The sequence below is a fragment of the Moraxella sp. TY6 genome (assembly GCF_048551375.1).
Taxonomy (GTDB): domain Bacteria; phylum Pseudomonadota; class Gammaproteobacteria; order Pseudomonadales; family Moraxellaceae; genus Faucicola.
Genome location: NZ_JBLYZJ010000005.1, coordinates 57,672 through 115,342, shown reverse-complemented (window position 1 = coordinate 115,342; position 57,671 = coordinate 57,672). Strand labels below are relative to the sequence as shown.

At 42.9% G+C, this 57,671-nt stretch carries 56 protein-coding genes and 1 tRNA gene (2 of these 57 cut by a window edge); 34 read left to right on the top strand and 23 right to left on the bottom strand.

The features are described 5' to 3' along the window. Positions 1-689 carry the 5' portion of a nucleoside triphosphate pyrophosphohydrolase gene (gene mazG / locus ACK1U4_RS05320; RefSeq protein WP_419400937.1) on the bottom strand. 121 nt of this gene lie to the left of the window's left edge, so the window shows 689 of its 810 coding nt (coding positions 1-689); it begins with the start codon at positions 687-689; its stop codon lies off the left edge, out of view. A gap of 90 nt (positions 690-779) precedes the next feature. Next, positions 780-1,529, bottom strand: coding sequence for a CPBP family intramembrane glutamic endopeptidase (locus ACK1U4_RS05315; protein WP_419400936.1), 750 nt, complete (start codon positions 1,527-1,529; stop codon positions 780-782). Between the two features lie 168 nt (positions 1,530-1,697). Here ACK1U4_RS05315 and ACK1U4_RS05310 point away from each other — a divergent pair, with 168 nt between their 5' ends. From ACK1U4_RS05310 to ACK1U4_RS05285, 6 genes are all read left to right on the top strand, one after another. After that, the gene (locus ACK1U4_RS05310; protein WP_419400935.1) at positions 1,698-3,128 is read left to right on the top strand and encodes a phosphomannomutase CpsG; all 1,431 of its coding nucleotides are present in this window, start codon (positions 1,698-1,700) and stop codon (positions 3,126-3,128) included. Positions 3,129-3,235: 107 nt separating this feature from the next. Then, positions 3,236-3,751: a 6,7-dimethyl-8-ribityllumazine synthase gene (gene ribE / locus ACK1U4_RS05305; RefSeq protein WP_419400934.1), complete on the top strand. Its 516-nt coding sequence runs from the start codon at positions 3,236-3,238 to the stop codon at positions 3,749-3,751. A gap of 9 nt (positions 3,752-3,760) precedes the next feature. Then, positions 3,761-4,279 carry a transcription antitermination factor NusB gene (gene nusB, locus ACK1U4_RS05300; RefSeq protein WP_419400933.1) on the top strand — a complete coding sequence of 173 codons (519 nt, stop codon included), beginning with the start codon at positions 3,761-3,763 and terminating at the stop codon, positions 4,277-4,279. Between the two features lie 117 nt (positions 4,280-4,396). Next, positions 4,397-5,371 carry a thiamine-phosphate kinase gene (gene thiL / locus ACK1U4_RS05295; protein ID WP_419400932.1) on the top strand — a complete coding sequence of 325 codons (975 nt, stop codon included), beginning with the start codon at positions 4,397-4,399 and terminating at the stop codon, positions 5,369-5,371. 9 nt (positions 5,372-5,380) lie between these two features. Continuing rightward, the gene (locus ACK1U4_RS05290; protein ID WP_419400931.1) at positions 5,381-6,106 is read left to right on the top strand and encodes a hypothetical protein; all 726 of its coding nucleotides are present in this window, start codon (positions 5,381-5,383) and stop codon (positions 6,104-6,106) included. Next, complete coding sequence (locus ACK1U4_RS05285) at positions 6,093-6,686, top strand: phosphatidylglycerophosphatase A (RefSeq protein WP_419400930.1); 594 nt, start codon at positions 6,093-6,095, stop codon at positions 6,684-6,686. The genes ACK1U4_RS05290 and ACK1U4_RS05285 overlap by 14 nt, the downstream gene beginning before the upstream one ends. 83 nt (positions 6,687-6,769) lie before the next feature. On the opposite strand, the gene ACK1U4_RS05280 is transcribed toward ACK1U4_RS05285, so the two are convergent. Beyond that, positions 6,770-7,465 (bottom strand): folate-binding Fe/S cluster repair protein, encoded by a 696-nt coding sequence (locus ACK1U4_RS05280; RefSeq protein ID WP_419400929.1) that lies wholly within the window; start codon positions 7,463-7,465, stop codon positions 6,770-6,772. Positions 7,466-7,684: 219 nt separating this feature from the next. Here ACK1U4_RS05280 and ACK1U4_RS05275 point away from each other — a divergent pair, with 219 nt between their 5' ends. From ACK1U4_RS05275 to pdxJ, 8 genes are all read left to right on the top strand, one after another. Then, positions 7,685-8,029: a zinc ribbon domain-containing protein YjdM gene (locus ACK1U4_RS05275; RefSeq protein ID WP_419400928.1), complete on the top strand. Its 345-nt coding sequence runs from the start codon at positions 7,685-7,687 to the stop codon at positions 8,027-8,029. A 191-nt stretch (positions 8,030-8,220) separates the two neighbouring features. Next, positions 8,221-10,026 carry a translation elongation factor 4 gene (gene lepA / locus ACK1U4_RS05270; protein WP_419400927.1) on the top strand — a complete coding sequence of 602 codons (1,806 nt, stop codon included), beginning with the start codon at positions 8,221-8,223 and terminating at the stop codon, positions 10,024-10,026. A gap of 193 nt (positions 10,027-10,219) precedes the next feature. Further along, positions 10,220-11,122 (top strand): signal peptidase I, encoded by a 903-nt coding sequence (gene lepB / locus ACK1U4_RS05265; RefSeq protein ID WP_419400926.1) that lies wholly within the window; start codon positions 10,220-10,222, stop codon positions 11,120-11,122. A 140-nt stretch (positions 11,123-11,262) separates the two neighbouring features. Continuing rightward, entirely contained in the window at positions 11,263-11,655 is a 393-nt protein-coding gene (locus tag ACK1U4_RS05260; RefSeq protein WP_419400925.1) for a DUF4845 domain-containing protein, read from the top strand. A 64-nt stretch (positions 11,656-11,719) separates the two neighbouring features. After that, positions 11,720-12,475: a ribonuclease III gene (rnc, locus tag ACK1U4_RS05255; protein ID WP_419400924.1), complete on the top strand. Its 756-nt coding sequence runs from the start codon at positions 11,720-11,722 to the stop codon at positions 12,473-12,475. Between the two features lie 15 nt (positions 12,476-12,490). Continuing rightward, on the top strand, positions 12,491-13,495 hold the full coding sequence (gene era / locus ACK1U4_RS05250; protein ID WP_419400923.1) for a GTPase Era: 1,005 nt from the start codon (positions 12,491-12,493) through the stop codon (positions 13,493-13,495). 6 nt (positions 13,496-13,501) lie between these two features. Continuing rightward, positions 13,502-14,251 carry a DNA repair protein RecO gene (recO, locus tag ACK1U4_RS05245; RefSeq protein WP_419400922.1) on the top strand — a complete coding sequence of 250 codons (750 nt, stop codon included), beginning with the start codon at positions 13,502-13,504 and terminating at the stop codon, positions 14,249-14,251. Positions 14,252-14,274: 23 nt separating this feature from the next. Then, the gene (gene pdxJ / locus ACK1U4_RS05240; RefSeq protein ID WP_419400921.1) at positions 14,275-15,009 is read left to right on the top strand and encodes a pyridoxine 5'-phosphate synthase; all 735 of its coding nucleotides are present in this window, start codon (positions 14,275-14,277) and stop codon (positions 15,007-15,009) included. Here pdxJ and ACK1U4_RS05235 read toward each other — a convergent pair. Beyond that, positions 15,006-15,557 carry a pilus assembly FimT family protein gene (locus ACK1U4_RS05235; RefSeq protein ID WP_419400920.1) on the bottom strand — a complete coding sequence of 184 codons (552 nt, stop codon included), beginning with the start codon at positions 15,555-15,557 and terminating at the stop codon, positions 15,006-15,008. The genes pdxJ and ACK1U4_RS05235 overlap by 4 nt on opposite strands. A 563-nt stretch (positions 15,558-16,120) precedes the next feature. On the opposite strand from ACK1U4_RS05235, the gene ACK1U4_RS05230 reads away from it, so the two are divergent. From ACK1U4_RS05230 to ACK1U4_RS05215, 4 genes are all read left to right on the top strand, one after another. Next, positions 16,121-17,278, top strand: coding sequence for an OmpA family protein (locus ACK1U4_RS05230; protein ID WP_419400919.1), 1,158 nt, complete (start codon positions 16,121-16,123; stop codon positions 17,276-17,278). Positions 17,279-17,455: 177 nt separating this feature from the next. Further along, positions 17,456-19,294, top strand: a complete 1,839-nt coding sequence (gene typA, locus ACK1U4_RS05225; RefSeq protein WP_419400918.1) for a translational GTPase TypA — start codon at positions 17,456-17,458, stop codon at positions 19,292-19,294. Between the two features lie 231 nt (positions 19,295-19,525). Then, complete coding sequence (gene mscL, locus ACK1U4_RS05220; RefSeq protein WP_419400917.1) at positions 19,526-19,945, top strand: large conductance mechanosensitive channel protein MscL; 420 nt, start codon at positions 19,526-19,528, stop codon at positions 19,943-19,945. 249 nt (positions 19,946-20,194) lie between these two features. Then, positions 20,195-21,493: a D-amino acid dehydrogenase gene (locus tag ACK1U4_RS05215; RefSeq protein WP_419400916.1), complete on the top strand. Its 1,299-nt coding sequence runs from the start codon at positions 20,195-20,197 to the stop codon at positions 21,491-21,493. On the opposite strand, the gene phoR is transcribed toward ACK1U4_RS05215, so the two are convergent. The 3 genes from phoR to dtd form a co-directional block, all read right to left on the bottom strand. Continuing rightward, the gene (gene phoR, locus ACK1U4_RS05210; RefSeq protein WP_419400915.1) at positions 21,490-22,785 is read right to left on the bottom strand and encodes a phosphate regulon sensor histidine kinase PhoR; all 1,296 of its coding nucleotides are present in this window, start codon (positions 22,783-22,785) and stop codon (positions 21,490-21,492) included. The two genes, ACK1U4_RS05215 and phoR, sit on opposite strands and share 4 nt — an antisense overlap. A gap of 24 nt (positions 22,786-22,809) precedes the next feature. Continuing rightward, a complete protein-coding gene (gene phoB, locus ACK1U4_RS05205; protein ID WP_419400914.1) occupies positions 22,810-23,508 on the bottom strand; it encodes a phosphate regulon transcriptional regulator PhoB in 699 nt (232 codons plus the stop codon). Between the two features lie 167 nt (positions 23,509-23,675). Then, on the bottom strand, positions 23,676-24,119 hold the full coding sequence (dtd, locus tag ACK1U4_RS05200; RefSeq protein WP_419400913.1) for a D-aminoacyl-tRNA deacylase: 444 nt from the start codon (positions 24,117-24,119) through the stop codon (positions 23,676-23,678). Positions 24,120-24,262: 143 nt separating this feature from the next. Here dtd and asd point away from each other — a divergent pair, with 143 nt between their 5' ends. Further along, positions 24,263-25,096 carry an archaetidylserine decarboxylase gene (asd, locus tag ACK1U4_RS05195; RefSeq protein ID WP_419400912.1) on the top strand — a complete coding sequence of 278 codons (834 nt, stop codon included), beginning with the start codon at positions 24,263-24,265 and terminating at the stop codon, positions 25,094-25,096. Between the two features lie 59 nt (positions 25,097-25,155). Here the strand turns inward: asd and ACK1U4_RS05190 are convergent, their stop codons facing one another. After that, positions 25,156-25,779 (bottom strand): class I SAM-dependent DNA methyltransferase, encoded by a 624-nt coding sequence (locus ACK1U4_RS05190; protein ID WP_419400911.1) that lies wholly within the window; start codon positions 25,777-25,779, stop codon positions 25,156-25,158. A 479-nt stretch (positions 25,780-26,258) separates the two neighbouring features. On the opposite strand from ACK1U4_RS05190, the gene ACK1U4_RS05185 reads away from it, so the two are divergent. Then, the gene (locus ACK1U4_RS05185; protein ID WP_419401005.1) at positions 26,259-27,458 is read left to right on the top strand and encodes a multidrug effflux MFS transporter; all 1,200 of its coding nucleotides are present in this window, start codon (positions 26,259-26,261) and stop codon (positions 27,456-27,458) included. Here the strand turns inward: ACK1U4_RS05185 and ACK1U4_RS05180 are convergent. Both ACK1U4_RS05180 and rlmH read right to left on the bottom strand, forming a co-directional pair. After that, the gene (locus ACK1U4_RS05180; RefSeq protein WP_419400910.1) at positions 27,455-28,279 is read right to left on the bottom strand and encodes a DODA-type extradiol aromatic ring-opening family dioxygenase; all 825 of its coding nucleotides are present in this window, start codon (positions 28,277-28,279) and stop codon (positions 27,455-27,457) included. The genes ACK1U4_RS05185 and ACK1U4_RS05180 overlap by 4 nt on opposite strands. Positions 28,280-28,605: 326 nt before the next feature. Next, on the bottom strand, positions 28,606-29,100 hold the full coding sequence (gene rlmH / locus ACK1U4_RS05175; protein ID WP_419400909.1) for a 23S rRNA (pseudouridine(1915)-N(3))-methyltransferase RlmH: 495 nt from the start codon (positions 29,098-29,100) through the stop codon (positions 28,606-28,608). 252 nt (positions 29,101-29,352) lie between these two features. Here rlmH and ACK1U4_RS05170 point away from each other — a divergent pair, with 252 nt between their 5' ends. Further along, positions 29,353-29,883, top strand: a complete 531-nt coding sequence (locus ACK1U4_RS05170) for a hypothetical protein (RefSeq protein WP_419400908.1) — start codon at positions 29,353-29,355, stop codon at positions 29,881-29,883. Between the two features lie 50 nt (positions 29,884-29,933). Continuing rightward, a complete protein-coding gene (locus ACK1U4_RS05165) occupies positions 29,934-30,533 on the top strand; it encodes an HD domain-containing protein (RefSeq protein ID WP_419400907.1) in 600 nt (199 codons plus the stop codon). 283 nt (positions 30,534-30,816) lie between these two features. Here ACK1U4_RS05165 and clpX read toward each other — a convergent pair whose 3' ends face one another. From clpX to recG, 7 genes are all read right to left on the bottom strand, one after another. Continuing rightward, a complete protein-coding gene (gene clpX, locus ACK1U4_RS05160; protein ID WP_419401256.1) occupies positions 30,817-32,106 on the bottom strand; it encodes an ATP-dependent protease ATP-binding subunit ClpX in 1,290 nt (429 codons plus the stop codon). 141 nt (positions 32,107-32,247) lie between these two features. Next, positions 32,248-32,856, bottom strand: a complete 609-nt coding sequence (clpP, locus tag ACK1U4_RS05155; RefSeq protein WP_419401259.1) for an ATP-dependent Clp endopeptidase proteolytic subunit ClpP — start codon at positions 32,854-32,856, stop codon at positions 32,248-32,250. Between the two features lie 398 nt (positions 32,857-33,254). Then, positions 33,255-34,592, bottom strand: coding sequence for a trigger factor (tig, locus tag ACK1U4_RS05150; protein ID WP_419401258.1), 1,338 nt, complete (start codon positions 34,590-34,592; stop codon positions 33,255-33,257). Between the two features lie 195 nt (positions 34,593-34,787). Next, positions 34,788-35,414: an RdgB/HAM1 family non-canonical purine NTP pyrophosphatase gene (gene rdgB, locus ACK1U4_RS05145; protein ID WP_419401255.1), complete on the bottom strand. Its 627-nt coding sequence runs from the start codon at positions 35,412-35,414 to the stop codon at positions 34,788-34,790. Between the two features lie 29 nt (positions 35,415-35,443). After that, entirely contained in the window at positions 35,444-36,889 is a 1,446-nt protein-coding gene (locus ACK1U4_RS05140; RefSeq protein ID WP_419401254.1) for an alanine/glycine:cation symporter family protein, read from the bottom strand. Between the two features lie 226 nt (positions 36,890-37,115). Further along, complete coding sequence (locus ACK1U4_RS05135) at positions 37,116-37,298, bottom strand: hypothetical protein (RefSeq protein ID WP_419401253.1); 183 nt, start codon at positions 37,296-37,298, stop codon at positions 37,116-37,118. 195 nt (positions 37,299-37,493) lie between these two features. Next, positions 37,494-39,653: an ATP-dependent DNA helicase RecG gene (gene recG, locus ACK1U4_RS05130; RefSeq protein WP_419401252.1), complete on the bottom strand. Its 2,160-nt coding sequence runs from the start codon at positions 39,651-39,653 to the stop codon at positions 37,494-37,496. A gap of 155 nt (positions 39,654-39,808) precedes the next feature. Here recG and ACK1U4_RS05125 point away from each other — a divergent pair, with 155 nt between their 5' ends. The 3 genes from ACK1U4_RS05125 to ACK1U4_RS05115 all read left to right on the top strand — a co-directional run bounded on the left by ACK1U4_RS05125 (position 39,809) and on the right by ACK1U4_RS05115 (position 43,796). Beyond that, positions 39,809-41,179: an NYN domain-containing protein gene (locus ACK1U4_RS05125; protein WP_419401251.1), complete on the top strand. Its 1,371-nt coding sequence runs from the start codon at positions 39,809-39,811 to the stop codon at positions 41,177-41,179. Between the two features lie 180 nt (positions 41,180-41,359). After that, complete coding sequence (locus tag ACK1U4_RS05120; RefSeq protein WP_419401250.1) at positions 41,360-42,112, top strand: endonuclease/exonuclease/phosphatase family protein; 753 nt, start codon at positions 41,360-41,362, stop codon at positions 42,110-42,112. Between the two features lie 133 nt (positions 42,113-42,245). After that, positions 42,246-43,796 (top strand): YfcC family protein, encoded by a 1,551-nt coding sequence (locus tag ACK1U4_RS05115; protein WP_419401249.1) that lies wholly within the window; start codon positions 42,246-42,248, stop codon positions 43,794-43,796. Positions 43,797-44,112: 316 nt separating this feature from the next. Here the strand turns inward: ACK1U4_RS05115 and rnr are convergent, their stop codons facing one another. Both rnr and ACK1U4_RS05105 read right to left on the bottom strand, forming a co-directional pair. Then, entirely contained in the window at positions 44,113-46,356 is a 2,244-nt protein-coding gene (gene rnr, locus ACK1U4_RS05110) for a ribonuclease R (protein WP_419401248.1), read from the bottom strand. 264 nt (positions 46,357-46,620) lie between these two features. Then, positions 46,621-46,711: transfer RNA gene (locus tag ACK1U4_RS05105), tRNA-Ser, on the bottom strand. Between the two features lie 119 nt (positions 46,712-46,830). Here ACK1U4_RS05105 and ACK1U4_RS05100 point away from each other — a divergent pair. Both ACK1U4_RS05100 and ACK1U4_RS05095 read left to right on the top strand, forming a co-directional pair. Further along, the gene (locus tag ACK1U4_RS05100; RefSeq protein WP_419401247.1) at positions 46,831-47,862 is read left to right on the top strand and encodes a DNA/RNA non-specific endonuclease; all 1,032 of its coding nucleotides are present in this window, start codon (positions 46,831-46,833) and stop codon (positions 47,860-47,862) included. Between the two features lie 215 nt (positions 47,863-48,077). Then, on the top strand, positions 48,078-48,452 hold the full coding sequence (locus ACK1U4_RS05095) for a DUF2147 domain-containing protein (RefSeq protein WP_419401246.1): 375 nt from the start codon (positions 48,078-48,080) through the stop codon (positions 48,450-48,452). A gap of 362 nt (positions 48,453-48,814) precedes the next feature. On the opposite strand, the gene glnK is transcribed toward ACK1U4_RS05095, so the two are convergent. Then, positions 48,815-49,153 (bottom strand): P-II family nitrogen regulator, encoded by a 339-nt coding sequence (glnK, locus tag ACK1U4_RS05090; RefSeq protein ID WP_419401245.1) that lies wholly within the window; start codon positions 49,151-49,153, stop codon positions 48,815-48,817. A gap of 208 nt (positions 49,154-49,361) precedes the next feature. Between glnK and murD the strand changes: the two genes are divergently transcribed. Together murD and ftsW are read left to right on the top strand one after the other, a co-directional pair. Further along, positions 49,362-50,795 carry a UDP-N-acetylmuramoyl-L-alanine--D-glutamate ligase gene (gene murD / locus ACK1U4_RS05085; RefSeq protein WP_419401244.1) on the top strand — a complete coding sequence of 478 codons (1,434 nt, stop codon included), beginning with the start codon at positions 49,362-49,364 and terminating at the stop codon, positions 50,793-50,795. Positions 50,796-50,850: 55 nt separating this feature from the next. Continuing rightward, positions 50,851-52,053 carry a putative lipid II flippase FtsW gene (ftsW, locus tag ACK1U4_RS05080; protein WP_419401243.1) on the top strand — a complete coding sequence of 401 codons (1,203 nt, stop codon included), beginning with the start codon at positions 50,851-50,853 and terminating at the stop codon, positions 52,051-52,053. Between the two features lies 1 nt (position 52,054). Here the strand turns inward: ftsW and gluQRS are convergent, their stop codons facing one another. From gluQRS to ACK1U4_RS05065, 3 genes are all read right to left on the bottom strand, one after another. Beyond that, positions 52,055-53,026 carry a tRNA glutamyl-Q(34) synthetase GluQRS gene (gluQRS, locus tag ACK1U4_RS05075; protein ID WP_419401242.1) on the bottom strand — a complete coding sequence of 324 codons (972 nt, stop codon included), beginning with the start codon at positions 53,024-53,026 and terminating at the stop codon, positions 52,055-52,057. Next, a complete protein-coding gene (gene dksA, locus ACK1U4_RS05070) occupies positions 53,019-53,456 on the bottom strand; it encodes an RNA polymerase-binding protein DksA (RefSeq protein WP_419401241.1) in 438 nt (145 codons plus the stop codon). Before dksA ends, gluQRS begins: the two co-directional genes overlap by 8 nt. Before the next feature lie 285 nt (positions 53,457-53,741). Further along, positions 53,742-54,566 (bottom strand): metallophosphoesterase, encoded by an 825-nt coding sequence (locus tag ACK1U4_RS05065; protein ID WP_419401240.1) that lies wholly within the window; start codon positions 54,564-54,566, stop codon positions 53,742-53,744. A 296-nt stretch (positions 54,567-54,862) separates the two neighbouring features. On the opposite strand from ACK1U4_RS05065, the gene ACK1U4_RS05060 reads away from it, so the two are divergent. From ACK1U4_RS05060 to ACK1U4_RS05040, 5 genes are all read left to right on the top strand, one after another. Next, a complete protein-coding gene (locus ACK1U4_RS05060) occupies positions 54,863-55,264 on the top strand; it encodes an ATP synthase subunit I (protein WP_419401239.1) in 402 nt (133 codons plus the stop codon). 452 nt (positions 55,265-55,716) lie between these two features. Continuing rightward, positions 55,717-56,598, top strand: coding sequence for a F0F1 ATP synthase subunit A (atpB, locus tag ACK1U4_RS05055; RefSeq protein ID WP_419401238.1), 882 nt, complete (start codon positions 55,717-55,719; stop codon positions 56,596-56,598). 26 nt (positions 56,599-56,624) lie between these two features. Next, a complete protein-coding gene (atpE, locus tag ACK1U4_RS05050; protein WP_007115820.1) occupies positions 56,625-56,867 on the top strand; it encodes a F0F1 ATP synthase subunit C in 243 nt (80 codons plus the stop codon). 78 nt (positions 56,868-56,945) lie between these two features. Further along, positions 56,946-57,416, top strand: a complete 471-nt coding sequence (locus ACK1U4_RS05045) for a F0F1 ATP synthase subunit B (RefSeq protein WP_419401237.1) — start codon at positions 56,946-56,948, stop codon at positions 57,414-57,416. 37 nt (positions 57,417-57,453) lie between these two features. Next, positions 57,454-57,671: the start of a F0F1 ATP synthase subunit delta gene (locus tag ACK1U4_RS05040; RefSeq protein ID WP_419401236.1), read on the top strand. 385 nt of this gene lie beyond the right edge of the window; only the first 218 of its 603 coding nucleotides appear in the window; the start codon lies at positions 57,454-57,456; the stop codon falls past the right edge of the window.

The following is a 57,671-nucleotide window of genomic DNA, read 5'->3' as shown; positions in this document are numbered from 1 at the left end:
TTGAATTTATGCACCGTTGTTAAAGTCGCTGTTTCGCTATCAATGCCTAGCTTGCGAGCCACATTCACCAAGGCAAAAAAGCAATCGCCCAATTCTTTTTCTAGCTCCAGTTTTTGGGCAGGCGTGGGTTTTTCGCTGTCTTTGGGTAAGATTTCTTTGAGTTCGCTGATTTCTTCGTCCAGTTTATCCACTGCACCGCTCACCACATCCCAGTCAAAGCCCACGCCATTGGCGGTTTTTTGAATATCTTGGGCTTGCATCAGTGCTGAGCCTGCTTTGACGGCATCGAGTGTACGGCGTTTTTTGCCTCGTTGTTCTTTCTCAGAATATTCAATCGCTTTGATTTCGTCCCAACGTGCTTTGACTTGCTCTTCGGTGGTGTATTTTTCGGTTTCAAAAACATGCGGATGACGGCGAATCAGCTTCTCTTGTAAGGCAAAAATCACATCGCCCATGTCAAATTTGCCCTGTTCATTGTATAGATGAGCATGAAAAATCACTTGCAGTAGCACATCGCCCAATTCACCTTTGATATCCTCAAAGTCGCCACTTTGAATGACCAATTCATAGGTTTCTTCGATGGCGTAAGGGATGAGGCTGTGGTTGGTTTGTTTTTTGTCCCAAGGGCAGTCGGTGCGAAGGCGTGCCATCAGGGTGAGAAGGTCGGTAAAGCTATTAGTCGGTGTCATAAGATGCTCGAATAAAAAATGATTGGTTTAGTATAATGGAAATATACGAACTATAGCATCATCGAGAAATGATGCAGTATATTCTAAAAACTACTGATAATTCATAAAATGAATGAGTAATCCCATACCAAACATATCAAAAATGGCATGTGCTAAGAAAAAAGGTACGAGATTTTTGAGGTATTTTCGAGCGATTAGAAACACAATACCTAAGGATAAAATAATAACAGCTGAAAACAATCCTTGGTAAGTATGAAATAAAAAACGAATTACTAAGCTATAGGCTATCGCTAAGGTAAGTTTATCTCGTGAAACAGCAAAAACTAGCCCCATGAAAAATATTTCTTCATAAAAACCATTCAACAGCGATAAAATAGCAAAGCTAACAGATAGATTGGAATGGTCATCAATCATAGTGTTAGATTGCTCCAGTAATGTCGGGTTCGAGGTCAAGTCAGGCTCATTTATCCATAAATACCAATACTCAAAGTATTGTAGTAAATCTGCTACCAACCCAGCACCAATAACTAATAGTATCATTTGTAATGGTACTTTGATATCAAGATAAATTGGCAGAGATTTATAATTGAATTTTCGATAACGAAGGTAGCCAAAAGCAATGGCTAAGGTTATTAGCTCAATAACAATCGCTAAATAGGTACTTTGGCTGTCAAAACGAGCAACCTCTCCCAGTCCTTCGTTAGACAAAACAGAAGTAAAAAAAGCATAACTTGAGCTAATAATTGGGTAGGCAAAAAATATGACCGATAATATGAAAATATCAGAAAATGTAAGGTTGTTTTTCAATGAACTAGAGCGAGTATTTGAAAGTTGTGTCATAAAAAATGCGAAGGCTAAAATTATTGTATTATAGCAAACTGTGGGAGCAAATAGGCTTCGTAATGATGAATGTGCCTTGAATAACACCATCATAACAAATATGATTTCATGCTATACTCAACGCATAAAGTATATTTATTAACACCCAAGATTAAGACGGATAATAAAATGAGCATCTTCCAACCCATCACTATTTCATCTTTCAAAGCCTACGACATCCGTGGCGAACTTGGCGTAAACCTTGACGAAGCCATCGCCTACCGTATTGGACGAGCCTTTGCCGAATTTTTGAACCCCAACGCAGATAAAAAAGCCATTGTGATTGGTTGTGATATCCGCCCATCAAGCGAATCATTGAAAAAAGCCACTATCGAAGGCATTTTGGACGCAGGCACGGATGTGATTGACTTGGGTATGACAGGCACAGAAGAAGTGTATTTTGCCACCAGTCATTATGATGCCATCGGTGGCATTGAAGTCACAGCCAGTCATAATCCGATTAATTACAACGGCTTAAAACTGGTGCGTGAAAACTCCAAGCCCATCAGTGCTGATACTGGGCTTGCCGATATCCAAAAAATCGCTGAACAAGGCGACTTCAAAACCGTTGCTAACAAGGGCGAATACACGTTCAAAGAAGACAAAACCGCCTATATCGACCATTTGATGAGTTATATTGATGTGGCAAGTCTCAAGCCCCTAAATGTCGTGGTAAATTGCGGTAACGGCAGTGCAGGGACGACCATTGATTTGATTGAGCAACGCTTTCAATCTGCCAATGCTCCGATTAACTTTATCAAAATCAACCACGAACCAGACGGCAGTTTCCCCAATGGTATCCCCAATCCGATGATTATTGCCAATCGTACCGTCACCGCTGATAAAGTGGTGGCAGAAAAAGCGGATTTGGCGATTGCCTTTGACGGTGATTTTGACCGTTGTTTTTTCTTTGATGAAAACGCCCGTTTTCTTGAGGGAACGTATGTCGTGGGCGTACTTGCCAAAGCGTTTCTTGATAAAGAGCAGGGGGCAAGCATCGTCTATGACCCACGCAATATTTTAAACACCGAAGCCGTGATTGCCCAAGCCAAGGGCAAGGCAGTGATTAGTAAGTCTGGGCATTCTTTTATCAAGCAAGTGATGCGAGAATCCAATGCTGTGTATGGTGGCGAGATGTCGGCTCACCATTATTTCCGTGATTTTAACTATTGCGATAGTGGTATGATTCCGTGGTTATTGGTCATTGAATTGCTATCAAAATCAGGTAAAAGCCTGTCAAAACTGGTCGATGAAATGATTGAAGCCTATCCGATTTCGGGCGAAATTAACTTTAAACTCACAGGTATCACCGCCCCAGAGGTGTTGGCAAAGTTAGAGAGCGAATATCGCCAGTTTGACGACCAAACCGCCAGTGTTGATAAACTAGATGGTTTATCAGTAAATTTCCCCAATTGGCGGTTTAATGTACGAGCGTCAAATACCGAGCCGTTGATTCGCCTCAATGTCGAAAGTAAAGGGGATAAAGCGTTATTGGATGCCAAAACCACCGCTTTGCAAAATTGGATAATCGCCCAAGGCGGTAGCCCTGCCGACCATTAAGGGTTTGATTGACCAAATAACACTAAAATTTTGACCCAAAAAATGCTATGATACGGCAACTTTTTCTAATTTTTTGATATTAATTTGATATTAAACAGGTGAATGTTATGGCAAACGTACAAGCAGAACTAGCACAAGTACAACACATCAATGGTGAGCTTCACACCAACGCCCATGCACGCATTGGCATGGTGGTCGGACGTTTTAACAGCTTTGTGGTCGAAAGCCTTGTCGATGGGGCGATTGACACGTTGATTCGTCATGGCGTGGCGGGCAAAAATATCACGGTCGTGCGTGTTCCCGGAGCTTGGGAAATGCCATTGGCAGTGGCTCGCATGGCACAAACCAACCAATACGATGCCATCATCGGTCTAGGTGCGGTGATTCGTGGTAGTACGCCACACTTTGACTTTGTCGCAGGCGAGTCTGCCAAAGGTTTGGGGGCGATTGGCTTGGATTATGATGTACCTGTGGTGAATGCGATTTTGACCACCGACAGCATTGAGCAAGCCATTGAACGCTCTGGCACAAAAGCAGGCAATAAAGGCTCTGAGGCGGCGATGGTTGCTCTTGAGATGATTAATGTATTGGGTCAAATTGACGCTCAAATGGATGACGAATAAGGCAATCGCATGACAGATTTAACAAATACCGACAATGCCATTAATTATAAAACCTCGCTCACGGCGATTCGTAAAGCTCGCCGTTTTGCGGTGCAGGGCTTGTATGAATGGCTGTTGACAGGCAATCCGAGCCATGAAATCGAAGCCCATACTCGTGCCGAAAATGCCATGCACACCGTGCATTTGGGCTATTACCATGAGTTGATTAGTAAAATCATCGCCCAAAGTGATGAGTTGATTGCGTACCTTGAAACACTCCTTGACCGCCCTTGGACTCGCCTTGATAAAGTTGAGCAAGCCGTGCTGTTGGTCGGAACGTACGAGATGAAAAATAGTTTTCAAGTGCCTTATAAAGTGGTGCTGGATGAGGCATTGCAACTCAACACGCATTTTGGTTCGGTTGATGGGCATAAGTTGATTCATGTGGTGATGGATAAAATTGCCAAAGACGTGCGTCAGCCAGAAGTGCAAGCGGATGCCAAAAAGGCGGAAACTGTACCAGTAGCCATAGAGCCATCAGCGGATTAATGATGTAGTAAGGTGCGTTTTACGTACCTTTTTATTAATACCTTTTTCCAAACCTTTTTGGCAAGTATCTGTCTATAATGTTGGTGCGTATGACGCACCTTACCTACTTTTATCAATATGTCCGAATTTTCCCTCATCTATCAACATTTCAAAAATGCCACCGCACGCCATCCTATGACCAAAACAGGGATAGGCGATGACTGTGCCGTGAGCCGTATTCCGCTCAATGCCGAACTCATTAGCTGTGTCGATGTGCTAGTGGCAGGGCGACATTTTCCGTTATCCACTTCCGCCTATGCCATTGGCTATAAATCCGTAGCCGTCAACCTGTCCGACCTTGCCAGTATGGGGGCAACCCCCTATGCGATTTTGCTCGGTATCAGCCTACCAAAGCCCCTCGCTAATGATGATTGGTTGAGTAAATTTGCTCAAGGCATTGCCGATTGCTGTCAGCCGTTTGGGGTTGAGTTGATTGGTGGTGATACCACAGGGTCAGAAGTTTTAACCATTTCTGTGACGGCATTGGGATTTGTACCACAAGGGCAAGCTATTTTAAGAAGTGGGGCAAAGGTCGGTGATGTGATTTGCGTGAGTGGTGATATTGGCAATGCCAGTTTTGCGTTACAACAAATTTTTGCACAAGAAGAATCAGAAAGTAGGGGCGTATTGAATACGCCCTTACAAAACGTACTTTTACAACAATCTCTTGATTTACCCCAGCCACAAGTCGCCTTGGGGCAAAAACTGCGTGGTTTTGCTAACAGTATGATAGATATTTCGGACGGTTTGGGGCAGGATTTGGGGCATATGTTGCAGGCAAGTAGTGTGGGAGCAAAAGTTTATTTAGATAAAATCCCAACGCATCCAATTTTGCAAAATTTACCAAATCTTGAGAAATGGCAACATCAAATGAATGGCGGGGATGATTATCAGTTATGTTTTACTTTATCCAAAGACAACTTTGAACGGTTTAATCAGCGTTATCCGAATGAAATCTTTGCTATTGGTGAAATCGTGACAGACAAAGGTTTGGCGTTATTGTATGATGGTGAAATGGTTGATTTTGATATTAATGGTTGGCAACATTTTTGAGGTGTTGATATGAAAAAAACGATTCTACTTTCAGCATTGTTACTGGTAAGTCATGCCAGTTTTGCCAAAGACAATACTGCACAGTTTCAACGATTTATACCAAAGGGTTTTCATCTCACTGAGCATGATTGCAAAGGTGATTTCAATAAAGACGGTCAAACCGATTGTGTGCTGATAATTAAAGACACGCAAAAAGCTGGGTGGGTTAATGATGAGACAACTGAAAATAAGCCGATAGACCGTAATCGTCGTGGTATTATTGTACTGTTCAAAACACCCAACGGCTATGAGAAAATATTAGAAAACAAAGCAATCTTTGCCTCAGAAAATGAGTGGGGCGGTGTCTATTTTCCCCCAGACTTAACCGTAGAAAGTAAAGCAAATAAACTTGTTATTGACTATACGCATGGACGATATGGTTCTTGGAGTTATACCTTTGATTACCGTCAATTAAATGATAAAAAAGATTTTTACTTAATTGGTTATGATTCGTCTGATAATGCTGGACCACTTGTTCAATCAACTCATAGTGTCAATTTTTTGAACCAAAGATACCGTTATCAAAAAAACTTAAACACCAACCCTGATGACGATACTCAAAAATTCAAAACCACTTGGTACAATTTACCAAAAAAAACACTACTCAAGTTAGTTGATATTAAAGATATCGATGATGTGGGTAAACAGCTAGATGAACAACTTTATTACATAGTAAACCCACATGACCAACCATAAACCTGATATCCGCAAAGCCAATCTTTGTCCACCCTGCCCACCAACCGCCACCGCTTGGGAAAAGCTGATTTATTGGCTCGGCATTGGACTGGGTAGTGGTTTACCCAAAAAAGCCCCCGGTACATGGGGAACGGTTGGCGGTTTGATTGTCGCTATACCACTTATGATGCTGGGTTTTTTGGGATTTTTGGTAGTCATTATTTTGGGCTGTCTAGTCGGTAGTTATATTTGTGGTAAAACGTCTGACTTGATGAATGTACATGACGACCCGCATATCGTATGGGATGAATGGGTGGGGATGTGGATTACGCTGTTGCCAATAGTTTGGGTTATTCCTTTATTTAAGATACCTTGTGTCGATGGGAATGATTTAATGAGTTGTAAACAACAAGTGATTATTTATATGCTAATTTTGGCGTTTATACTATTCCGATTTTTTGACATCATTAAACCCTTTCCGATTAAATGGGTGGATAAAAATGTCAGTGGCGGATTCGGCATTTTGATTGATGATGTGTTGGCAGGCGTGATGGCAGGGGGTATGTTATGGTTCATGTTGGCTTTTTTAACATCAATGTAATGTAAATTTTGATTTTAAGACTTTTAAACAGGGCGTCAGCACTCCCCATGCTATACGCCACAAAATGCTAAATAAAAACAGCCTTATACTCTTGCAACAGGTTGTTGCAACGCATCAGGTAATGCCAACACCGTCAAATTGGCTTGTTGTATTTCCTCTGGGCGAGCCACCACCAAGGCTTCAAAACCATTGTCAGTTTGGATTTGATTCACTACTTGGATTTTATCGGTTAAATCGCCCTCGTGTTGGTACGCTACACGGTGTAGCCACGCCTTCGGACTGGCTTTAAACCAAAGACGGGCGATAATTTCTTGTCCCAAATAACAGCCTTTATCATAATCCACACCGCCACGCTGATGCAGGCGTAATTCTTGTGGTTGGAATAGCCCTTGGGCGGCTTGGGTTATCCAATAATTGCCTTGTGCGATGCTCAAGGTTTGCCAATTGGGGTCATCGGCAGTGGCTGTGAAAGAAAAAGTGGGTTCGCCATTTTCCACCACTGCAAAAATGGGTTGGGCTTCAGATAGGCTGATTTTGGAAAAAGCCCCATATTTTTTGACATGTTTGGCAAAGCTATCAGCAAGTTCATTGGCTAATACGATGCTAAAGCCATCAACGGTTTTATTCAGCCAAAGCCCAAATTCGACACGCCCCTTGAGATTACTAATGGCGGTAGCTTGGTATTGGTCAGTAATTTTCTGCATATTGGCAGTGATTTGACCTTGCAAAAATTTTTCGGCATCAGTGCCTGTTAGTTCAAAATGGGTAAAAATCGTCATAAGTTTGCCTTGTTGATTGGGTAGAAATATATTTTGATATATAAATACTTGTCGCTTGAGGGGCTTTTAGTCTTACACAGTTGGGCAAAATCTGCAACTTTAACCCCTTCAATCAGCCAATATTCACGGTTTTTGCTACAGTTTTTAAAACATTGCCAATGGTTGATGGTGTATAATAGGTCGATTATTTAGACTGTTATCAATGATTAGGAAATAACCATGAGCCTACCTCCTTGCCCAAAATGTGGCGAAGTCTTTACTTATCAAGATGGCGACCTGCTGATTTGCCCCATGTGTAGCCATGAATGGCAAGCAGGCGATACGGCTGAAAGCGACACGCAAGCAGTCATCAAAGATGCTGTGGGTAATATTTTGCAAGATGGTGATAGCGTCACCGTAATCAAGGATTTGAAGGTTAAAGGCTCATCCACCCCAATTAAAGTCGGTACAAAAGTCAAATCCATCCGTCTGTTACATGATGCCCCAGACGACCATGATATTGATTGTAAAATTGATGGTTTTGGGGCGATGAAGCTGAAATCCAGTGTGGTCAAAAAAGCCTAATAGTTATGGCGGTTTATTAGGGATACGCCCTAAATCCCCTAAATGGTTGAAACTTCTTCTAATTCGTTTGCAATTTACGTTGTAGAGGTGGATTGAAACATACCCAAAAATTAGGTAATTCCCAAAAAATGCGGTACAATAAACCTATTTTGCGTAAAATAATTTTGGCTGATTTTAGGTAGTAGGTAAACGTGACCGCTTTAGCAAATATTCGTAATTTTTCAATTATTGCCCATATTGACCACGGTAAATCCACCTTGGCTGACCGCATTATCCAAATGTGTGGCGGGCTAGATGCTCGTGAGATGCAGGCTCAAGTCCTTGATTCGATGGACATTGAGCGTGAGCGTGGCATTACTATTAAAGCCCAGTCGGTGACCTTGTATTACAATCACCCCAATGGCGAGCGTTATCAATTTAACTTTATTGACACGCCAGGGCACGTGGACTTCTCGTATGAAGTGTCACGTTCACTTGCCGCCTGTGAAGGGGCGTTGCTGGTCGTTGACGCCGCTCAAGGTGTTGAAGCCCAATCGGTTGCCAACTGCTACACCGCACTTGAGCAAGGTTTGGAAGTGCTGCCTGTTCTCAATAAAATCGACTTACCCCAAGTTGACCCAGAGCGTGTGATTCAAGAAATCGAAGACATCATCGGTATCGAAGCGATGGAAGCCCCTCGTGTATCTGCTAAGACAGGCGTGGGCGTGGATGACTTGTTGCAAGCGATTGTGGAAAAAATCCCTGCCCCAGTGGGCGACCGTGATGCACCTCTGCAAGCCTTGATTATTGACTCTTGGTTTGATAATTACCTTGGCGTGGTATCGCTGGTGCGAGTCCGTCAAGGGACATTAAAGAAAGACGATAAAATCTATATCAAATCGACCAAAATGTCGCATCCTGTGACCTCGATTGGTGTATTTACCCCTAAGTCACTCGAAACCAATATCTTAGAAGCAGGTGAAGTTGGCTTTGTGATTGCAGGGATTAAAGACATCGGTGGTGCACCTGTCGGTGATACCATTACCCATACCAAAACGCCTGATGTCGATAGTATTCCGGGTTTCAAAAAAGTCAAACCGCAAGTGTATGCAGGGATGTTCCCAGTCGATTCGAGCGATTTTGAAGCCTTCCGTGAAGCCCTACAAAAACTGCAAGTCAATGATGCGGCTCTTTTCTTTGAGCCAGATACCTCAGATGCGTTGGGCTTTGGCTTTCGCTGTGGTTTCTTGGGGATGCTTCACATGGAGATTATCCAAGAGCGTCTTGAGCGAGAATACGACCTAGACCTGATTACCACCGCTCCCACGGTGATTTATGAAATCAAAAAACGCAATGGCGACATCATCCAAATCGACAATCCATCCAAGCTCCCAGATGTCGGCACGATTGATGAATTTCGAGAGCCGATTGCTCGCTGTCATATCCTTGTCCCACCCGACTATCTCGGTAACGTGATGACCTTGTGTATCGAACGCCGTGGTATGCAGGTCGATATGAAGTTTATGGGTAATCAAGTGCAACTCACCTTTGATATTCCGATGGGTGAAGTGGTGATGGACTTTTTTGACCGCTTGAAGTCGGTTTCTCGTGGGTTTGCCTCATTGGATTATAGCTTTGAGCGTTTTGAAACCGATAAACTGGTGCGTGTTGATGTGCTAATTAACGGTGAAAAAGTCGATGCCTTGGCGATGATTTGCCATGCCGAACAAGCTCGCTATCGTGGTAATCAGTTGGTCGAAAAAATGAAAGAATTGATTCCACGTCAGATGTTTGATGTGGCGATTCAAGCGGCGATTGGTAGCCAAATTATTGCTCGTAGTACCGTGAAAGCCATGCGAAAAGACGTCTTGGCAAAATGTTATGGCGGTGACGTATCTCGTAAGAAAAAACTGCTGTCAAAACAAAAAGAAGGTAAAAAACGCATGAAACAAGTGGGACGAGTTGAGATTCCACAAGAAGCGTTTTTGGCTGTATTAAAAGTGGATAACCAATCATAATTTCGTTGAAATGTGGTTTTTATCGTAGTTTAAATTAGAAATAAGATAGTTTGGTAGGGGCGTATTGCATACGCCCAAAATTTCAAAATATTATTTCTAGGTTCATTCAAATGGGTGGTAAAGCGTAACCCACGACCCACGAAAATTGACAGCAAAATTGCTATGTCAAACAGAATGTTAAAGGGAAAACCCAATGGATTTTGATTTTAATTTAGTTCTTGTACCTCTAACCCTTGTTTTGGGGGCGATTTGGCTACTGGATAAACTGGTATTAAAACAGAAAAAAACCAAAGGCTTAGAACAATCAACCGCCCTAGTGCGTTGGGCGTATGATTTTTTTCCCATTTTAGCTGTGGTGTTGGTGGTGCGTTCATTTATTGTTGAGCCATTTAACATTCCATCATCATCAATGGTACCCACTTTATATACAGGCGATTTTATAGCCGTTAATAAATATGCCTATGGTATTCGCTTGCCACTCATCAACACCAAAGTGGTGGATTTAGGCAATCCGCAACATGGCGATGTGGTTGTTTTCCGCTACCCTGAAAATCCAAAAATTTACTACATCAAGCGTGTGATTGGTGTGGGTGGTGATACGGTGAGTTTTAACAATGGCGTACTCAGTGTTAATGGGAAAGCTATCGCCACCGTTCCTGCGAACTATACCCCTGACCCCAAGATGACCGCCCAATTATACCCAGCAGGGCAGACCGAAACAGGGCAGGCGATTACCCTAGAACAAGCCCAAGCGATGGGCAATCAAGAAGAGCAATCGGCTAAATATGTGCAAGAAGCGGTAAGTAGTGAACATACGCATAATGTCCGTTATTTGGGTGACCAATGGTATCCGTATGCCGAATTTTTACAAAAAGTATCACCAACCCTTAACCAAACCCAAGGGCAACAATGGCAAGTGACCGTTCCCCAAGGGCAGTATTTTGTGATGGGTGATAACCGTGACCGCAGTGCCGATAGCCGTTTTTGGGGCTTTGTGCCAGATGAAAATTTGGCAGGTAAGGCAACTTATGTTTGGATGCACAAACAAACTGGCTTGAGTGTACCGACTTTCAATCGTAACGGTGCAATTCACTGATAACGGTTGACGTTTCTTGCGTAGTTGGGGTAAATTGTAAGGACAAACATTATGTTTGTCTATCAACTGGATGCCATACGTTTTGATGTTTGATGTTTAATTAATTTCCTATATTAATAATGATAATTTTGGAGCAAACCATGAATTTACCTAGTCAACAACGAGGTGCAAGCGTTTCAGGTATTGTGATTTTGATTGTACTGATTGTGGTATGCGGTAAAATCGGTATGGGCATTATTCCTGCCCAAATCGGTCACTATCAATTAAAAAAATCGGTGGCATGGGAACTTAAAAAATCCAATGATAATAAAGAAACTGATAAACAGTTTTTGAATAATTTGATGTCACAGTGGAATATTAATGGTTATACTCAAAAGCCAGAAGAAGTGATTGAAGTAGTGGATAATATGCCAGGGGCGATGAGCGTCAAATTGAATTATAGCGAAGTCAATAATTTCTTTGGGAATGTGGATATTGTCAATCGTTTTGAAGATACCATTACTGCAGAAGATGCCAAGCTTGCCAAACAATAAGGTAACATCGCCTTGTTGTGAATTTCGCTAAACCCTTATGTTCGCCAAATGATTAATGATTGACATGACTGATATTACACCACCCATTTTTGACCAAAAAAAACTACCGCCCCAAGTGCGTCAACTGACAGCGTTGTTTTATCAAATGGGTTATCAGTTTAGTAATATTAACTTACCAATTTTGGCATTGATGCACCGCTCGTATGACAGCGAGCATAACTATGAACGTCTTGAGTTTTTGGGCGATGCGTTGCTCGGTGTGGTCATTGCCGAAGCCTTATTTCAACGCAATCCCACGTATAATGAAGGGCAGTTGACTCGCATGCGTGCCACTTTGGTGCGTGAAGCCACCTTGGTAATTATTGCCAAAAACTTGAAGCTATCAGACTATCTGATTTTGGGTGTCGGTGAGCGAAAAGGCGGTGGCAGACAGCGTGCCTCGATTCTTGCTGATGCGGTGGAAGCGCTGATTGGGGCGATTTATTTGGACAGTGGCGATTTTAATACGGTCAAAGCCTGTGTTTTGGCGTGGTTTAGTGAGCTGTTTGATAAAGTCGATGAACAAAAAGTGCTAAAAGATGGCAAAAGTCGTTTGCAAGAGTTATTGCAAGCCCATCAAATTGCACTGCCACGTTATGAGCTTATTGATACGTTGGGCAATGCCCCCAATCAAACCTTTATTGTAGATTGTCATGTTAATTTTAGCCTTGATAATCAAATTTTTAATCATAAAACCAATGCTCAAGGCGAAAGTCGCCGTATTGCCGAACAACGCTGTGCTGAATTAATGCTATTAGAATTAACCAAACAACTTAATTAATGAATACCCAAATTTATGAATGAAACCAACGCTATGTTAGACCCAAATGATGATGTCATCGCCCAATTTTTTAACCCAAGCCAAGCTGAACCCGAGCGAGCCGAAGACTTTCGCACAGGTTATGTGGCGATTGTCGGTCGTCCGAATGTCGGCAAATCAACCTTGATGAACCATATTTTAGGTCAAAAACTGTCGATTACTTCACGCAAACCACAAACCACCCGCCATCGTATTATGGGAATTTATACCGATGAAGCCATGCAGGCGGTGTTTGTCGATACGCCGGGTATCCACGCCAAAGAAGTACGAGCCATCAACGAACGCATGAATAAGGCGGCCACCTCTGCGTTGGTCGATGTCGATGTGGTGCTGTTTGTGGTCGATGGGCTAAAATGGGTCAGCGATGACGAGCTGGTGTTTGCCAAAGTGCAAAACCTTGATGTGCCTGTGGTTGCTGTGGTAAATAAAACCGATACGGTTGATAGCCGTGTCGAAATGTTTGCGTTATTGCAAAAACTACATGATACAGGCGTGTTTGCTGATATCGTGCCAGTTTCAGCATTGCGTGGGCAAAATTTGGACGAATTGCTAAAAGTCATTGGTAAACATTTACCAATCGCCGAGCCGATTTATGCTGCCGAGCAGGTCACTGACCGTTCTGAGCGTTTTTTAGCCAGTGAAATGATTCGTGAAAAAGTCATGCGTAGTTCAGGCGATGAGATTCCGTATGACTTGACCGTGCAAATTGATACTTTTAAAGATGAACCTGCCCACCAAGACCCAAAAACTGGCAAATGGCGAAAAGCGGTGACCTTTATTGATGCGACCATTTTTGTCGAACGTCAAGGGCAGAAAGCCATCGTCATTGGCGATAAAGGCGAAAAAATCAAACAAATTGGCATTGATGCACGGCAAGACATGGAAGCGATGTTTGGCAAAAAAGTTATGCTGACTTTGTGGGTGAAAGTCAAAAAAGGTTGGTCGGATGATGAAAGAGCCTTAACCAGTTTGGGCTATTAAAAAAGCGTGCGAAACCAACCACTCACAGGCTACGTTTTACACCAAAAACCGCATGGTGAAAGTCGTAGTCTGATTTATTTTTTTACCCAAGAATGGGGCGTGGTACATGGCATTGGTAAAAAAAACTTGCCGTTATTTATGCCGATTGCCTTGTTTGCCACAGGTAAAAACAGCCTTAAAACCTTTAGCCAAAGTCAAGTGATAACATTTAACACATCATTGACAGGGCAGGGGCTATTTGCAGGGCTATATCTCAATGAAATTTTGCTCAAATTATTACCAGTTGAAGAACCGCTCGGCGAATTATGGCTAGGCTATCAAGGCACGATTCAGCAGATTTCACAACTTTTTCAAACTTCAACTACAGATGATTTAACCCTATTAAAATGGCAATTACGTCAGTTTGAAACCTTATTATTTGATGAATTGGGTTATGGCTTGGATTTTAGCGTGGATTCGTTTGGTTTATCTTATCAAGCCGAACAAGTTTACCGTTATCAACTGCAACAAGGGTTTGTTGATCTGTTAGCATTGGATAAAGCAGATTTTGTGGTGACAGGCGAGCAAATCCAGCAATGGCAAGCGTGTTTGCAAGACACTGCTATTTTTGAGCAAAGTTTGGCAAACACACCGCAATCAACGACACATGTACTCAATCAAATGGGTGGTATCTATCGCAATATTTTGGATAATTTGTTAAATTATCAGCAGTTACAAAGCCGTGAATTGTGGCGACAATTTTTGCAATATCAATAATTTATAAATAAATAGGCAAGCCCATGAACAAACCGTTATTAGGTGTTAATATTGACCACATTGCCACGCTCCGCCAAGCACGAGGCGTAAACTATCCAGACCCTGTTGAAGGAGCGTTAATTTGCGAGCAAGCAGGGGCAGATGGTATTACCTTACACTTGCGTGAAGACCGCCGTCATATCCAAGATGATGACGTATATCGCTTAGCAAAGGTGATGACCACACGCATGAATTTAGAGATGGCAGTGACCGATGAAATGCTTTCCATCGCTTGTGATGTCAAGCCTGCATGGGTATGCCTTGTACCAGAAAAACGCCAAGAGCTCACTACTGAAGGCGGACTGGACGTGATTGGCAATGCGGATAAAATTGCCCATGCGATTGCAAAACTGCATGCCGTTGGTACGCAAGTATCGCTATTTATCGACCCTAGCCACGACCAAATTGCCAAAAGTATTGAATTGCAAGCCGATGCCATCGAAATCCACACAGGGGCGTATGCGGAATATTGGCTGGCTAATGATGAAGATGCGGTTGATACTGAGTTGATTCGTATTCGTGATGCGATTGGTTTTGCCAAAGCCACTCAGCCAAGTTTGTTGGTGAATGCGGGGCATGGTTTGACACGTTATAATGTCGCACCGATTGCGAATTTTGAAGGTATCCATGAACTCAATATCGGTCACGCCATCATTGCTGATAGCGTATTTATGGGGTTAGAGAACGCCGTGAAAGCCATGAAAGAAGCGTTTTTTTAACAGTTAGTCGCTTCATCACTGTCTTTTTTCAATTTAATAATCCCTGTTTTGCTAAAACTAATTTTAAACTTATATTTATTGTCACCATCCGTTGGGCAATATTTGATGCTCCCCATATAGCCGATGGGTCGCCCACTGTCAGGTTTCATAATAATATAGCTTTTATTTAGTGCTACACTAATCGCTACTTCACCAAAACGATTGTCTAAGGTTTGTATTTGTTGAGTGGTTTCAGTGGGGCTGTCGATGCGGTGGTTGTCATTTTTATCAATAAAACTAATGAGTTGTGTGCCATTAGTTAGGACACATTCGTAGTTGTCATTGGCAACACATAAGGTAATCGGTGACTGATAAACCAAAGCTAATTGCTTAGAATTATTTAAAAAACTATGTATTTTGGTTGCAATAGTTTTGCTTTCCATATTTTTAAATTCATCAAGTGCCATTGGACTAATCAAACCTAACAAAATCACTAGAATTGCTATGCTTGTTAATAACTCTACCAAGGTAAAACCTTGATTTATATCGCTAAAATAATATGACAACATCGTAACATATCCTTATGTTTTCATGCCTTTTATAAAATTTCCATTCAATTCAGTGAACAATTATACACTAAAAAGCATTCGCAATCACCTTAATCCTCGCATTATTCCAATAATTTGATAGTAAGGCATTACCAAAACTCAAAAAATGTTTTTTAAAAAAGCTGATTAAACGCTTAAATATTAATTTAAAGTAAAGGAATGTGAATAAAATGTAGTTTTTAGTGATAAACCTTGGCGATGAGCTAGTAAAATAAATCGGAGTATATTAAAATTTAAAGCATGTCAAAACCCAGTCTATGAATGTTTCTTTAGATTTTGGTTTTTATAAGGCATATATGCGTGTTATAAACCAAGCTATTGTTTAATAACAATCATAACATAATTGTGATAATCGTGTAATAATGTGTAGCAAAGTAAAAAAAAGCGTTGTAAACTTACTTTGCAACCGTTAAGCTATATTCAAAGTATCAACATTGCTCGTTTGTATAGTAACATTGATTAAACAATGCGATGTTGTGAGTTATTTTAGTTGTTAACTTAGACTACCCTTTGGAGGAAAATCCATGAAGTTAAATAAAATCGCTTTGGCTGTTGTTGCAGCCGTTGCTATGCCAGTTGTTGCCAACGCTGGTGTTACTGTTACCCCATTAATCCTAGGCTACCACGTTGCTGAAGGCATCAATGATACTGCTGATAAGCAAAAAGAGCAATTTGGTGGTTATGCTCAAAAAGATGGTCTATACACGGGTGCAGGCTTTGGTATCGAGTTGACCCCAACCGTTGCTCTTGAGTTAGAATACGGTGAAACTTCAACTGATTCAGTTGATGCTAAGGGTAACACTCAAGAAAACCCTACTTTTGAAGAAAAAATGTACTCAGGTAACTTTACCGTTGGTACTGAAACCTTCACTGGTTACACCAATAGCAAAGTAAAACCATACGTATTGGTAGGTGCTGGTCAATCAAAAACTTCTCTTGTAAGTGGTAATGAAAAAGCAACCTCAACTGATACCATTGGTAATTTAGGTCTTGGTGCTTACTACCGTCTAAATGATGCGTTGAGCCTACGTGGTGAAGCACGTGCAATCCACAACTTCGACCACAACTGGTGGGAAGGCATGGCATTGGCTGGTTTGAACGTAGTTCTAGGTGGTCACTTAGCTCCAGCAGTAGCCACAGTAGAGCCTACTATTGTAGAGCCTGTTGTTGTTAAAACAGACGGTGATGCAGATCAAGACGGCGTCTTAGACAGCGTTGACCAATGTCCAAATACCCCGTTAAATGTCGTAGTTGATGCAAATGGCTGTCCAAAACAGTTAGATCAAACTGATGCCCTACGTATGGAACTTCGTGTGTTCTTTGACAATGACAAAACTGTCATCAAAGATCAATACAAACCAGAGATCCAAAAAGTAGCAGAAAAAATGAATGAATATCCAAATTCAACTGCTTCTATCGAAGGTCATGCGTCAAAAACTGGTCCATCAGCACGTTATAACCAACGTCTATCAGAAGCCCGTGCAAACGCAGTGAAATCAATGCTTGTTAACCAATACGGCATCGCTCCAACTCGTGTTAGCACTGTGGGTTATGGTTATGACCGTCCTATCGCAGACAACAACACTGCTGAAGGTCGTGCAATGAACCGCCGTGTATACGCTATCATCACTGGCAACAAAACTGCCACTGTGACTCAAACTAAAGATATGAACGTACAATAATCTTTAGTGGCGATACCATAGATCCAAAAAAGTCACCCTTTGGGGTGGCTTTTTTGTTGCTTGTCAAAAAATTCATCAATATTTCACGATTCGGTGTTATACTAGCCATCATTTTTCCCCTACCTGTTATATAGTCAATATATAGCCCAGCTATTTTCTTAAACGAGTTATTTTTTTATGTCAGATTCAATCAAAAATTTACGCAATATTGCCATCATTGCTCACGTTGACCACGGTAAAACCACCCTTGTGGATAAATTATTACAACAATCAGGCACATTCGGTGAGCGTGCTGCCGAAGTTGAGCGTGTTATGGACTCTAACGCCCTAGAGCAAGAGCGTGGTATTACCATTCTTGCCAAAAACACGGCGATCAAATGGACAAATCCTAAAGACGGTGTAGAATACCGTATTAATATCGTGGATACCCCCGGTCACGCCGACTTTGGTGGCGAAGTAGAACGTGTGATGTCTATGGTGGATTGTGTACTATTATTGGTTGATGCGGTCGATGGCCCAATGCCACAGACCCGTTTTGTGACCTCAAAAGCCTTTGCTCGTGGTCTAAAACCGATTGTCGTGATTAATAAAATTGACAAACCCTCGGCTCGCCCAGATTGGGTTATGGATCAAGTGTTTGACTTGTTTGACAACCTTGGTGCGACTGACGAGCAGTTGGACTTCCCCATTGTTTATACCTCAGCGATGAATGGTATTGCAGGTCTTGCCCCTGATGAGCTAGCGGAAGATATGCAACCATTGTTTGAAACCATCGTGAATGTGGTCGAAGCCCCACAGGTTGACGTGGATGGTTCATTCCAAATGCAAATTTCTAGCCTTGACTATGATAACTTCAAAGGCTTGATTGGTATTGGTCGTATCCAACGTGGTTCAGTCAAAACCAATACCCCTGTTACCATCATTGATAAAGAAGGTAATAAGCGTAACGGTCGTATTCTACAAATCATGGGCTACCATGGTCTTGACCGTATCGAAGTACCGATGGCACAAGCAGGCGATATCGTGTGTATCACAGGGATTGATGGTCTGAATATTTCAGACACTATCTGTGACCCACAAAATGTTGAAGCCTTGCCTGCGTTGAGCGTTGATGAGCCAACCGTAAGTATGACGTTCCAAGTCAATAACTCTCCGTTTGCAGGTAAAGAAGGTAAATTTGTCACCTCTCGTAATATCCGTGAGCGTCTTGAGCGTGAATTGATTCATAACGTGGCATTGCGTGTGGAAGACACTGACAGTCCTGACAAATTCAAAGTATCAGGTCGTGGCGAATTGCATTTGTCAGTATTGATTGAAAATATGCGCCGGGAAGGTTTTGAGCTAGGCGTTTCTCGTCCAGAAGTTATCGTGCGTGAAATTGATGGTGAAAAACAAGAACCGTTTGAACACGTGATTTTTGACGTAGAAGAACAGCACCAAGGTGCAGTGATGGAGCAAATGGGCTACCGTAAAGGTGAATTGACCAATATGGAAGTCGATGGCAAAGGTCGTATTCGTATTGAAGCCACTGTCCCATCTCGTGGTTTGATTGGTTTCCGTTCAGAGTTCTTGACCATCACCTCTGGTACAGGGATTATGACGTCAAGCTTCTCACATTATGGTCCAGTCAAAATGGGTGATGTGGCGAAACGTCAAAATGGTGTGTTGATTTCAATGGTGAATGGTACGGTATTGGGTTACGCCTTGTTTAACTTACAAGAGCGTGGACGTATGTTCGTATCACCACAAACCGAAGTGTATGAAGGTATGATTGTCGGTCAAAATTCTCGCAGTGATGACATGGTTGTCAACCCAACCAAAGCCAAACAGCTTACCAACGTACGTGCCAGTGGTACGGATGATGCGATTATCTTGACCCCACCAATTATCTTTACCCTTGAGCAAGCCCTTGAATTTATTGAAGATGATGAGTTGGTAGAAGTCACACCAAAATCAATCCGTTTGCGTAAGCGTTATTTGACTGAAAATGACCGTAAACGTCAAGGCAGAAAATAAGGATTGCATCTAAGCTGGTACAGTATTGTTACCAATTTATGAGCATCAACTTACGAAATGCTACAAAAAGCCTGTAATAATTACAGGCTTTTTTCTCTATGATAAGCGAAATTTTATCGTTAAAATTTTCTTAAAAATCCCTGCTTAAAAATAGGGATTTTATCGCTTAACTTAAATCGCTATTAATTGCGATGGCTGGGATATGTATCCCCTCTATTTGAGGACAGTATTATGAGTATGATGCAAGAGTTTAAAGAATTTGCCCTAAAAGGCAATGTGATGGATTTGGCAGTGGGTGTAATTATCGGCGGTGCGTTTGGTAAAATCACCACGTCATTGGTCGAAGATATCATCATGCCAGTGATTGGTGCGATTTTTGGCAAGGTTGATTTTGCCAATATGTTTATCTTGTTGGGCGATGTCCCTGCAGGTACACCAGAAACCTATGAGGCGTTAAAAAAAGCAGGCGTACCCATGCTTGCGTATGGTAACTTTTTGACCATTTTGATTAATTTTATCATCTTGGCATTTGTGATTTTTATGTTGGTGAAATTTATGAACCGCATCCGTAAAACTGCAGAAGAAGCCCCTGCCGAGCCAAGCGAAGAAGTGGTATTGTTGCGTGAAATTAGTGCCAAATTGAGTAAATAATTCCAATTCCAAAAATTAAAGTCGTAGGGGCGTAATGCTTACGCCCTATTGAAGATTTTAAATATTGGGCTTATTCAATAAGCCCCTACAAATACGATATTTATCGGGCTTAGTATAAGCCCAGTTTTAGCAATAAAAGATTTGAAATAAAAAGCCTTAATCCACCCAGATTAGGGCTTTTTGCTATTTTGACGTGTTATACTAAAATTTCTCTTTTCAATGAATGACCAAATTAACCATAGGCATTTTGTGAGTAAACATATTATCGTGTTGGGCGGTGGGGTAGTCGGTGTCACCACCGCTTGGCAATTATCCAAAGCAGGCTTAGAAGTGACGCTGATTGAGCGAGAAAGCGAGGTCGCTTTGCAGACTTCGTTTGCCAATGGCGGTCAAATCTCAGTCTGCCATGCCACGCCGTGGGCGAATCCTAGCACACCAATCAAGGCAATGAAATGGCTATGGCGTGAAGATGCTCCCTTGTTGTTTCGTTGGCAACGCTTGATAGGGCGAGAGTTTGACCGTGAGTTATGGCGGTGGGGCTGGCAGTTTTTGCGTGAATGTACTGCCAAAAATGCCGATGCCAATTTGGTACAAATGGTGAATTTGGGCTTATATTCTCGTGCCGTGCTGGGTGAGGTGCGAGCCGAAACAGGCATTGATTATGACTGTTTGACCAAAGGCATTATGCACTTTTATACCAGTGAGGCGGAATTTGCCACCGCAATCGCCCCCACTGAGCGAATGCAACAGTTGGGTTGTGATAGGCGTTTAATCAGTGTCGCTGAGGCGGTTGGGCTTGAGCCTGCGTTAGCCAATATCGAAGCCAAACTGGTCGGTGCGACCTATACCGCCCTTGATGAGTCGGGCGATGCCAAACTATTTACCCAAGCCTTAGCCAAGCAATGCCAACAACGAGGCGTGAGGTTTTTATTATCCCATCAAATCGAGCGATTGGTGTATCAACGACAACAGATTATGTCTGTACAAGTCACCGATTTAACCACCCAGCAAACCCATCATTTATCCGCTGATGGCTATGTATTGGCATTGGGGAGTTATAGCCCACTGCTTGCCAAGCCGTTGGGGGTGGATTTGCCGATTTATCCTGCCAAGGGCTATTCGGCGACTTACCCTGTGCTAAAGCCCAACCAAACGCCTTATGTCAGTCTGATTGATGATGAGTATAAACTGGTATATTCACGACTTGGTAATCGACTTCGAGTGGCAGGCACAGCCGAGTTTAATGGGTTTAATTTAAGTTTGAATCCGATTCGTTGCCAAGCGATTACTCAGCGAGTGGGGGCGGTGTTTGGCGATGCGGTGGATTTAGCACAGCCGAATTATTGGACAGGCTTGCGACCCATGACTCCATCCAATGTGCCTATTATTGGGCGAGCGGTGAATCGTCAAGGGGTGATTGATAATTTATACCTCAATACAGGGCATGGCACGCTGGGTTGGACGCATAGTAATGGCTCTGCTAAAGCCATCACCGATATTATTTTGGGGAAAACGCCAAATGTGGATTTTGGGTTTGTGGGGGTTTAATCCACCAAGCTACTATGCGGAAATTCTATGGTAAATGTCGAGCCTTTCCCGACTTTAGAGTCGACTTTGAGTTTGGCATGGTGTTGATATAGCACGTGTTTAACAATCGCCAGCCCCAAGCCTGTACCGCCTGTTTCACGACTGCGACCGCTATCAACTCGATAAAACCGTTCAGTTAAGCGTTCGATATGGCGAGGCTCAATGCCGATGCCGTTATCCTCCACACTAAAACACACGCCATCGTCACAATTGTGCCAACTGATACTGATTTCACCACCTTGAGGGGTGTATTTGATAGCATTGGTAATTAGATTGCTTAATGCACTTCTTAGGTAATCTTCATAACCCAAAATATGTTGCTGACTGTCAATGTGCAGATGAATGAGATGGTCAAAGTTTTTGTTATACATTTGGGCATCGTCAAACAGTTGGGTCAGCAGTTTTGGCATATCGACATTGACAGGCTCTCTGGGTTTTTCGTTATTTTCAAGGCGTGATAATAGCAATAAGTCATTGATAATATTATTCATGCGATGACTTTGTTGCATCATTTGACCGAATGCCCGTTGCCAACGTGGGTCGATGTCAGGCTGTTCGCTGAGGGTTTCGACATAGCCCATAATGACGGTAAGGGGGGTGCGTAACTCGTGCGACACATTGGCAACAAAGTCTTTACGCATTTGCTCAAGGTGTTGCATGCGAGTGACATCGTAAATCATCATCAGTTTTTCTTGCCCAAATTGGGTGATTTCACATTGCACAAACCGCTCGGCATCTTGCCAGTGGGTGAGGCGAATACCATCCAAAAAATCTTCGGTATGATGATAATATTGATGAAATAATGGATTGCGAATAATAGTCAAAATATGTCTGTTTTTATCGGATGGGGTCAGGGATAACATACGGTTGGCAGATTTATTCCACCATAGCAGACAGTCACGCTCATCAATCAAGATAATGGCATCATTCATCGCCCCCATTGATTGACGTATTTTTTTGACCAATTCGATGGTTTGTTGATGGGCTTGTTGTTCTTGGCGATTGATTTGATACAAACTACTGGCGATGATGTCTAGATTGGTTTCAAAATTGGGCGGTGGCTCGTCCGTGTGGCGAGTTGCCCAGTTTTTGAAGCGTTGTAACATCAACAAAAAATACAGCTCATACGCCAATAAGCCAATCGCTAGCCCCCAGCCCCATTGATGCAACACGCCACCTGCCAATAGCCCTATCAATGCTACCATGAGCATTGGGATAAGCGTTGACCATAAGTTGATTTTTTTGGCGGTCATCTAGGGGTATCCCATGCTATGCCGTTAAGGGGTTTTATTAGAAAAACGGTAGCCTGTACCACGCACGGTTTGGATATAATCAGCAAATCCAAACGGCTCAAGCACCTTTCGTAAACGGCGAATATGCACATCAATGGTGCGATCCTCGACATACACATTACCGCCCCAAACTTGGTCAAGTAGCTGAGTGCGAGTGTAGGCACGCTCAGGATGGCTCATAAAGAATGCTAATAAACGGTATTCTGTCGGTCCAATTTCGACAGGCTTACTATTGGCACTAACACGCTGGCTGGCGGGGTCTAACGTTAACCCATCGATATTAATTGGCTTTTCGCCTGACAAGGCACTGCTACGGCGTAATACCGCCTTAATACGAGAAACCAATTCACGGGTCGAAAACGGCTTGGTGATATAGTCATCTGCCCCTGCATCCAGACCTTGGACTTTATTATCTTCTTCGCCTTTGGCAGTGAGCATGATGATGGGAATTTCGGACAACATTTCGTCTTTTTTAAGACGGCGACACAAATCAATCCCTGATAAACCGTTGGGCAACATCCAATCCAGTAAAATCAAATTGGGACGGTGGTCTACCACCAAATGATGGGCTTGGGCGACCTCCGAAGCTTGCAAACAATCAAAGCCTGCCATTTCAAGGGTGGTGATAATCATTTCACGGATCGCAGGCTCATCTTCGACCACTAAGATGGTTTCATTTTTCATAAGTTTCTCAATGATTTAGGACTTACGCAAAAATGATAAATGGTATAAAACTGCGTCAGTCCTATTATGATTGCCAAAGGGCAGGGAAATATGACAGCAATATTACAACCGAAAAATATGACAATAATGTGACAAAGTCTGGGCTAGGCTTGGATTTCATCACTAATTTAGCCGTTCAACTCAAAAATAAAGTTAATCGGACCATCGTTGCAACTGCTGACCTGCATATTTGCCCCAAATTGCCCTGTGGCGACATTCGGATATTGCTGATTGGCGTATGCCACGATTTGCTCGAATAACGGCTCGGCAAGGCTAGGGTGCATGGCAGGCTTGAAGTCTGGACGGCGACCATTTTGGGTATTGGCGAGTAGGGTGAATTGCGATACGATTAATAGTCCGCCTTGCACCTCGCTGACGTTTTTATCCAATTTACCCTGTTCATTTTCAAATACACGGTACGTGAGGATTTTATCAATCATCTTTTTGCCAATATCGAGTGTGTCTTCATGCCCCAGCCCTAGATATACCAACACGCCTTGGTTGATTGCTCCCACGCTGATACCATCGACTTCGACTTTGGCAAAATGGACTCGTTGCATAACAGCTTTCATGGTATCCTCGTTGGCGTGGTTTTAGTGATAAGGGCTTGATAAAGGGTTGATAGGGTTTAATATTATGGGGTTTTTGATTATAATAGTCCGCTGTGCCAAACGGCAAGCGTATTTTTCATTTGAGCCAACATTTTGAGCCAACTATGACTGTATTTACCACGTTACAAAACCTCGTTCCCCAACAAACTTTGAGTGAAGTGGCAGGTAGACTTGCCCAAAGCCGTCACCCTTGGGTCAAAAAAACCTTTATTCGTACCTTTGCGACAGCTTATGGTATCAAATTGGATGAATATGAACGCCGTAGCCTGTCACAGTACGACAGCTTTAATGACTTTTTTACACGTGAACTAAGGGCAGATGCACGCACCATTGATGCGGATACTGACAGCGTGGTATGTCCTGCCGATGGTAAAGTATCACAAATCGGTCAAATCAACGACCAACAACTGCTTCAAGCCAAAGGCAGAACCTACAGTGTCGCCCAATTGTTGGGAGATTTTGAGCTGGGTAAAGCCATGACCGATGGCAGTTTTGCCACCATTTATCTTGCCCCAACCAATTATCACCGTGTGCATATGCCATTTGAAGGGACATTGGTTGAAACCATCTATGTACCCGGGCAGTTATTTTCGGTCAATAACGAAACTGCCGAAAATATCCCAGATTTATTCGCTCGTAATGAACGCTGTGTTTGCGTGTTTGATACCGAATTTGGTAAGGCGTGCGTGGTGCTAGTGGGGGCGATGATTGTCGCAGGTATTGAAACGGTAGCGACAGGCAAAATCAAACGCAGTGACAAAGTCCAACGTCAAACCCATGATGTCAAATTGGCAAAAGGCGATGAATTGGGGCGATTTTATCTCGGCTCAACAGCGATTGTTGTGTTGCCAAAATCGGCAGGCACAGCGTGGACAGCAGGTTTATATAATGGTGTACCTGTAAAAATGGGACAGAAATTGGGGATTTTTACCAAATAACAGGCGGTAAAAGGTTTTGATAAAAGGGCGTAAGCATTACGCCCCTACCAAACAAGTGCTTATAATTTTTTTGCTGTTAACAATAAAATCTCGTAGGTATGGTTGGGGCGTTGAATGTGACTGACTACCTCACAACTGACCTCACCAAATCCCATCGCAGTGGCAGTTTCTACCAAAAAACTTGGCTCAAAACCATGATGAAACACGCCTGTATCTTCGCTATGAAAACTGCCATCTTCGGTCGCCAAATCCGCCAATGCAATAAAGCCCCCTTGATTTAATAATTGCGAAAATTGGGCAAATAAGGCATTGATATCTTTAACATGATGCAACGTCATCGAAGAAATAATCCCATCAAAAGTGTGGTCAAAATGCACCTTATCATTGACCAAATCTTTTTCGATAATCGTCACTGCACAGCCGTGTAATTTGCCATGTGTATCAAGTTTTTTGCCAAGTTCGCTATTCATACTGGGCGATACATCAATGGCGGTGATAGCGTGGACGTGTGGGGCAAGGCGTTCTAATAGCAAACCTGTGCCAGAGCCAAAATCCAATAGCTTCATGGTGGGGTCAAGTGTGATATGTTGACGAATGGCTTGAGCGATGTTGTCAACGTTTTGTACTCTGGGGCTGGATTGGTCAAAGGTACTGGCTTTGTGGGCGAAATAATCTTGGCTCATGGTGTTTCCTAGTCGTCATATTCATTTTATTTTACCTGCGTTTAAGGCTTGGAACAAAGTTTTTAGTCCATAATTACTAATATTCAACATAAACTAAATGATTAAAACAGTTATTTTAGCTTTGATTATTTATAATAGGCGGTCTATTTTTTATAGTGACGCAAATCAGAAACCTTACTTTGACATGTTGGGCGTATTCAATATGCTCTTACAAAAATGTGTTATTTCTAGATTAAACGACTTAGGGCTTACGCAATTTTGGATAACTTTGCAAATAAAAAAGACGCTAGACCCCTGCCTTCGCAGGGGTGACGAGCAATTAAAATCTTTGTCGTCATTCCTGCGTATGCAGGAATCCAGTGTCTTTTGCGTAAGTACTATGACTATACCTTCCTGCCTCTTGAATACGATATTTTACCATGACTGACTCATCACCCACTGAACAACTCACTGAAACCCCTTCAGCCCCTCACCATGATATGGACTACCCAACGCTTTGGATTATGATTTTAGGGCTGATTATCGCCATTGGGCCTTTATCCATTGATATGTATTTGCCTGCAATTCCTGCGATGGCGAGCGATTTTGGCATTACCACGGCGTTGATGTCCAATTCTGTGCCTGCGTATTTTGTCGGTTTGGTGGTAGGGCAGTTGTTTTATGGCCCGATTTCTGACCGTATTGGGCGGATTAAGCCCTTGTATGTCGGTATGGTGCTGTATGTGATTGCCTCCGTCATCTGTGCCACCACGCACAATGAATATGTGCTGTTTGTCGCTCGTACCGCTCAAGCGTTGGGGGCGTGTGTGGGGGCGGTGGTGACTCGTGCGATGGTGCGTGACCGCTTGCATCCCAAGCAGATGGCTAAGGCGTTTTCATTGATGGTGTTGGTGATGGGGATTGCGCCGATTCTTGCCCCAAGTCTTGGTTCATTGATTTTAAAAGCCGCTGATTGGCGAGATATTTTTTGGTTTTTGGCAGGATTTGGCGTGTTAAATATCGTGCTAACCAAGCTATTTTTGCATGAAACCCTCAGTGATAACAACCGCAATACCCAACCAATTGCACAGCTTTTGGGGCAGTATGGGGCGTTGCTTAAGGATAATACCTTTAATTATCCTGCGATTGGGGCAGGCTTGCTGATGGGTGCGATGTTTGTGTATATCAGTGCCGCCCCAGAGCTGATTATGGAGGGGTATGGGGTCACGCCACAGCATTTTAGTTGGATTTTTGGGATGAATGCGGCAGGGTTTATTGGGCTGACACAGGTCAATCAATTTTTGGTCAATCGCTTTCGTTTGGTGATGTTGCTACGCTTTGGGGCAATCGTGCAGGTGATTGCGTCTGGCTGTCTGATGGCGTTGGGTTTGATGTATGGCACACAGGCGTGGTTGCCGTTGGTGCTTGCGAGTATTTTCTGTTGTATTGCAGGTCTTGGCTTGACTCAGCCGAATGCAGGGGCGATTGCGTTGGCGTTTCAGAAACGCCGTGCAGGGATGGCGAGTGCGTTGCAGGGGTCGCTGAATTTTATGGTGGGGATTTTTGGTGGGTTGTTGTTAAACTTTTTCCCACTTAATGCGGTGGCAAAATTGGGCGTGACGATGTTTATTTTAATGGCGTTGGGAACGTTGTTGGCGTTTAAAATTGACAAAAATCTCGATGTAGCGAATGTGGATTAATCAAACCGATAAATATCCATCCCCAAACTATAATGAGCAAAACTTTCATGCACCACGCTCATCATATCACCTGCCCCCATTGCAAAAAATAACGGCAATAAATGCTCAGGCGTGGGGTGGTTGTGCTTGGCAAGCGGATGACTAGCCCAGTCGAGTGCTTTGGGCTTATCGTGTTTTAGCTGATTAATCAGCCAATGTTTAAACTCGCTCGTTTCATCTTCAACCTCACAGCTATCAAACCGCACTTGGCGTAAATTATGCGTGACACTACCAGAGCCAATAATCAACACTTGCTCTTGTCGCAATGAGCTGAACACCGCTCCCAACTGATAACAGGCATAACTGTCAAAATGATACGGTAACGAAATCTGCACGATTGGCACATCCGCTTGCGGGTATAGGTGCATGAGCGGTGTCCATACACCGTGGTCAAAGGGACGTAAGCGATTGACGCTCGCCTGTATGCCAAGACTTTGTAACTGATGAGCCAAGCTTTCGGCAACGTCTGGCTCGCTTTTGGCAGGGTAGTCGATTTGATAAAGTTCACTGGGGAAGCCATTAAAATCATGCCAAGTCGCAGGGGCAGGGTTACCATTAATTTCAAGATGCTGACTTTGCCAATGAGCCGACATCATGATAATTAACTTGGGTTTTGGTAGGTTCTGCCCAATTTTATTCATCGCTTGGGTAGTGGCATTATTTTCTAATGCTATTATCGGTGAGCCATGCGAAATAAACAAACTCGGCAAGGTCTGTAAAGCAAAAGGGGAGGTTGGTAATAAATCTTTGATGGATAAACTATTTTCTTGATGTTGGTTCATTAGAATTTCTTTAAATGTTTAGTGGATTGTTGATATAATATATAAAGTTGGTTTGGTGGAAAACAATAGGAATTACGCAAGTCGTGAATTTATTTTACTGATTAAAGACGCTAGACCCCTGCATTCGCAGGGGTGACGAGTAATTAAAAATTTTTCGTCATTCCCACGAATGTGGGAATCCAGTGTCTTTCATATAAGTTCCAAGGTTATGAAAACACCAATCACCAAAAATAAACGGTAGGGGCGTAATGCTTACGCCCTATATTTGAAATGATGTAATTGGGCTTATGCAATAAGCCCCTACAGACCAAACACGCCAACCCCATCTAAAAATAATCCCCTCGATGATACGGATGATGGTTAATAATGGTCATCGCACGGTACAACTGCTCCATCAATAGCACTCGTACCAACGGATGCGGTAACGTCAAGTTTGACAATGACCATTTCATATCCGCCTTTGCCAATACTTCTTTGCTAATGCCGTCCGCACCGCCAATCACGAATGCCATATCATCGCCAATCTGCATATTTTCTTGGATTTTTTCGGCTAAATCTTCGGTTGACCAGTTTTTGCCCCGCACATCAAGGCAAATCAAACGTTCACGTTTAGCAGACTGGTGGGCTTGCAAAATCAAACCGCCTTCGGTGATGGCGTATTTTTCCAGTTCGGCAGGTGAGGGATTTTTGGTGCGTTTACAGGCAGGGATTTCGACCATCTCGGTGGTGAGCATGGGTTGAATGCGTTTGTGGTAGTCATCAAACCCTGTTTGCACCCAAGCAGGCATTTTTTGTCCAACGGCAAGAATTCTGGCTTTCATAATATTCCTATGGTGAACTTAGGTTTACTATTCACAATGCGTTTTACGGTAGGGGCTTATTGCCTCAGCCCAACAGTGAAAATATTGAATAGGGCGTATTCAATAAGCCCCTACGATTTTAAATTTGGAGTTTGGTAATTTTAATTTGTAACGAACTATTATAGCATGGTTGCTTCGTGCAAAAAGATAAGCCAACAGACAAAAAAACAGGTAACATAAGCCTAACTCCACTTTTATCAAATCAATATTATCATGTCAAAAAGTCCCCATTCGACCAACTATGCTAAACAAGATTATGCTAAAAAAAGTCAAGACAAACAAAATTCCGACAAAAAGCCTGACAAAAAACCCTCACTGCTATGGCGAGTTGCCAAATGGTCGGCATTAGCGACCGCCACCACAGGGGCAGTCACTACTTTAGGCGTGGTCGGTGGCTGGCATTACCTCAAAAGCGATGCCAAACACCGCCGTCAACATTTACAAGGCTATCATAATGAAGTCAGTGTACAGAGCTATTGTGGGCGTATCGAAAAAACCCCCAACGGGCTGACGCTGGTCACCGATGCCACCAGTTATCACCTGCACGACCCAATGGCAATTATTGATGATTTAGCTAAAGAAGCAGGCATAACGCAAGCCCCACGCCAAAAGGTCTATCATTTTGATGGCTGTGTGATGGCAACCATTAGCCCAAAAGGGCATTATGGCTATTTGGGGCATTTGCCGTATCAATTGACCGTGGTTGAGCCTTATAGCCCTCAAGGTGAGTTTTACCAAAGCTAACAGCAACCATCGCCTCAATCAAGTATGTTAATTTTTATAGAAGTCATCTTATGCAAACCATCATCCATTATTTACTCGCCATTGATGCCCTCAAAAACGTCAATCGCCGAAATTACATCACCCCTCACCCCAGCACAGGCGAGCAACGCCTTGAAAACTCTGCCGAGCATTCTTGGCATTTGGCGATGGCGTGTTGGGCGTTTAATGCGTATTTTAAACTGGGGTTAAACCAAGAAAAATTGCTAAAAATGGCATTGGTGCATGATTTGGGTGAGATTGATGCTGGCGATACGTTTTTGTATGCCGATAACCGTGCCACCGCCCATGTGGGCGAGCGGATGGGCGTGGTGCGATTGGCAAATTTGGCAGGGCAGGTCGCACCGCCCTTGCAGGATGAGTTACTGAATTTATGGGATGAGCAAGAGGTGGGCGACAGTCAAGAAACCAAACTGCTCAAAGCCATCGACCGTATATTGCCGTTTATGCTAAATATGGTCAGCCAAGGTGGGGCGTGGCGTGACCATGCGGTGAAACGCTCACAAGTGGTAAAAGCCCAAGCCTTTATTGAGCAGGATTTTCCCAGTATTCATGCGTGGATAACTGAGCAGATTGACGTAGCGGTGGTGAGTGGGTGGTTAGTTGATGATTAACCTCAATTTAATGTTAGGCTTAACGCAATCAGATAATTTAAAAATAAAATGTTCTTAAGGTAAGGTGCATCATACGCACCTGTTGAAGATATTTGCATTAAATATAGTCGTTTAAACTAGAAATAAGACAGTTTTTGTAGGGGCGTATTGCATACGCCCAAAATTTAAAGTCTTATTTTTGATTTAATTCACTGTAGTGCGTGAAACGCATCTTACACAATTGATAAGGGCGTATTCAATACGCCCCTACAAATTTGTCTTACTTCATTTAAAAGAATAAAAATTAGCTGACTTTTGGCTCTTGATTATCATTAATCACCGCCTCATTCACCGTGATGGTCTTGCCTGCTTGCATTGAAGGCAATTCATACATGGTATCAAGCAACGCATTTTCGATAATTGAACGTAAGCCCCTTGCCCCTGTGTTGCGTTTTAATGCTTGTTTGGCGATGGCAATCAATCCTTCTTGGGTAAATTCAAGTTTGGCATTTTCCATGTTAAACAAGTATTCGTACTGCTTGACCAAGGCATTTTTGGGTTCAGTCAAAATCTGAATCAAGGCCTCTTCGTCCAACTCTTCAAGTGTTGCCACCACAGGCAAACGTCCGATAAGTTCTGGAATTAGACCAAATTTAATCAAATCTTCTGGCTCGACTTGTTTAAATAATTCACCGATTTTTTTGGTATTGTCTTTGGGTTTGACATCCGCATTAAAGCCAATGCCTGTTTTTTCGGTGCGTTGCTGAATGACTTTATCCAACCCTGCAAACGCCCCACCACAAATCACCAAAATATTGCTAGTATCGACTTGAATCATCTCTTGATTGGGGTGCTTGCGTCCGCCTTGCGGTGGCACATTGGCGACTGTTCCCTCGATAAGTTTGAGCAAGGCTTGTTGTACACCTTCGCCCGATACATCACGAGTAATCGATACATTTTCACCTTTTCGGCTGATTTTATCGATTTCGTCAATGTAGATAATGCCTCGTTGGGTCTTTTCGATATCGTAATCCGCTGATTGTAATAGCTTTAATACGATATTTTCCACGTCTTCACCCACATAGCCTGCTTCGGTGAGGGTGGTGGCATCGGCGATGGCAAAGGGAACATCTAGCACACGAGCCAAAGTCTGAGCCAGTAGGGTCTTACCAGAGCCTGTCGGTCCAATCAGCAAGATATTACTTTTGGATAGCTCAACCATCGCATCATCTGCCCCAGTGTTGACAGGCACTTCAGGCTCATCACGCAACACATCAGCGGCTTTTAGGCGTTTGTAGTGGTTATACACGGCGACTGCCAAGGTTTTTTTGGCACGGTCTTGCCCAATCACATAATCATCAAGGTGTTTACGGATTTCTTTGGGCGTGGGCAATTTGCGGTCTGCCCAGCTTTCTCTTAATGCGGTGGCAACTTCGGTGCTAGTATCACCAAAAGTTTCTTCAATCAAGTCTTCACACAGCTCAATACATTCATTACAGATATTGGCATCACCTTTGGGGCTGGCGATTAGTTTGACGACTTCAGATTGGGCTTTACCACAAAATGAGCAATGCGGTTCAAACAATTTTTTCATGGAGTACTCTTTTTGGTAAGCAATAAGACTTATCTTTTCTTTTATAGTGCATTAAATCAAGCATAATACGTTGATATTTTGGGAGTATGCAATACGCCCCTACAAAATTTGTATTATTTCTTATTTAAACGACCCTATCAATTACGCTAATGTTGGGCGTTTTTGTAATACTTCATCGACCAAACCATAGGCTTTGGCTTCTTCTGCATCCAACCAATAGTCACGTTCTACATCACGTTCGATTTTTTCGAGCGGTTGACCTGTGCGTTCTGCCAAGATTTTATTCAATCTGGCACGGATTTTTAGGATTTCTCGGGCATTGATTTCGATGTCAGTGGCTTGACCTTGTGCCCCGCCTGATGGTTGGTGAATCATCACACGAGAGTTTGCTAACGCATAACGTTTGCCTTTTTCGCCTGCCGCCAACAAGAACGACCCCATGCTATACGCCCCACCCATACAGATGGTTGACACTTCGGGTTGAATGAAGTTCATGGTATCAAATACCGCAAGCCCTGCACTCACTGAGCCTCCGGGGGAGTTGATGTATAGGTTAATGTCCTTTTCTGGATTTTCGGCTTCCAAAAATAATAACTGAGCGACAATCAAATTTGCCATGTGGTCTTCGACTTGACCTGTCAAAAACACCACACGTTCACGCAATAGGCGAGAGTAGATGTCAAATGAGCGTTCACCACGAGCTGATTGTTCCACAACCATTGGCACTAATGCTGATTGTGGCTGTACCATACCACGTGTCAAGGTATTTTGTACTTGACTGGTGGTAAAGGGTGAATCTAAGAATTTTTCTAACATATATTATCCTTGTTTGTCGTTATCTTAAATATGCAAAAACCCTTATAGAATATAAGGGCATTGCGTATTGAAAACAAGTGAATTATCTCACGATAGTGAATTAAATTAGCGTCATACGTTGAGGTGTGGGGCGTACTGAGTACGCCTTTACAAATGCTGTGTTATTGCTAAGTTAAATTACTATAAGTAAGTGAACAAAATTAAATATGGTTTTCCGTTCGCCCTGAGCTTGTCGAAGGGTAGGAAAACCGTTATGGTTCGACAGGCTCACCACGAACGGTTTTTTTATAATTTAAAATTGTTCACCTACTTAAACATCCATCAATATCGGTTTACATCAAGCCTTGTTGTTGGCTTGCCAATAGGTCTTGATAAGATACTTCTTTGTCAGTCACTTTACCTTGAGCAAGGATAAAGTCGACCACTTGGTCTTCCAATACCACAGCTTCGATATTGGCACGTTCTTGTTGGTTGTTGGTATAATAATCAACGACTTCGGTTGGGTCTTCGTAGTTTTCTGCCATGTCGCTGATGAACTTGGTCACACGCTCTTGGTCAACTTCGATTTTGTTTTTCTCGATAAGGCTAGCAATCAATACGCCCAAACGTGCAGAACGCAAGGCTTGGTCTTCAAACAATTCGTTTGGCAACATGTCTTTGCTGAAGTTATTTGGGTTTGCACCGAATTGTTGGGCAAAACGTTGTAACATCATGTCACGTTGACGCTCAATTTCTTGTTCTAGCATTGAAGCAGGGATTTCGATTTCGTTTTTGTCAAGCAACGCATTGAAAGTCGCTTCTTTGGCTTGTGAGCGAGCGGCATTTTTTACTTCACGTTCCATATTTTTGCGAACGTCTGCTTTTAGCTTATCCAAACCGCCTTCTTTCACGCCAAATACTTCAAAAAATTCGTCATTTAGCTCTGGTAAAGTGGCTTCTTCAACGGTTTTAACATTGATTTTGAATTGGGCTTGTTTGCCTTTTAGGTTTTCGGCTTGGTAATCTTCTGGGAAAGTCACCTCAATGACTTTTTCTTCACCAGCTTTCATGCCTTTGATACCGTCTTCAAAACCCGGAATCATACGACCGCTACCAATCACAAGGCTAAAGTCTTCGGCTTTACCACCGTCAAACAATTCGCCATCAATTGAACCTTCAAAGTCAAATTTCACTTGGTCGCCTTCAACCACTTCACCTTCTTTGGCAACGAAAGTTTGGCGTTGTTTTTGTAGGTTTTCAATCATGGTATCGACATCGGCATCGCCCACAGTGGCGACTTGACGTTCAACTTCTACTTCGCTCAAGCCTTGTACTTCCACGTCTGGGAATACTTCAACGGTGGCTTGGTATACCAAAAAGTCATTTTCAAGTTTGACATCATCAATGTTTGGCATACCCACGGCACGGATGTTTTCTTGACGAATCGCATCAAATACGGTATCACGAATGGTATCATTGATGACTTCTTGTTGGATACCTGCACCGTATTGGGCACGTACGTGAGAAACTGGTACTTTACCTTTACGGAAACCGTCAATTTTGGCAGTTTTAGCCACTTGTTGAATGCGTTTTTCGACACGGCTTTGTAGGGTGGCGACTGGCACTTTTACGGTAAGTTGGGTTTGTAGGTTTGATAATGTGTTGGTGGTAACTTGTAAGTCTGACATAATTGCCTTCCATTCCTGTAATTGAGAACAATAAACGATAAAAAAATCTGTGGGTCAATTTTATCGGTTCATGTAAATGAGCAATAACACCGAATTGTAGGGGCGTATTGCATACGCCCAAAAAATCGACAATCGTATGTTTGGTTTAATTTACGATAAAATTCAACCGAAAGTGATATAGTATAAATTAAAAGCCTATTAAAGTAAAAAATTTGTTGCGATTTGTCCCAATAAATCTTGCATTGCCATGCCTCGATGGCTGATTTGGTTTTTTTCGGCTTTATCCATTTGGGCGGTTGTTTTTTGTAAATTCGGTAACCAAAATAATGGGTCATAGCCAAAGCCGTTTTCGCCTTGTGGGGCTTCCAAAATTTCCCCTTGCCAAATGCCTTGAGCAATCAAGGGGAGGGAATCTTCGGCATGACGCACCAACGCCAATACGCAGACAAATTGCCCCACAATCGGCTTACCTCGAAACGGCAACAGCTCACGCAATAGTTTAGCATTGTTGGCTTGGTCTTTATTAATGGCAAAGTCTGGCTCATCTTGGGCATAGCGAGCCGAATAAATCGCAGGGCGACCTTGTAGCACAGGCACGCTAATGCCAGAATCGTCCGCCATCGCAGGCAATCCACTCAAACGACTGGCATAGCGAGCTTTGATTAACGCATTTTCGACAAAGCTCAAACCGTCCTCAACCGCATCGCCAATGCCAAATTCGGATTGCGGTAGCACTTGGATTGGCAGGTTAGCTTGATCAAATAAATGCTGAAATTCAAGCAATTTACCTTGATTGTTACTGGCGAGGACGATTTTGTCAAACATGGTTGTTCCTTTTGAATTTTTTTTGATGATTAATCTTGCCACGCATCACGGTTGGCTTCATTTTTAAGTTTAGGGAATAAATCTGGGTCGAATTTAATGTCACCCAATGGCTTACCCGATTTTAACTGACGTTCATAATCTTTGATAATCCGAAATGCCACTGGCGATAGCCACACAATCGCAATCAAATTAATCATTGCCATCAAGCCCATACTCAAATCAGCAAAGTTCCAAATCGCAGGTAAATCCGCCACTGCCCCAATCATCACCATCGACAATAACGCAATTCGCAATGCCAAAATTGCCAGTTTTGAGCTACGTTCACCTGTGATAAATTCGATATTTGACTCACCATAGCTATAGTTGGCAATGATGGAGGTAAAGGCAAAAAAGAAAATCGCAATCGCCACAAACGTGCCACCCCAACTACCGACATGGCTACTCATCGCTTGTTGCATGAGCTGAATCCCTGTCAATTTGGTATCATGCTCGACTACGCCTGATAATAGCACAATCACAGCAGTAGCAGTACAAATCACCAAAGTATCAATAAACACACCCAACATCTGCATAAAACCCTGTACCGCAGGATGGTCAGGGTAAGATTTGGCACTGGCGGCAGCATTGGGGGCAGAACCCATACCTGCCTCATTAGAAAACAGCCCACGGCGAATCCCATTCATCATCGCCTCTTTCACGGCCCAACCTGCCACACCGCCTGCGACTTGGTCAACGCCAAATGCACTCTTAAAAATATGGGCAATCGCTGAAGGAAATAGTGGTAAATGCGTGGCAATCACATAAAATGCCAAAATCACATATAAAATCGCCATCACAGGCACAATCAAGCTTGCCGCCCTTGCAACGGCTTTCATCCCGCCAAATACAATCGGTGTGGTAATTGCCACCAAAATTAGCCCCATCGCCCATGTGGGAATACCAAAGGACTGATTAAATGCCAAAGCAATGGTATTGGCTTGCACACCATTAAACGCCAAACCAAACGCAATCAACAAACACACCGAAAAGATAATGGCTAACCATTTTTGGTGCAAGCCTTTGGCGATATAATACGCAGGACCCCCACGATACACATTATCTTTGTGCGGTTCTTTGTAGGCTTGGGCGAGGGTAGACTCAATAAAACTGGTGTTCATCCCCACCAAAGCAGTGACCCACATCCAAAATACCGCCCCCGGCCCACCAGACGCAATCGCAATCGCCACACCTGCCAAGTTACCTGTACCCACTCGGGCTGCCAACGAGGTCATCAAGGCTTCAAATGAGCTAATACCGCCCTCTTTACCGCCTTGATGGGAAATTTTTAACAATCGCCATAAATGTCCAAAATAGCGAAATTGTAGCCCTTTGGTGGCAATGGTAAAAAATAAACCGACCCCAACCAACAAATACACCAAAACATTCCAAATAATGCCATTGGCATCATTCACTAAAGCATTAAACCAATCTAACATACCAAACCTTTGTATTAAATGAACAAAATAAGCTTATATTCTAAACCATTTATTTAGCAAAAGATAAAAAAATCTTATCAATCCTCCTAAAATTCCCTACCAATGACCCATAAAACCCCAATAAAAAAGCCGACTTTCGTCAGCTTTTTTTGAAACTTAGGGCGTTATCATATCAAAAATACAGCACCAAAATTAAACGATGGCGTATTTGATGACAGATACTTTATTATAGACCTGCAACAGCTTTAAAACCAGCTTCGTCAAAATCATCACCATGTGTCACAACGATGGTTTTGCCATCTTCACTTACGTTGACAAATTTTACGCCTTGTACATTTTCTGCTTTATTAACAATGGCTTCTGCGTCTGCTTTACTAGCAACATTGGCATCATATTTAGTTTGTGGCATAGTTGTATCCTTCATTTTAGTAATAAATAACGGTGGGTAACTCAAGGTGAATGCCCATGAAAAAATAATACATAAACTATCATATTATCCATTCATCGTACCTTAATTAGCAAATATTTTATACAGAACGAAAGTCAGTTGTCTGCTAGTATTTTGTAAATCTGATAAGAGGTTAAAAAGTTGGGATAATAGGAATTACGCATTAATATATTTCACCGCATCGGGTGTCCAATGGCTGATATACTGCTGTACATCCGCTTTTCGCTTGGGGTCGGCAATCAAGTATTTGGCGACAAACTGGGCGATAATCAGCAAATTTTCATCACGCACCAAGTCGCTAATATAATAGCTGTCAAAGCCTGTTTGACGTTTACCAAGCAACTCGCCCGCCCCTCGCAACTCCAAGTCTTTTTGGGCGATGACAAAGCCGTCTGTGCTATCACGAAGCACATTCAGCCGTTCAATCCCTGTTTCGGATAAAGGCGTTTGGTACAGTAGCACACAAAAACTTTTGGCAGTCCCTCGCCCCACTCGCCCACGCAGTTGGTGCAGTTGCGATAAGCCCAGCCGTTCGGCATTTTCAATCACCATTAGTGACGCATTCGGCACATCCACACCCACTTCGATGACAGTAGTCGCCACCAATAGGGCGGTTTTGCCTGCCTTAAAATCCTGCATCACCGCTTGTTTATCCGCAGGTTTCATTTTGCCATGTACCAAGCCAATCTTGAGGTTTAGGCGGTCGTCAAGGTCATCATAGGTGGCTTGTGCCGATTGAGCATCAAGGGCGGTGGATTCTTCAACGAGCGGACACACCCAGTAGGCTTGCTTGCCCTCTTGGCAGTTGACGGCAATCCGCTCGATAACCTCATCACGCCTATCACGGCTGATGGTGACCGTGGTGATGGGCGTACGATTGGGGGGCAACTCGTCAATGATGGAGGTATCCATATCACCAAACGCACTCATGGCAAGGGTGCGAGGAATCGGCGTGGCGGTCATGATGAGTTGGTGTGGTGTGGTGTGAGCCAGCCCTTTGTCAAGCAGAGCCATGCGTTGCTCCACGCCAAAGCGGTGTTGCTCGTCAATAATCACCAGTCCCAATTTGGCAAAATTGACATTTTCTTGGAATAAAGCGTGCGTACCGATGACGATTTGCACTTCATTATTCGCCACCGCTTGTAGGGCTTGCTCTCGCTCTTTGGCTTTTTGCTTGCCAGCGAGCCAACCCACGCCAATGCCAAGCGGTTCAAACCAATTTTTAAAATTGGTCAGATGTTGCTCTGCCAAAATCTCGGTCGGGGCCATCACCGCCACTTGCCAACCGCTATCGAGGGCATAGCAAGCGGACAAGCCTGCCACCAAAGTTTTGCCTGCCCCCACATCGCCTTGCACCAGTCGAAGCATGGGAATCGAAGTCGCCAAATCCGCCACAATCTCGCCTACCACACGGCTTTGGGCGTTGGTCGGACGAAACGGCAAACTCGCCAATAACCGCTCGGCAAGCTCACTTTGATTGTCACAGCGTGGGGCTTTGTGCTGATACAGTTGTTGCTTGCGGTACAGCAGGCTCAGTTGATGAGCCAACATTTCTTCGATAATCAGCCGTTGGCAAGTGGCGTGACTGCGATTTTTTAGGCTGTCTAACACTTGCAGTTGTTTGGTTAAATCGGTATAAATCGGCGGTTGATGGATAAAACTCACCGCATCGAGTAGGCTAAAATCGGCAAACGGATTACTGACATGAGCCAACAGCGGAAACTGCTTAGTCATCACGCTTTGCACGGTTTGCCAGTCGCTATCGGTCATGGTGGGGATATTGGGGTTCGCTTGTTTGACGGTTTGCAAGGCGAGTTTGACAAGACTACGGATTTTGTTTTGGTGCAAGCCCTTGACGGTGGGATAAATCGGAATCAGCCCTGTGTTGGTGAGGGGCTTGTGTCCCACGATGACCTCAAATTCTGGGTGGCTGATTTGCGTGCCGTATTTGTTGATGGTGACTTCGCCAAATACTCGTAAGCGAGTGCCGACTTGCATGGTCTGAGCCAGTCCTCGATACACGTTGAAGAATCGTAATGTCACCTGTCCGCCTGTGGCAAAGGCGGTGTCTTGCAAATGGACGCTCATGCCTGTTTTTTTGTTGTCAACGTGGGCGATGACCCCTTCGACAAGGGCAGATTGTCCGTGTTGTAGCTCCCACATGGCGACCAGTCGGCTACGGTCTTCGTAGTCTCTGGGTAGGTGTAATAGCAGGTCGAACACTCGCTCAATGCCGAGTTGGGCGAGTTGCTCGGCGATTTTTGTACCTACGCCAGCGAGGGCGGTGACTGGGAGGTTAAAGATGTCTTGGTTCATTGAGTTTTTGGGTTTGGGGTGTGAAATGGTTGGTTTATTATGGCATTTTTTGAGGGGATTTACAGGGTTAATCAAGAGGTATTGGGGGTAAAATGTGTTTATGAATTTAGCAGATTCTTTTATAATGGGCGAAAATTGAGAATTATTGATACATAATGACCCATTCACCACAAGTTTTTCAAAAAATCGCTGTTTTGATTGATGGCGATAATGCCAATGCCAAACAAATTGACGATATTTTCCAACAAATCAATAAGTTGGGTAAAATTGGCTGTCAAAAAGTCTATGGCGATTTTAAGCAACCTAATTTAGCAAGTTGGGATGCCATTGCTCTGAGCCATTTGATTGAGCAAGTGCATATTCCTGCTTATGTCAAACAGAAAAATGCGACTGATATCGCTTTAGCGGTGGATGCGATGGATTTGGCATATCAAGGTTATGATTGTTTTTGTATTTTGTCATCGGACAGTGATTTTAGTATTCTTGCCAAAAATTTACGCACCAAAGGGAAAAAAGTTTTTGGGTTTGGTCGAGAAACCGCCGTTGAATCCTTTCGCAAAGCCTGTGATAACTTTGTGGTATTGCCACGCTTAAAGCCTAATTCATCAACTGTAGCACCTTCGCCCAAAATTATACCCCCTAAAGTCACAGCCCCTGTCGTTGATGCCACTGAAACAGAAAAAACGCCCACTATTAAAAATCAAACCATAGCAACGGCAACTAATAAACCTATTAATTCAGTTAAGACCGTTGTTGCGAAATCTGCTACACCGCCACCCCAAGTCCCCAAAGCAACCCTAAGACAAGATACCCTTTCACAAACCACAACTAAATTACCCATTAACAAGCCATTGATAGATAAAGTCATTCGTATTTTACAAGAGAATCCAACCCCCAAAAATGGCTTTACCACTATGAGCTATGTGGGTAGTCAGTTAAAACAGCAAGAAATTAATTATAAAGATTATGGTTATAATAAATTACGTGCTTTTATTGAAAGTATGGGGGTTTTTGAAGTTACCCAAATTGATAATCACGATTATGTACGAATAAAAACACCTACCAAGCCCATCAAATCGCTTGCTGTCCAAAATACTCAAAATATTGCCATTCAACAGCTGACTCATCTGAACCAGTTTCAACAATCTATTTATCAAACCTTACTCAAGATGAGCAAGCATAATGCCTATGTTTCACTTGAAAATTTATATCAAAATACGCCACAAAATCACACTTTATCAAAATTGCAATTTTTGAATCAAATCAAAAGAGAAGGTCAAAGTATTTTGATTTTTCGAGGTGATTATGTCAAATTGAAAACAGATTTTCAGATTGCTATTTGTGATACTTTGGCAAAAATTAATCCAAACAACCACTATATTGATTTTGACCAAATTTTTCGGCACTTTCCTAACACCAAGTTTGGGTTTGATGAAAAATCGTTTCACGCTAAAATTAGAACTGAATGCCAACAAGTTTTAGACATTCCAAAACGTAGTCATCATGCCAAAATTAGACAATCTTGATTGCATAAGTAACTGAAAAAATTAAATTATAGTTGGATTTTCCGTGGGTAACGCTTTGCTAACCCACGCTACGAGATTGAATATTATAAGATGATTTTATTTCGGTACTTATAACCTACTATTTTTCACCATAATTCCGTGACTTTTACCAACACACCAATTAATTCCCAAAAGGTATTTATGTTACCCACCATCACTCTCACCAGCTACAACATCCATAAAGGCATGTCACCGCTCAACCGCCTTGTCAAACTCCAAGGCATCGCCGAAGCCCTCAAAAGCATCAACCCTGACATCGTCTGCCTACAAGAAGTGCAAGGGCAAAACCTCAAACGCATGGTCAAATACAACGAATTTCCCAACCAATCCCAACATGAATGGTTTGGCGAATTTTTGCAATACCAAAATAGCTACGGCAAAAATGTCGAATACAATCATGGACATCACGGCAATGCCGTCCTTGCTCGCCACCCCCTCGACCCCAAACACAATGTCAACATCACCGTCAGTCGTATGGAACAACGAGGGGTATTGCACTGTGAAATTTTGCCGACTGGTTGGGAGATACCCATCGTGGTACTAAATGCCCATCTCAATCTCATGGAAAATGACCGTGCCAAACAATATGACGTGATTTATCAATATGTCAATGACGTGATAGACCCAGCCCAGCCGTTGATTTTGGCAGGGGATTTTAATGATTGGAAAAAACTATCTTGCGAAAAACTGGGCAATACCCTCAATATGCAGGAAGCCATGCTTGCTCATCATGGTAAATTATTGCCAACTTTTCCCGCCAAATTGCCTGTCTTGAGCCTTGACCGTATTTATGTCCGTCATCTGAGCGTCAAACGTGCTTGGGTACATACAGGACAACCGTGGGCGAGCTTGTCAGACCACCTGCCGATTAGTGCGGAATTGGCATTATTATAAAAAATTCATCGCCAATCCCATGCCTTTATCCCACTTATCAAAATTTTTGCACGAATTAAATTTTTTTGTAGCTTTAATTTTGTAGAATGTTACCATTCATCGGTCAATTAATCCGATTTTGCAAGGAGGTAGTATGGATACGTCATCTACAGCGGTGGAGAAGGCGGTCAAAAAACGAAAATTTAGCTTTCCCACGGCTTATACCGTGTTGTTTTTGGTGTTGTTATTGGCAACCGTATTAACCCATGTGATTCCTGCAGGTAAATATGCCAAACTTACTTACGATGAAGAAGCCAAAAGCTTTGTCGTGACTGACCCCAAAGGGGATACCAAAAACTACGAAGCCACCCAACAGACCTTAACCAACTTAGGCATTAATATTAAGCTTGAGAAGTTTACCAGTGGTAGTCTGTCAAAGCCTGTCGCCATTCCAAAGACCTATGAAAATGTCGAAGCCCATCCGACTAGCTTTAAAGATTTTTTTATGGCACCGATTCGAGGCTTTGCCGATACCCAAGATATCATGCTGTTTGTGTTGATTTTGGGGGGTATTATTGGCGTATTGACCCAAACTGGGGCGATTAATGCAGGGTTTGCAGCGTTATCTCGTGTCACCAAAGGCAAAGAGTTTGTGTTGATTGTGTTGGTGAATTTCTTGATTTCACTGGGCGGAACGACATTTGGTATGGCGGAAGAAACTATCGCCTTGTTTCCGATTTTGATTCCGATATTTTTGGTCGCAGGGTATGATGCGATGGTTGGTATTGCGGCGATTTATTTAGGCTCTGTGGTGGGTGGAATTTTTTCGACCACCAATGTGTTTGCCACAGGCACGGCATCGGCAGTCGCAGGGATTTCCCCCAGTGATGGCATGACGTTTCGCTTTATCGGCTTGGTGATTGGGGTGGCGATTACCTTGGTGTATTTGCTACGCTATGCCAGTAAGGTCAAGCACAACCCTGCCAGTTCGTTGATTTATGACCAACGTCAAGCTGTGGAAGCCAGTCTCAAACACATGGGGCATGATGTCCCTCCCTTTACCAAAGCTCGTGCCTTGATGATTTTGGTGTTTGTCAGTGCGTTTTTTATTTTGACATGGGGTGTGTCTAGCCAAGATTGGTGGTTTGCCGAGATGTCGATGCTGTTTTTGATTGTCGCTTTTATCATCATTTTGTTGGCTATCTTTTTTACAGGTCTGTCCGAAAAACAAGCCATGAATAGCTTTATTTCAGGGTCTGCGGACTTAGTCGGTGTGGGGCTGTCGATTGGTATCGCTCGTGGGGTCAACTTCTTGCTAGAAGACGGCTCGATTTCGGATACGATTTTGTTTTATGCTGCCAATTCGGTGCAAGGCATGAGTCCATCGTTGTTTATCATTGTGGTGATGCTGATTTATGTGGTGCTGGGATTCTTTATCCAATCATCGTCTGGTTTGGCGGTTTTGTCGATTCCTATCATCGCACCGCTTGCTGATACGGTGGGCTTGCCTCGTGACACGGTGGTCAGTGCGTTTCAATACGGACAGGGGATTATGAGTTTTGTCGCCCCAACGGGCTTGATTTTGGTGGTATTGTCGCTGTTTAACATTACCTTTGATAGGTGGCTTAAATTCGTACTACCCATCATGGGTATCATTAGTGTATTGGCGGTAATTATGCTGATGGCACAAGTGCATTTTGGCTAACTTAAACGGATAAAATAAAAAATGCCAATGGTGAACCGTTGGCATTTTTTTTGATTAAAAATTGATTTGGTTAAAATTGGTACAAAATATGCAGTAATTTTAGAAAAATAATTCAGTCAAGTTAGGACTTACGCAAATTATCAATTCATTTCTCTGAATAAAGACGCTAGACCCCTGCGAATGCAGGGGTCTAGCGTCTTTATTTAGCAAAATACATTTAAAATTTGCGTAAGTCCTTAGCCATTGAAATTCAGAGTATTACATTTAAATTCCGTGGGTTATACCAAATAGACGGCTAACCCACGCTACGATTTATCTATTTTGAAGACTTATTTTTACCTTTCCCACGATTATTAAAGGCAGATTTTTCCAGTTGGGCGACCAAATCAAAGTCAATTTGCTGGGTATCCATATTCACCCCTGCGACTTTAATCCGCACTTTATCACCCAAGCCAAACACCAACCCAGATTTTTCACCTACTAGCTGTTGGGCTTTTTCATCATACACAAAATAATCCTGCCCCAAATGCGAAATATGAATCAAGCCATCAATCAGCACATCGGTCAAGGTGACAAATAACCCAAAATTGGTCACGGTCGTGACCACCGCATCATACTCTTCGCCAATATGCTCACGCATATACGAGGCTTTGAGCCACTGCTCGACAAAGCGACTGGCTTCATCAGCACGGCGTTCGGTCATCGAGGTTTGTTCACCTGCGTCTTCTAGCGACCAGTCGGGGATGGGGGCTTTTTTGCCTGTGACTTTCGCCTTAATCGCACGATGGAGCATCAAGTCGGGATAACGGCGAATTGGTGAGGTAAAGTGGCTGTATTCGTCATACGCCAAGCCAAAATGCCCAATATTAGTCGGTGAATAATTCGCTTGTTGCATTGAGCGTAATAGCACGCTATGAATACTAATCGCATCAGGACGCTCACGAGTGGCTTCGATAATGTGTTGATAATCGGCTTGCGTTGGGTTTTCTTCTGGGAAACTTAAACCAAAATGTTTAACAAAATCACTGACCCTTGCCGAGCGTTCCGCCTCTGGGGTATCGTGGTTGCGGTACAGCACAGGCAATTCTTGCGTTAAGGCAAAATTCGCCGCACAAGTATTGGCAAGTAGCATCATTTCTTCAATCAAACGGTGCGAATCGCCACGAGTGCGAGGAATGATTTCGCTAATTTTGCCTTCTTCATTAAATTTAATGTAAGTTTCGGTTGTTTCAAATTCCATCGCATGACGTTCTTCACGGCGTTGCAACAGCACTTGATACAGGTCATACAGCACATCAATGGATTTTTTTACCGCTTTATTTTGGGTAATCGACATCGGCACTTCGGCTTTGGTCGGTTCGCCTTGGATACTGGCAAAATAATCATTGACTTGGTTATAGGTCAAGCGAGCCTGCGAGTGCATGACGCTGGGATAAAACTCATAGCCTGTGACTTTGCCTGCTTTTGATAAAATAATATCGGCAACCATACACAAGCGGTCGACATTCGGATTAAGCGAACACAAGCCGTTTGACAGTTTTTCTGGCAACATCGGCACGACAAAATGCGGAAAATACACCGAAGTCCCACGTTCATACGCCTCTTGGTCAAGCACCGAATTGGCAGTGACATAATGGCTAACATCGGCAATCGCCACCACAAGGCGATAACCACCACCACGGCGTTTTTCGGCATATACCGCATCGTCAAAGTCACGAGAATCCTCGCCATCAATGGTGACTAGTGGCAACTCACGCAAATCTTTACGCCCTGCAAAATCCGCCTCGGTCGGCTCTTGATAGGCATCGACTTGTTTCATGACTTTATCGCTAAATTCATGCGGAATGTCATAATTTAACAACGTGGTTTTGATAATCAATTCACGGTCGTTGTCATCGACAAGGCTTTCGGTGATTTTACCAGTAGCAAACTCATGCTGATTGGGATAATCGATAATCCCCACTCGCACAGGGTCGCCCAGTCGCAAACCCATTGCCTCGATATTTTCTTCGGTCACTGTGATAGGCTGATGACCGTTGGGGCTAATTAACTCGACAAAAAAGCCATCATCGTCTTTTTCAAGCTTGCCGATATAGGATTCTTGGGCGTGTTCGACCACGCTTAACACCCGTCCGTTCATGCGTCCACGATTGTCGCTACTGGTGGCGATGGCTTTGACTTTATCGCCATGAAACACCCAACGCATTTCGGTTTCATTCAAAAATAAATCAGGCATATCCTCCAGCACCACAAAGCCAAAACCTTTGGCGTGCGAGGCAACAATGCCTGTCACCGCATCGTTTTCGGTCAATGGGCGAAAAATAAACGGATTACCGCCATCGGCATCACGGCTGATTTGTCCATCACGGTACATGGCTTTTAGGCGGTGACCCAATGCACTATATTGTTCATCATCAAGGTCAAATTTCATGCCGAGTTCGTGATGGGTCGCCTCGCCAAGTTGGGTAAGGGTTTGTAAAATTAATAAACGGCTGGGGATTGGATTGTCATAGTTTGCCGATTCTTGGGCGGAATTAGGGTCTTGCCAGTTTGTGGTCATAAGTTATAAGTCTCTTTCATTATAGTGATTAAAATTTGGTAGTTAAAAACTATCTTATCATATTGTTAGCGTTATCGGTTATTTTGGCAAAATTTTAGCGAGAAATTTATGAAGGTATTTGTATACCAATGTAACTATTGGATAGTTTGATAATGTTTTGGTTTGTTTTGGAAAAGAAGGTAAAACTAGGTTGATTTAAATTCTTGATATTACTGGGTTTTAATGATATTTTGGATTTATTTGGAAAACAGCGAAAATAAAGATTGGCGGAGACGGAGGGATTCGAACCCTCGATACGCTATTAACGTATACACACTTTCCAGGCGTGCGCTTTCGACCACTCAGCCACGTCTCCGAAGATTATGATTCATGTATTAATCATAAATTTTGAAAGGACGCTTATTTTACCCAAAAAAACCACCATTGTCATGTATAATTATCACAAACCTCAAATTTAACCACCAACACCTGTCTATGACCCACCTGTCAAAAGCCCAACTTCACGACCAATCCATGACATTGCCCCCCATTGTATTGGCACAGCGACCAACACTGACACAACCACTACTAGGCTGTGTACTAGGTCTAATGCTCACGCCTAGCTTTGCCAAAACCGCCACTAGCCCCACACAGCCCCATACAGCGACACTCACTGCGACAGACAACACCCAATCAAACCGCTATCAACAAGACCACCTCGCCCAATGCGGACAACAATATCCCAGTGCCAAACCCCCACAATTTTTAGCAAATAAAAACCTCGACATTTACTATCTATGTTTTGAAGGCTTTGCCGTGGGCTATTCCGCCATTAGCAAAACCGCCCTATGGTCAGCCGAACACCTCACTCGACAGCGTATCGAACAAGCCAGCACCCTTGATAGGGTCAATAACTTTCACGAAGAAAGCCGACTGCCCAACCGTATCAAAGCCACCCTCAATGACTATAAAAACGTCCCTTACGACCGAGGACACCTTGCCCCCAATGCTGACATGGCAACGTTAGCCCAACAATATGACAGTTTTAGCCTTGCCAATATCGTTCCCCAAAATCCCCAACACAATCGCAATATTTGGCGAAGTGTCGAATCTCGCACACGCTACCTCACCCTTAAACATGGTGACGTTTATGTCATTACAGGCACAGCATTTGTTGGTAAAAATATCAAGAAAATCAACCAAAATATCCTAGTTCCATCCCACCTATACAAAGTTATCTACATCCCAAGCCTTCAGCAAGCAGGCGTATACTACAGCCCCAATGATGACAGCCAACGCCTTGAAGTCATTAGCCTCAACGAACTGGCATTGCGGACAGGCGTGGATACCATGCCCAGTCTACCTAGCCATATCCAAAACAACGCCATGTCACTACCCACCGATGACATCGCCAGTCCCAATCAAAAAAACCAACACACCTCAGAAAAAACACCCACAGGCATCATGGTCATCGCCAACCTTATCTTATTGATTTTAGAGTGGTTAGTTGGTTTATTAAGCAAATAAGTGGGTGATAGGTGTTTTTGATAAAATTCATTAAAAACAATAACTTGTAATTATAAAAATTGATTAATATAGAATTTAGTAAGATTTAGTAACCAAAAACTTATACAACCTTGTAAAAAAACATTTACCCACACGCTATTTTAGCTATAATGTCAACTTATCACCCTAACCCATTTTCTTCTCTTCTACAGGGTGAGGACACAAGGAAGCTGTTTATGAAATTTTCTGTTAAATCAATCGTATGTGGTGCAGTATTATCAAGCGTGAGCGTTGTTGCAATGGCAGCCGATCCAATCGTTGGTACATGGCAAACCTATGAAGATGGTCAACCAAAAGCCCAAGTACAAATCACCCAAGCGGGTAGTGCTTTTAATGGCAAAATCGTGGCAGGTAATACCGAAAAAGCCAAAACTTTCGTTGGTAAAACTGTCCTCACAGGCGTGACTGCCAAAGGTGGCGGTAAATATTCAGGAAAAGCCAAAGACCCACGTTGGGGCATCGGTTTGGGTGCGGACATCAGCGTTAGTGGTTCAAGCATGACCCTAAGCGTGCCAATCAAAGGTAGCCAAACTTGGAAAAAAATCAAATAATCTGGATTTTATCCTTGTTTAAATTAGAAATGACAAAAATTTGTAGGGTGTTATGGTATAAGCCCAAAATGGCAAAGTAGGATTTCTAATTGAATTTACTATAAATGAAAAAAGCTGGAACGTTCCAGCTTTTTTTATGCTAGCACATAAGTGCTAAGACAAGATTATCTTAGATAGCCGTTTAAACTAAAAATAAGACAGTTTCGTAGGGGCGTATAGCATACGCCCAAAATTTCAAAGTCTTATTTTTGATTTAATTCACTATAATATTCAACCTTATAGCGTGGATTAGCAAAGCGTAACCCACGGAAAATCTAGACGTTAAATTTTTTCAGTTACTTTTTTCAGTCACTTAAAGGCAATTAAATCGCACTTGCCCCAGTTTCACCTGTACGAATACGAATCACTTGCTCAAGGTTAGTGACGAAAATTTTACCATCCCCAATCTTTCCTGTGCTTGCCACACGAGTGATGGCTTCAATCGCAGGTTCGACCATCTCATCTGTGACGGCAATTTCAAGTTTCACTTTTGGCAAAAAGTCCACCACATACTCCGCCCCACGGTAGAGTTCGGTATGACCTTTTTGACGACCAAAGCCCTTGACCTCAGTGACAGTCACCCCTTGCACCCCAATTTCGGACAAAGATTCACGTACATCATCCAGTTTAAATGGTTTTAAAATCGCAGTAATTAGTTTCATGGTAAGTTCCTTGATAAGGCTTGTTCAAAAAATAAGACTTGTTCAATGCTAAGATAACAGTGATTAGAAAATATTGCAAACGTTGGCATTTTTTAGGCAGAAAATGCTATGATAACCGCTGAAAAATTGCCTCAATCACTGACCTAATTTTATCTCAATTTTGACTTTCAAACCTTTCTTGATTATAGATTATCAATGGTGAACCCTAATGACCCAACCTATGTCATCTTCTCATTCGCACGCCCATACCCAATCGTCAACTGACCTCATTCAACGAGGTGATGGGCTACAAGTCGTGGTGGGACTGGGAAAATCTGGCTTATCCGTGGTCAAGCATTTACACGCCCAAGGCTATGCCGTGGCGGTCACGGATGGGGGCGAGCCAAGTTTGGCAACCGCATTGCCAGCAGGCATCATTACACGATTTGGGCAGTTAGATAGTGAGCTGATTGACCGAGCCAGTCGCATTATTATGAGTCCGGGGATTGACCCTTTTTTACCGATTTTTGCCAATGCTCGTGCCAAGCAAACCCCCATCGTCAGTGATATTCAACTATTTAAAGACATTTGTCATCAAAAAAATATCCCTATCGTGGCGATTACAGGCTCAAATGCCAAAAGTACCGTCACCACTTTGGTGGGCGAAATGGCAAACAATGCAGGTCGAGCGGTAGGGGTTGGCGGAAATTTAGGCACACCTGCATTAGATTTGCTGGAGCAACCGCTGGATTTGGCGGTGTTAGAGCTATCCAGTTTTCAATTACAAACCGTCACCGATTTATCCGCCCAAGTTGCCACCGTGCTGAATATGTCACCTGACCATCTTGACCGTCATGGCGATATGCTCGGTTATCATCAAGCCAAACACCGTATTTTTCAAGGCGTGAAATCCATCGTGGTCAACCGTGATGACCCATTAAGCCGACCATTGGTGGCAGATACGATGCCGACCATTAGCTTTGGCAGTCAAGCCCCTGATATGCACCAATATGGACTGATTACCGATGGTAACGGCGATATTTGGTTGGCAAAAGGGCGTGAGCGTTTACTGCATGAAGCCGATCTCCCAATAAAAGGTCAGCATAATTTGATGAATGCCTTGTCTGCATTAGCGTTGGGCGAATCAGTTGGCTTGCCGTTGGACAGTATGCTTCATACCCTCAAAAATTTCCACGGTTTACCGCACCGTTGCCAATTTGTTGCACAGGTGCATGGGTTAGACTGTTACGATGATTCTAAAGGTACAAATATTGGCTCAACCATTGCGGCGATTTTGGGATTGGGTAAAGTATACGCCCCTAAAGGCAAAAAACTCGCTGTGATTTTGGGTGGACAGGGTAAAGGGCAAGATTTTGCCGAGCTTGCCAAACCATTGCGTGACTATGCCAGCCAAGTATATTTGATTGGGCAAGATGCTCAAATCATTGCCGATGATTTAGCCAAACAAGGGTTAGATGACCAACAAACCGCAGTAAACATCAGCTTTTGCCAAACCCTTGCCAATGCAGTTGAGCAAGCATGGCAAGATAGCCAAGCTTCAGCCGAGTTGGGTGTTTTGTTATTATCCCCTGCGTGTGCCAGTTTTGACCAGTTTAAAGGTTATACCGACCGTGGAGAACAATTTCAACGGTTGGTTAATTAATGGGTTAATGAAGAACAAATAAAAAATCAGCGGTTGTTAGGTTGTAGGTTGTGTTATGCAAATACCAAGTTTTATGCAAAAAGTGGTGGTCAAAACCCCGCAAAATTCCCCATCTAAGCCAGAGGCTAGTTGGTTACCATCATTGCAGTCTGTTTTGATGACCAGTGTCAGCATGATTATGGTGTTAAGTTTATTGATGGTCGCATCCGCTTCCATCCCTTTCGCTCAAACCAAAAATTTGGGCGATTTTTACTTTTTCTATCATCAGCTTGCTTATATGGGCATTGGTTTGATTTTGGGTTATTTGGTGTATTTGATTCCTTTGCGTTTGACCTTTCGCTTGGATTTGATTATGTGGGCGATGGCTTTTTGCGTGTTGATGATTATTTATACGCTGTTTGCAGGTTCGGTCATCAATGGTAGTCGGCGGTGGATTGAGTTTGGCGGTATTAATTTTCAGCCTGTTGAGCTTGCCAAATTATTGATGATTATATTTACCTCAGATTATTTGGTCAGACGTTCGGAAGAAATCCGCTACCATTGGAAAGGCTTTTTGCGATTGACGGTCATTGCTGCAGGGTTGGCATTGTTTATCATGCTTCAGCCAGACTTTGGCTCGGTGGTGATTATTGTGTGCTGTACCGCTGCCATGATTTTTGTGGGTGGTTTGCCAAAAAGCCAATTTTTGATTGTGGTGGGGGCAATGTTGACCGCAGGGGCGATTGGTGTTATGAGTGCTAGCTATCGGTTGAAGCGAGCCTTATCATTTGTTGACCCATTTGATGATTTACGAGATACCGATTATCAGTTAGGACGCAGTATTGTGGCGTTTGCTCGTGGTGAATGGTTTGGTGTGGGTTATGGCGAAAGTGTACAAAAGCTATCCCATTTACCCGAAGCCCATACCGACTTTTTATTGGCAATCACAGGCGAAGAGCTGGGATTGGTTGGGGTGATGTTCTTGTTGTTATTAGAATTAACTTTAATCATTACCGTGATGAAAATCAGCTACGATGCCCTTAAACGCCGTCAAAGCCGTTTAAGTTATTTTGCTTTTGGCGTGGGCGTGTTGTTTTTTGGGCAAGTATTCGTCAATGCAGGCATGACCATGGGGATGTTGCCAACCAAAGGATTGACCATGCCATTCTTTAGCTATGGGGGGTCGTCTATGGTGATTAATCTGATGATTATTGGTATTTTATTTAGAATTTTAAAAGAAAGCCCTGTCATTCCACAAAAAGAAGGGCGTTATTATTAATTCATCCCTTTAACATCTCTCCAATCCCTTGAACTTCAATGGTTTTGCAACCTATCAAGGGTCGATTATCCCATTGACTGATGGCTTGTTGTAACATCACTTGAGGATAGTCAGTTGCTACAGGTGGTTGTCCCAATAGCTTTAACACCAATGTTAATAAGACTTGGGGCGAATATTGGCTAATCGGTTCGGCAAGGGTCTGTTTGGATAATTTTTGCCCATCGGCATTGAGCAAAATCGGCAAATGGTAATAAGAAGTAGGGTAGGGGAGTGCCAAATAATCCATGATGGCAAGTTGTGGCAGGGTCAACGGCAAAATATCCAGCCCCCTAACGATTTGCGTCACGCCCTGTATCGCATCATCTAGCACCACAGCGAGCATATAATTAATCATACCTTGGGGTAGTTGGGCGGTCGCCTGTCGGCGTACCACGATATCGCCTTGTTGCTGTTGCGGATTACCTGTGATGACCCCTTGCAAGGTATCATAAAACAGCATTTGTTGATTTGGCATTATCAGACGCACCGCATGGGTACGAGGTAACTGATTGGTATAGCACAGTTGTGGATAGGGTAAATTGGTTTGGGAGTTGGCATGAGGATGGCTCTGCCAATAGGTTTGTAGTGATTTACGGCTACAGCCACAGCCATAGCTAACATGCAAAAGCTCCGTATCTAGCACATGATGGTAATGTTCAAGGTGTTGGGATTGGTAACGCACTGCCCCATCCCAATACAGCCCCAGTCGCTCTAAATCCGCTAAAATAGCATCTGCAAAATGTGATTGACAACGTTCGCTATCCACATCTTCCATGCGGACGAGCCATTGTCCGTGTTGCTGTTTGGCAATACAAAAACTTGTCACGGCGGTGAGTAATGAGCCTAAATGCAACAACCCTGTTGGCGAAGGGGCAAATCGCCCAATCACCGAATTTGTTGCGTTGTCAGTCCTTGCAAGGGATGACTTAGCCATGACCCCATGCTTGTTTTTCTTTCATTTCGGATAAAGTTTTGCAATCAATACATTGAGTCGCTGTTGGGCGTGCCTCAAGACGGCGTAACCCAATTTCCACACCACAAGTTTGACAAAATCCATAATCACCGCTTTCGATTTCTGCCAGTGATTTATCAATTTTACGCACCAACTTGCGTTCACGGTCACGGGTACGCAATGCCAATGCAAATTCTTCTTCTTGGGTCGCTCGGTCATTGATATCAGGCATGGCAGTTGACTCATCTTGAATATAAGATTTAGTAGTTTCTGCCTCATTCAGCAATTGTTCTTTCCATGCCAACAAAATATTTTTAAAATGCTCAACTTGAGCATCATTCATATATTCTTCGCCATCAGCAGGTTGATAAGGGGTAAATGTAAACTCACGTTCAGTTTGACTCATGGTCATGATTGTTTCCTCTGCAATCACTACCCCAAATTGTCAGCCTAAGTTGACTAAAGCATACCGCAATACAGTCATGGGGCAAACACTGGGGTGTATGGTTGATTACGCCAGATGGATGCCAAAATGACAAACAATACTAGACATAACTTTACCAAAAAATCCTTCAAAAATTAAACTTTTGCAAAACGCTTTACTATAATTACTGGTTATGACGGGTTAATGACAGCCATCCATCTAACGCATTTCCATGCCAATTCACACCTAAAGCAAGGGCATAGAATTAAAAGGTCACATAGTATCTATTCTTTTAATCCCCGTTGCAAGTTTTCCATTGTTATATAACGTTAACCAACGTAATCCTGCTAATTTATTATCAATCGTATAATCATCACAAAACGGCTTAAACTGCACACTGGTCGAAGGGCAACTAAACATTGAAATTCCATCATGCACAATATGGCACTCTTGATGCACGTGTCCGACAAAAATCCCCTTAATGCGTTGTCGGAATGGCGACACTACCGACCAAAAATCCTCACTATTATCGACACAATGGGCATCAATCCACGCAGATTTTACCTTTGCCATCGGATGATGAGCAAACATCACATAAGGGCGTGACGAAGACGCCAATGTCTGTGCCAGCCAAGCCAACGTTGGCTCGCTAAAATGCCCATGAATTTCGCCAACCACAGACGAATCCAAAAAAATCATATCCCAATACGCTGTCTGATATAACTGGCAATTTAACAAGCGACTATCCGCAGGTACAGGCAAATGACGGCGTTGCAGAAATGGCAAATGACTATCCAACTCAAGGGTCACATCATGGTTGCCTGCAATACATAAATACGGCAAACCAAGCGTATCAAATTGGGCAAATAACTGATTATAATTCAGCGTATTGGGATACTGTAGCAAATCACCCGTTACCACCAATAAATCCGTATCAGCAAAATCTGAACCAATCACCTGTAGTACCTTATCTAAAGATAATTGCGTATCCACCCCATTATATCGCATGCTAACATCAGTTGATAAATGTAAATCACTGATTTGAATTAATGAAAAATAATCTGGGTTTTTTTGTATTACAGTTGCACCGCCACTCATCAAACCACACCTTTACCTTAATTAATCCCAAAATACGTTAATCAAAAATAGTCAGCAAAATCACAAAGCATACATCTATCAATTCAAGTTTGCTTTTATAGCACAAACCCTCATAAAAAACCACTGATAACCATCGGATAAATGGATAGTCGCCTTATTTATAATCAAATTCCCACCATTCATCCGAAAATAACCCCCATATTGCAACCAATCAACCCATTTCATATAATATTGTGGCAAAAATTGGGTATGGCAAGCGCGTCAATATCCATCACCACAACACAAGCGACCTTGACATGACTCAGCCTGCCAAAAGGTTTCAAGCCCAACCCTTATTCAACATCCTAAAACAACAAGCATGGGTGCTGTTTGGTGTTATGATTATTGCTTTAATTATCGATTTTAGCCTACAACAATCTCAGCAACTCATCACCAAAAATGTCCTAGCAGGCGGTGTATTGGCATGGTGTACCCAGTATATTTTTGCTAAAATAGCCCTACGTCAAACAGGCTATCGACAACGCAAACAAATCGTCCATAACTTTTACCAAGCCCAAGCCATCAAATGGGGATTAGTTATGCTAGGCTTTGCCTTTATTTTTCTTACCCTAAAACCACTCGCACCCATCTATGTTTTAGGGGCGTTCATCTTACTCCAGCTTACCCATTTTTTATGGTTACTAAAAAATAAAACATAATCACAGCCGTAACAAAAAATTAAGCCAATTATCAATATCATAAATATTTAATTTAATCCTTTACAAAAAGGTAACACTTGCTTTAATATAGTGTGGATTTTGACAACGTGCTAGATAGTGACAACAAATGTATCAACTTACTCCTTGATTCATTAAATAATTTCATTATCACAATGACACGAATGTTTTACTGATGACCCACATTTTTGAGTCAAGCAAAACACAGTAGGTAAATTACCTATATTTTCACGTTAATGAACCAACCTTCATACACTGTCAAAGGTACTAACCCATTGTTAGCCCAACCCACCAACAGTAACGTGCTTGCCATTACTCAAACCATCAGCGTCATCAGTGCTTAGGCTTGGTCAATTGTATATTTAGATTAACTATCACAACACCTTGACCAATCCCACTAAATACTGGCTCGATTAATAACAGAAGTGAAGACTATGGCAGACGCACAAGCACACGCAGAAATTACTTCCAATGAATATATCAAGCACCACTTGACCAACTGGACATTTGGTCATCACCCAACTGAAGGGTGGACGGTCGCTGAAACACAGCAACAAGCCTCAGAAATGGGCTTTAGTGCGATCCATTTAGACTCTATGCTATGGTCAGTTGGGCTGGGTGTGATTTTTTGTACCATTTTTTATATGGTTGCCAAAAAAGCCACCTCAGGTGTACCAGGTAAACTACAAGCATTTGTTGAAATGATTGTAGACTTTGTTGATGGCAACGTACGTGATACCTATCACGGCACATCAAAAGTGATTGCCCCCCTTGCCTTGACGATTTTTGTATGGATTTTCTTGATGAACTTCATGGACTTGTTTCCTGTCGATTATCTGCCTGTGATCGCCCAAAAAATTGGCGAAGCCATGGGACACAATCCACACCATGTTTATATGAAAGTTGTACCTAGCACTGACCCGAACGTCACCTTGGGTATGTCTTTCTCTGTATTTGCCTTAATTATTTTTTACAGCATTAAAGAAAAAGGTCTGGGTGGTTTTATTGGTGAATTAACGCTTCATCCGTTCTCATCAAAAAATAAAGCCCTCCAAATCATCTTAATTCCTGTAAACTTTATTTTAGAGTTCGTAACTCTAATTGCAAAACCTATTTCACTTGGCTTACGACTTTTCGGTAATATGTATGCTGGTGAATTAATTTTCGTGTTAATCGCCCTAATGCCATTTTGGATTCAATGGGTGTTATCAGTACCGTGGGCAATCTTCCACATTTTAGTAATCACTTTGCAAGCGTTCGTTTTCATGATGCTAACCATTGTCTATCTTAGCCTTGCATCACAAACTGAACATTAATTTCAAATAGTAATGAGGATACATCAATGACTCTAGAAGGTATGACCGTTCTTGCCGTTGCTTTGCTTATCGGTTTAGGTGCATTAGGCACAGGTATTGGCTTTGCAATCTTAGGTGGCAAATTCTTAGAAGGTGTTGCCCGTCAACCAGAACTAGGTTCACAATTGCAAACTCGTATGTTCATCGTAGCAGGTCTTCTTGATGCTGTACCGATGATTGGTGTTGGTATTGCAATGTTATTGTTATTCGCAAATCCATTAGCAGGTTAATAGGTAACTATCAGTACAACGTCCACATGGGTTTTATGTGGGCGAGATAGAGTTAACTTAATTAACGAGGGATTTTAAGTGAATATCAATGCAACCCTAATCGGACAATCCATTGCATTTGCCATTTTTGTGGTGTTCTGCATGAAGTTTGTGTGGCCGCCCTTGGTTGCAGCTATCGCTGACCGCCAACGTAAAATTGCCGATGGATTAAATGCTGCCGAAAAAGCGAAAGCAGATTTGGCAAGTGCTTCACAGACCGCTGAAAAAGAGCTTGTCGCTGCCAAAGCAAAAGCCGCTTCACTCATTGACCAAGCCAATAAAAGTGCCAATCAAATGATTGAAGATGCTAGAGTACAAGCACAAGTTGAGGGTGAACGCATCCGTCAACAAGCTCGTGAAGCAATCGACCAAGAAATCAACAAAGCCCGTGAAGGACTTCGTGCACAAGTTGCCGAACTCGCCGTTCTTGGTGCGGAGAAGATTTTACAAGAAAAGGTCAATCCAGAAACCCATGCCAATATGCTTAACCAATTGGCGACCAAGTTATAAGTGGCAGTTACAGTGGTAATAGTACAGTGAGGATATGATGGCTGATTTATCAACCTTAGCAAGACCCTATGCAAAAGCCGCATTTGATTATGCTAAAGACCATGCGGCTGTCAATGAATGGCAAGATTATTTAGCCGTGATGAATGCCATCGTCAGCGATAAAGCATTTAGCGATTATTTAAACAACCCTGCAATTGCCGCCACTGCCAAAGTCGCTACTTTAACTGATTTATACAATCAAACTGCTAGCGATGA

Coding starts and splice junctions, on each gene's coding strand:
- ACK1U4_RS05280 (WP_419400929.1), bottom strand. CDS start 7,465: ATGACGATTTTTACCCATTTTGAACTAACAGGCACTGATGCCGAAAAA.
- dksA (WP_419401241.1), bottom strand. CDS start 53,456: ATGACCATGAGTCAAACTGAACGTGAGTTTACATTTACCCCTTATCAA.
- thiL (WP_419400932.1), top strand. CDS start 4,397: ATGTCCGAATTTTCCCTCATCTATCAACATTTCAAAAATGCCACCGCA.
- ribE (WP_419400934.1), top strand. CDS start 3,236: ATGGCAAACGTACAAGCAGAACTAGCACAAGTACAACACATCAATGGT.
- pdxJ (WP_419400921.1), top strand. CDS start 14,275: ATGAACAAACCGTTATTAGGTGTTAATATTGACCACATTGCCACGCTC.
- ACK1U4_RS05095 (WP_419401246.1), top strand. CDS start 48,078: ATGAAATTTTCTGTTAAATCAATCGTATGTGGTGCAGTATTATCAAGC.
- typA (WP_419400918.1), top strand. CDS start 17,456: ATGTCAGATTCAATCAAAAATTTACGCAATATTGCCATCATTGCTCAC.
- ACK1U4_RS05060 (WP_419401239.1), top strand. CDS start 54,863: ATGACTCAGCCTGCCAAAAGGTTTCAAGCCCAACCCTTATTCAACATC.
- era (WP_419400923.1), top strand. CDS start 12,491: ATGAATGAAACCAACGCTATGTTAGACCCAAATGATGATGTCATCGCC.
- ACK1U4_RS05170 (WP_419400908.1), top strand. CDS start 29,353: ATGTCAAAAAGTCCCCATTCGACCAACTATGCTAAACAAGATTATGCT.
- murD (WP_419401244.1), top strand. CDS start 49,362: ATGACCCAACCTATGTCATCTTCTCATTCGCACGCCCATACCCAATCG.
- ACK1U4_RS05310 (WP_419400935.1), top strand. CDS start 1,698: ATGAGCATCTTCCAACCCATCACTATTTCATCTTTCAAAGCCTACGAC.
- asd (WP_419400912.1), top strand. CDS start 24,263: ATGACTGTATTTACCACGTTACAAAACCTCGTTCCCCAACAAACTTTG.
- ACK1U4_RS05285 (WP_419400930.1), top strand. CDS start 6,093: ATGACCAACCATAAACCTGATATCCGCAAAGCCAATCTTTGTCCACCC.
- ACK1U4_RS05065 (WP_419401240.1), bottom strand. CDS start 54,566: ATGAGTGGCGGTGCAACTGTAATACAAAAAAACCCAGATTATTTTTCA.
- clpX (WP_419401256.1), bottom strand. CDS start 32,106: ATGAAAAAATTGTTTGAACCGCATTGCTCATTTTGTGGTAAAGCCCAA.
- phoB (WP_419400914.1), bottom strand. CDS start 23,508: ATGAAAAATGAAACCATCTTAGTGGTCGAAGATGAGCCTGCGATCCGT.
- ACK1U4_RS05275 (WP_419400928.1), top strand. CDS start 7,685: ATGAGCCTACCTCCTTGCCCAAAATGTGGCGAAGTCTTTACTTATCAA.
- ACK1U4_RS05235 (WP_419400920.1), bottom strand. CDS start 15,557: ATGTTGTCATATTATTTTAGCGATATAAATCAAGGTTTTACCTTGGTA.
- gluQRS (WP_419401242.1), bottom strand. CDS start 53,026: ATGGCTAAGTCATCCCTTGCAAGGACTGACAACGCAACAAATTCGGTG.
- ACK1U4_RS05120 (WP_419401250.1), top strand. CDS start 41,360: ATGTTACCCACCATCACTCTCACCAGCTACAACATCCATAAAGGCATG.
- phoR (WP_419400915.1), bottom strand. CDS start 22,785: ATGACCGCCAAAAAAATCAACTTATGGTCAACGCTTATCCCAATGCTC.
- ftsW (WP_419401243.1), top strand. CDS start 50,851: ATGCAAATACCAAGTTTTATGCAAAAAGTGGTGGTCAAAACCCCGCAA.
- rnr (WP_419401248.1), bottom strand. CDS start 46,356: ATGACCACAAACTGGCAAGACCCTAATTCCGCCCAAGAATCGGCAAAC.
- ACK1U4_RS05260 (WP_419400925.1), top strand. CDS start 11,263: ATGAATTTACCTAGTCAACAACGAGGTGCAAGCGTTTCAGGTATTGTG.
- clpP (WP_419401259.1), bottom strand. CDS start 32,856: ATGGTACAGCCACAATCAGCATTAGTGCCAATGGTTGTGGAACAATCA.
- ACK1U4_RS05135 (WP_419401253.1), bottom strand. CDS start 37,298: ATGCCACAAACTAAATATGATGCCAATGTTGCTAGTAAAGCAGACGCA.
- ACK1U4_RS05100 (WP_419401247.1), top strand. CDS start 46,831: ATGACCCACCTGTCAAAAGCCCAACTTCACGACCAATCCATGACATTG.
- rnc (WP_419400924.1), top strand. CDS start 11,720: ATGACTGATATTACACCACCCATTTTTGACCAAAAAAAACTACCGCCC.
- ACK1U4_RS05290 (WP_419400931.1), top strand. CDS start 5,381: ATGAAAAAAACGATTCTACTTTCAGCATTGTTACTGGTAAGTCATGCC.
- ACK1U4_RS05315 (WP_419400936.1), bottom strand. CDS start 1,529: ATGACACAACTTTCAAATACTCGCTCTAGTTCATTGAAAAACAACCTT.
- atpE (WP_007115820.1), top strand. CDS start 56,625: ATGACTCTAGAAGGTATGACCGTTCTTGCCGTTGCTTTGCTTATCGGT.
- nusB (WP_419400933.1), top strand. CDS start 3,761: ATGACAGATTTAACAAATACCGACAATGCCATTAATTATAAAACCTCG.
- rdgB (WP_419401255.1), bottom strand. CDS start 35,414: ATGTTTGACAAAATCGTCCTCGCCAGTAACAATCAAGGTAAATTGCTT.
- atpB (WP_419401238.1), top strand. CDS start 55,717: ATGGCAGACGCACAAGCACACGCAGAAATTACTTCCAATGAATATATC.
- glnK (WP_419401245.1), bottom strand. CDS start 49,153: ATGAAACTAATTACTGCGATTTTAAAACCATTTAAACTGGATGATGTA.
- lepB (WP_419400926.1), top strand. CDS start 10,220: ATGGATTTTGATTTTAATTTAGTTCTTGTACCTCTAACCCTTGTTTTG.
- ACK1U4_RS05125 (WP_419401251.1), top strand. CDS start 39,809: ATGACCCATTCACCACAAGTTTTTCAAAAAATCGCTGTTTTGATTGAT.
- ACK1U4_RS05165 (WP_419400907.1), top strand. CDS start 29,934: ATGCAAACCATCATCCATTATTTACTCGCCATTGATGCCCTCAAAAAC.
- ACK1U4_RS05115 (WP_419401249.1), top strand. CDS start 42,246: ATGGATACGTCATCTACAGCGGTGGAGAAGGCGGTCAAAAAACGAAAA.
- ACK1U4_RS05140 (WP_419401254.1), bottom strand. CDS start 36,889: ATGTTAGATTGGTTTAATGCTTTAGTGAATGATGCCAATGGCATTATT.
- mscL (WP_419400917.1), top strand. CDS start 19,526: ATGAGTATGATGCAAGAGTTTAAAGAATTTGCCCTAAAAGGCAATGTG.
- ACK1U4_RS05190 (WP_419400911.1), bottom strand. CDS start 25,779: ATGAGCCAAGATTATTTCGCCCACAAAGCCAGTACCTTTGACCAATCC.
- recG (WP_419401252.1), bottom strand. CDS start 39,653: ATGAACCAAGACATCTTTAACCTCCCAGTCACCGCCCTCGCTGGCGTA.
- rlmH (WP_419400909.1), bottom strand. CDS start 29,100: ATGAAAGCCAGAATTCTTGCCGTTGGACAAAAAATGCCTGCTTGGGTG.
- dtd (WP_419400913.1), bottom strand. CDS start 24,119: ATGAAAGCTGTTATGCAACGAGTCCATTTTGCCAAAGTCGAAGTCGAT.
- ACK1U4_RS05230 (WP_419400919.1), top strand. CDS start 16,121: ATGAAGTTAAATAAAATCGCTTTGGCTGTTGTTGCAGCCGTTGCTATG.
- ACK1U4_RS05180 (WP_419400910.1), bottom strand. CDS start 28,279: ATGAACCAACATCAAGAAAATAGTTTATCCATCAAAGATTTATTACCA.
- ACK1U4_RS05185 (WP_419401005.1), top strand. CDS start 26,259: ATGGACTACCCAACGCTTTGGATTATGATTTTAGGGCTGATTATCGCC.